45 protein-coding genes and 14 tRNA genes (2 of these 59 running past the window's edge) are annotated in these 57,671 nt (G+C 41.1%); 32 read left to right on the top strand and 27 right to left on the bottom strand.

Features of this window, described 5'->3' with window-relative positions:
- The 5 genes from secD to FH971_RS06335 form a co-directional block, all read right to left on the bottom strand.
- Positions 1-734, bottom strand: the start of a protein-coding gene (gene secD / locus FH971_RS06355; RefSeq protein ID WP_137221792.1) for a protein translocase subunit SecD. 1,117 nt of this gene lie to the left of the window's left edge; 734 of the gene's 1,851 nt are visible here — the first part of the coding sequence; its start codon is at positions 732-734; its stop codon lies off the left edge, out of view.
- 17 nt (positions 735-751) lie between these two features.
- A complete protein-coding gene (gene yajC / locus FH971_RS06350) occupies positions 752-1,084 on the bottom strand; it encodes a preprotein translocase subunit YajC (RefSeq protein WP_137221794.1) in 333 nt (110 codons plus the stop codon).
- 25 nt (positions 1,085-1,109) lie between these two features.
- Positions 1,110-2,234 (bottom strand): tRNA guanosine(34) transglycosylase Tgt, encoded by a 1,125-nt coding sequence (gene tgt / locus FH971_RS06345; protein ID WP_137221796.1) that lies wholly within the window; start codon positions 2,232-2,234, stop codon positions 1,110-1,112.
- Positions 2,235-2,376: 142 nt separating this feature from the next.
- The gene (gene queA / locus FH971_RS06340; RefSeq protein ID WP_140233750.1) at positions 2,377-3,417 is read right to left on the bottom strand and encodes a tRNA preQ1(34) S-adenosylmethionine ribosyltransferase-isomerase QueA; all 1,041 of its coding nucleotides are present in this window, start codon (positions 3,415-3,417) and stop codon (positions 2,377-2,379) included.
- Between the two features lie 68 nt (positions 3,418-3,485).
- Positions 3,486-3,671, bottom strand: coding sequence for a hypothetical protein (locus tag FH971_RS06335; RefSeq protein WP_140233749.1), 186 nt, complete (start codon positions 3,669-3,671; stop codon positions 3,486-3,488).
- Positions 3,672-3,863: 192 nt separating this feature from the next.
- Between FH971_RS06335 and FH971_RS06330 the strand changes: the two genes are divergently transcribed.
- The 3 genes from FH971_RS06330 (at position 3,864) to FH971_RS06320 (ending at position 5,868) form a co-directional block, all read left to right on the top strand.
- Positions 3,864-4,460, top strand: a complete 597-nt coding sequence (locus FH971_RS06330; protein WP_140233748.1) for an acyl carrier protein phosphodiesterase — start codon at positions 3,864-3,866, stop codon at positions 4,458-4,460.
- A gap of 29 nt (positions 4,461-4,489) precedes the next feature.
- Positions 4,490-5,080, top strand: coding sequence for a protein disulfide oxidoreductase (locus FH971_RS06325; RefSeq protein ID WP_140233747.1), 591 nt, complete (start codon positions 4,490-4,492; stop codon positions 5,078-5,080).
- A gap of 134 nt (positions 5,081-5,214) precedes the next feature.
- Entirely contained in the window at positions 5,215-5,868 is a 654-nt protein-coding gene (locus tag FH971_RS06320) for a pseudouridine synthase (RefSeq protein ID WP_140233746.1), read from the top strand.
- A gap of 281 nt (positions 5,869-6,149) precedes the next feature.
- Here FH971_RS06320 and sstT read toward each other — a convergent pair whose 3' ends face one another.
- The 6 genes from sstT to FH971_RS06290 form a co-directional block, all read right to left on the bottom strand.
- Positions 6,150-7,391, bottom strand: coding sequence for a serine/threonine transporter SstT (gene sstT / locus FH971_RS06315; protein WP_140233745.1), 1,242 nt, complete (start codon positions 7,389-7,391; stop codon positions 6,150-6,152).
- Between the two features lie 302 nt (positions 7,392-7,693).
- Positions 7,694-8,584 (bottom strand): chemotaxis protein, encoded by an 891-nt coding sequence (locus tag FH971_RS06310; RefSeq protein ID WP_140233744.1) that lies wholly within the window; start codon positions 8,582-8,584, stop codon positions 7,694-7,696.
- A 513-nt stretch (positions 8,585-9,097) separates the two neighbouring features.
- Positions 9,098-9,577 (bottom strand): protein-tyrosine phosphatase family protein, encoded by a 480-nt coding sequence (locus FH971_RS06305; RefSeq protein WP_140233743.1) that lies wholly within the window; start codon positions 9,575-9,577, stop codon positions 9,098-9,100.
- 11 nt (positions 9,578-9,588) lie between these two features.
- Positions 9,589-10,875, bottom strand: coding sequence for a DEAD/DEAH box helicase (locus FH971_RS06300; protein ID WP_140233742.1), 1,287 nt, complete (start codon positions 10,873-10,875; stop codon positions 9,589-9,591).
- Positions 10,876-10,947: 72 nt separating this feature from the next.
- Positions 10,948-11,499, bottom strand: a complete 552-nt coding sequence (locus FH971_RS06295) for a methylated-DNA--[protein]-cysteine S-methyltransferase (protein ID WP_011638160.1) — start codon at positions 11,497-11,499, stop codon at positions 10,948-10,950.
- 4 nt (positions 11,500-11,503) lie between these two features.
- Positions 11,504-13,039 (bottom strand): AlkA N-terminal domain-containing protein, encoded by a 1,536-nt coding sequence (locus FH971_RS06290; protein WP_140233741.1) that lies wholly within the window; start codon positions 13,037-13,039, stop codon positions 11,504-11,506.
- 212 nt (positions 13,040-13,251) lie between these two features.
- Here FH971_RS06290 and FH971_RS06285 point away from each other — a divergent pair, with 212 nt between their 5' ends.
- Positions 13,252-15,081, top strand: a complete 1,830-nt coding sequence (locus tag FH971_RS06285; protein ID WP_140233740.1) for an ABC transporter ATP-binding protein — start codon at positions 13,252-13,254, stop codon at positions 15,079-15,081.
- A gap of 208 nt (positions 15,082-15,289) precedes the next feature.
- On the opposite strand, the gene FH971_RS06280 is transcribed toward FH971_RS06285, so the two are convergent.
- The 6 genes from FH971_RS06280 to FH971_RS06255 all read right to left on the bottom strand — a co-directional run bounded on the left by FH971_RS06280 (position 15,290) and on the right by FH971_RS06255 (position 15,926).
- Positions 15,290-15,365: transfer RNA gene (locus FH971_RS06280), tRNA-Val, on the bottom strand.
- A gap of 34 nt (positions 15,366-15,399) precedes the next feature.
- Positions 15,400-15,475, bottom strand: a tRNA-Val gene (locus tag FH971_RS06275).
- A gap of 33 nt (positions 15,476-15,508) precedes the next feature.
- Positions 15,509-15,584, bottom strand: a tRNA-Val gene (locus tag FH971_RS06270).
- A 41-nt stretch (positions 15,585-15,625) separates the two neighbouring features.
- Positions 15,626-15,701, bottom strand: a tRNA-Val gene (locus tag FH971_RS06265).
- A 33-nt stretch (positions 15,702-15,734) separates the two neighbouring features.
- A tRNA-Val gene (locus tag FH971_RS06260) sits at positions 15,735-15,810 on the bottom strand.
- Between the two features lie 40 nt (positions 15,811-15,850).
- Positions 15,851-15,926 (bottom strand) — tRNA-Val (locus FH971_RS06255).
- Positions 15,927-16,186: 260 nt separating this feature from the next.
- Here FH971_RS06255 and gltX point away from each other — a divergent pair.
- The 14 genes from gltX to FH971_RS06185 all read left to right on the top strand — a co-directional run bounded on the left by gltX (position 16,187) and on the right by FH971_RS06185 (position 27,180).
- Positions 16,187-17,596 (top strand): glutamate--tRNA ligase, encoded by a 1,410-nt coding sequence (gene gltX, locus FH971_RS06250; RefSeq protein ID WP_140233739.1) that lies wholly within the window; start codon positions 16,187-16,189, stop codon positions 17,594-17,596.
- A gap of 102 nt (positions 17,597-17,698) precedes the next feature.
- Positions 17,699-17,774: transfer RNA gene (locus tag FH971_RS06245), tRNA-Ala, on the top strand.
- A gap of 633 nt (positions 17,775-18,407) precedes the next feature.
- Positions 18,408-18,483: transfer RNA gene (locus FH971_RS06240), tRNA-Glu, on the top strand.
- 311 nt (positions 18,484-18,794) lie between these two features.
- Positions 18,795-18,870 (top strand) — tRNA-Glu (locus FH971_RS06235).
- 311 nt (positions 18,871-19,181) lie between these two features.
- A tRNA-Glu gene (locus FH971_RS06230) sits at positions 19,182-19,257 on the top strand.
- 311 nt (positions 19,258-19,568) lie between these two features.
- A tRNA-Glu gene (locus FH971_RS06225) sits at positions 19,569-19,644 on the top strand.
- 311 nt (positions 19,645-19,955) lie between these two features.
- Positions 19,956-20,031: transfer RNA gene (locus FH971_RS06220), tRNA-Glu, on the top strand.
- 132 nt (positions 20,032-20,163) lie between these two features.
- Positions 20,164-20,239, top strand: a tRNA-Glu gene (locus FH971_RS06215).
- Between the two features lie 35 nt (positions 20,240-20,274).
- Positions 20,275-20,350: transfer RNA gene (locus FH971_RS06210), tRNA-Ala, on the top strand.
- Positions 20,351-20,781: 431 nt separating this feature from the next.
- Positions 20,782-21,801 carry a TRAP transporter substrate-binding protein gene (locus tag FH971_RS06205; RefSeq protein WP_137221826.1) on the top strand — a complete coding sequence of 340 codons (1,020 nt, stop codon included), beginning with the start codon at positions 20,782-20,784 and terminating at the stop codon, positions 21,799-21,801.
- 67 nt (positions 21,802-21,868) lie between these two features.
- Complete coding sequence (locus FH971_RS06200; protein ID WP_140235535.1) at positions 21,869-22,522, top strand: TRAP transporter small permease; 654 nt, start codon at positions 21,869-21,871, stop codon at positions 22,520-22,522.
- Complete coding sequence (locus tag FH971_RS06195; protein WP_137221830.1) at positions 22,522-23,919, top strand: TRAP transporter large permease; 1,398 nt, start codon at positions 22,522-22,524, stop codon at positions 23,917-23,919. Before FH971_RS06200 ends, FH971_RS06195 begins: the two co-directional genes overlap by 1 nt.
- An 88-nt stretch (positions 23,920-24,007) precedes the next feature.
- Positions 24,008-25,804, top strand: a complete 1,797-nt coding sequence (locus tag FH971_RS06190) for a sensor histidine kinase (RefSeq protein WP_140233738.1) — start codon at positions 24,008-24,010, stop codon at positions 25,802-25,804.
- 2 nt (positions 25,805-25,806) lie between these two features.
- A complete protein-coding gene (locus FH971_RS06185) occupies positions 25,807-27,180 on the top strand; it encodes a sigma-54-dependent transcriptional regulator (protein ID WP_140233737.1) in 1,374 nt (457 codons plus the stop codon).
- Here FH971_RS06185 and FH971_RS06180 read toward each other — a convergent pair.
- The 3 genes from FH971_RS06180 to tesB form a co-directional block, all read right to left on the bottom strand.
- Positions 27,177-28,415: an MFS transporter gene (locus FH971_RS06180; protein WP_137221836.1), complete on the bottom strand. Its 1,239-nt coding sequence runs from the start codon at positions 28,413-28,415 to the stop codon at positions 27,177-27,179. The genes FH971_RS06185 and FH971_RS06180 overlap by 4 nt on opposite strands.
- Positions 28,416-28,512: 97 nt before the next feature.
- A complete protein-coding gene (locus tag FH971_RS06175; protein WP_137221838.1) occupies positions 28,513-28,914 on the bottom strand; it encodes a YbaY family lipoprotein in 402 nt (133 codons plus the stop codon).
- A gap of 10 nt (positions 28,915-28,924) precedes the next feature.
- Positions 28,925-29,785, bottom strand: coding sequence for an acyl-CoA thioesterase II (gene tesB, locus FH971_RS06170; RefSeq protein ID WP_137221840.1), 861 nt, complete (start codon positions 29,783-29,785; stop codon positions 28,925-28,927).
- 205 nt (positions 29,786-29,990) lie between these two features.
- Here tesB and FH971_RS06165 point away from each other — a divergent pair, with 205 nt between their 5' ends.
- Positions 29,991-30,884 (top strand): 1,4-dihydroxy-2-naphthoate polyprenyltransferase, encoded by an 894-nt coding sequence (locus tag FH971_RS06165; RefSeq protein ID WP_137221843.1) that lies wholly within the window; start codon positions 29,991-29,993, stop codon positions 30,882-30,884.
- Between the two features lie 81 nt (positions 30,885-30,965).
- Here the strand turns inward: FH971_RS06165 and gndA are convergent, their stop codons facing one another.
- Together gndA and FH971_RS06155 are read right to left on the bottom strand one after the other, a co-directional pair.
- Complete coding sequence (gene gndA, locus FH971_RS06160; protein WP_140233736.1) at positions 30,966-32,495, bottom strand: NADP-dependent phosphogluconate dehydrogenase; 1,530 nt, start codon at positions 32,493-32,495, stop codon at positions 30,966-30,968.
- A 482-nt stretch (positions 32,496-32,977) separates the two neighbouring features.
- The gene (locus FH971_RS06155; RefSeq protein WP_140233735.1) at positions 32,978-35,374 is read right to left on the bottom strand and encodes an OmcA/MtrC family decaheme c-type cytochrome; all 2,397 of its coding nucleotides are present in this window, start codon (positions 35,372-35,374) and stop codon (positions 32,978-32,980) included.
- A 444-nt stretch (positions 35,375-35,818) separates the two neighbouring features.
- On the opposite strand from FH971_RS06155, the gene FH971_RS06150 reads away from it, so the two are divergent.
- From FH971_RS06150 to FH971_RS06140, 3 genes are read left to right on the top strand one after another with little or no spacing between them, the layout of a single operon-like run.
- Positions 35,819-36,472 carry a 4Fe-4S dicluster domain-containing protein gene (locus FH971_RS06150; protein WP_140233734.1) on the top strand — a complete coding sequence of 218 codons (654 nt, stop codon included), beginning with the start codon at positions 35,819-35,821 and terminating at the stop codon, positions 36,470-36,472.
- 37 nt (positions 36,473-36,509) lie between these two features.
- A complete protein-coding gene (locus FH971_RS06145) occupies positions 36,510-38,735 on the top strand; it encodes an aldehyde ferredoxin oxidoreductase (RefSeq protein ID WP_140233733.1) in 2,226 nt (741 codons plus the stop codon).
- A 15-nt stretch (positions 38,736-38,750) separates the two neighbouring features.
- Positions 38,751-39,269, top strand: coding sequence for a hypothetical protein (locus tag FH971_RS06140; RefSeq protein WP_140233732.1), 519 nt, complete (start codon positions 38,751-38,753; stop codon positions 39,267-39,269).
- Positions 39,270-39,431: 162 nt separating this feature from the next.
- Here the strand turns inward: FH971_RS06140 and FH971_RS06135 are convergent, their stop codons facing one another.
- Positions 39,432-41,351 (bottom strand): propionyl-CoA synthetase, encoded by a 1,920-nt coding sequence (locus FH971_RS06135; RefSeq protein ID WP_137221854.1) that lies wholly within the window; start codon positions 41,349-41,351, stop codon positions 39,432-39,434.
- A gap of 319 nt (positions 41,352-41,670) precedes the next feature.
- On the opposite strand from FH971_RS06135, the gene FH971_RS06130 reads away from it, so the two are divergent.
- From FH971_RS06130 to FH971_RS06095, 8 genes are all read left to right on the top strand, one after another.
- Positions 41,671-42,081: a MerR family transcriptional regulator gene (locus FH971_RS06130; protein WP_137227312.1), complete on the top strand. Its 411-nt coding sequence runs from the start codon at positions 41,671-41,673 to the stop codon at positions 42,079-42,081.
- Between the two features lie 127 nt (positions 42,082-42,208).
- A complete protein-coding gene (locus FH971_RS06125; RefSeq protein WP_140235534.1) occupies positions 42,209-43,378 on the top strand; it encodes an isovaleryl-CoA dehydrogenase in 1,170 nt (389 codons plus the stop codon).
- Positions 43,379-43,466: 88 nt separating this feature from the next.
- A complete protein-coding gene (locus FH971_RS06120; RefSeq protein ID WP_140233731.1) occupies positions 43,467-45,074 on the top strand; it encodes a carboxyl transferase domain-containing protein in 1,608 nt (535 codons plus the stop codon).
- A gap of 38 nt (positions 45,075-45,112) precedes the next feature.
- Entirely contained in the window at positions 45,113-45,928 is an 816-nt protein-coding gene (locus tag FH971_RS06115; RefSeq protein WP_140233730.1) for an enoyl-CoA hydratase-related protein, read from the top strand.
- The gene (locus FH971_RS06110) at positions 45,928-47,958 is read left to right on the top strand and encodes an acetyl/propionyl/methylcrotonyl-CoA carboxylase subunit alpha (protein WP_140233729.1); all 2,031 of its coding nucleotides are present in this window, start codon (positions 45,928-45,930) and stop codon (positions 47,956-47,958) included. The genes FH971_RS06115 and FH971_RS06110 overlap by 1 nt, the downstream gene beginning before the upstream one ends.
- Entirely contained in the window at positions 47,959-48,849 is an 891-nt protein-coding gene (locus tag FH971_RS06105; RefSeq protein WP_140233728.1) for a hydroxymethylglutaryl-CoA lyase, read from the top strand. It begins immediately after the preceding gene.
- Positions 48,850-48,915: 66 nt separating this feature from the next.
- A complete protein-coding gene (locus FH971_RS06100; RefSeq protein ID WP_140233727.1) occupies positions 48,916-49,620 on the top strand; it encodes a CoA transferase subunit A in 705 nt (234 codons plus the stop codon).
- 13 nt (positions 49,621-49,633) lie between these two features.
- Positions 49,634-50,290 (top strand): 3-oxoacid CoA-transferase subunit B, encoded by a 657-nt coding sequence (locus tag FH971_RS06095; RefSeq protein WP_137221865.1) that lies wholly within the window; start codon positions 49,634-49,636, stop codon positions 50,288-50,290.
- Between the two features lie 75 nt (positions 50,291-50,365).
- Here the strand turns inward: FH971_RS06095 and FH971_RS06090 are convergent, their stop codons facing one another.
- Positions 50,366-51,223, bottom strand: coding sequence for a universal stress protein (locus FH971_RS06090; RefSeq protein ID WP_137221867.1), 858 nt, complete (start codon positions 51,221-51,223; stop codon positions 50,366-50,368).
- A gap of 307 nt (positions 51,224-51,530) precedes the next feature.
- Between FH971_RS06090 and FH971_RS06085 the strand changes: the two genes are divergently transcribed.
- A complete protein-coding gene (locus FH971_RS06085; RefSeq protein WP_140233726.1) occupies positions 51,531-52,721 on the top strand; it encodes a cation:proton antiporter in 1,191 nt (396 codons plus the stop codon).
- A 77-nt stretch (positions 52,722-52,798) separates the two neighbouring features.
- Here FH971_RS06085 and FH971_RS06080 read toward each other — a convergent pair whose 3' ends face one another.
- On the bottom strand, positions 52,799-53,305 hold the full coding sequence (locus FH971_RS06080) for a peroxiredoxin family protein (protein WP_240778448.1): 507 nt from the start codon (positions 53,303-53,305) through the stop codon (positions 52,799-52,801).
- 329 nt (positions 53,306-53,634) lie between these two features.
- Between FH971_RS06080 and FH971_RS06075 the strand changes: the two genes are divergently transcribed.
- The gene (locus FH971_RS06075; protein ID WP_140233725.1) at positions 53,635-55,425 is read left to right on the top strand and encodes an acyl-CoA dehydrogenase C-terminal domain-containing protein; all 1,791 of its coding nucleotides are present in this window, start codon (positions 53,635-53,637) and stop codon (positions 55,423-55,425) included.
- Positions 55,426-55,499: 74 nt separating this feature from the next.
- Here FH971_RS06075 and FH971_RS06070 read toward each other — a convergent pair whose 3' ends face one another.
- Positions 55,500-56,078 (bottom strand): thymidine kinase, encoded by a 579-nt coding sequence (locus FH971_RS06070; RefSeq protein WP_137221873.1) that lies wholly within the window; start codon positions 56,076-56,078, stop codon positions 55,500-55,502.
- 175 nt (positions 56,079-56,253) lie between these two features.
- On the bottom strand, positions 56,254-57,671 hold the 3' portion of the coding sequence (locus tag FH971_RS06065; protein ID WP_420853470.1) for a Na+/H+ antiporter NhaC family protein. 139 nt of this gene lie beyond the right edge of the window; only the last 1,418 of its 1,557 coding nucleotides appear in the window; the start codon falls outside the window, past its right edge — the gene reads right to left on this strand; its stop codon occupies positions 56,254-56,256.

Raw genomic sequence — 57,671 nt, 5'->3', positions numbered from 1 at the left:
ACACCCAACTCGTTTACACGGTTACGAATGGTGGTAATGTTTTGTTGTAATGCTTCTTCCTTAATTTGCTTAAGATAAGCATCACTCATAGTAGCAAGAAGCATAAACTCATCACCGCTACTTGCATCGGTGTATGTCATGTCATTGCTGCGAGTTTTTAAATAAGTCTCAGCTTGGTCAACCGTTTCAGCATCTCGAAACTTAATCGCAATTCCGTTTGGCGTTTTACGAATACCAGCATAACGAATTTTTTCTTCACGAAGCTGGCTTCTGAAATCAGCTATTTTAGCTTCTTCCATTTTACGGACTGCTTCGCCCATATCCACTTCCATTAAGAAATGAACTCCACCACGTAAATCTAAACCTAATTTCATCGGCGACCCACCAACAGCTTCAAGCCATTCAGGGGTTGCCGGTGCTAAGTTCAATGCCACGGTATATTTTTGACCAAGCAGTTCAGCGATAGCCTCTTTGGCCACCAGCTGCTGCTCTGGGTTTTGCACGCGAACTAATAATTGACCATTTTCAAGCTCTGCACGCTTTACAGCAATACCCTGAGCCTTTAATAAATCAACCACAGACGTCTGAGTCGATGCCGTAACTTCTGCACCACGAGTTGCGACAATTTGCACCGCATGGTCTTCACCAAACAAATTTGGAATTGCATAAAAACTACCAATGGCGATGACAAGCATCACCATGATATTTTTCCACATTGGGTATTTATTTAACACACAATAGCCCTCTTGGCTTATAACGACTGGATAGAACCTTTAGGCAATACCGCTGCGATATAATCCTTTTTAATCGTGATTTGGTTGTTATCATTAATGGCTAATAATACATAATCACTTTCGTCACCAATTTTGGTCACTTTACCAAGAATGCCACCACTAGTTAACACTTCATCACCTTTTGAAATCGATGCCATTAGGTTTTTGTGCTCTTTAACACGCTTTGACTGTGGACGGAAAATCATGAAGTAAAAAATTAATCCAAACATGACGAGCATGAAGACTAACTGCATGGTTTCGCCACCGGCTGCACCACTGATTGGACTTGCATATGCATTTGAAATAAACATAGTTCTCTCTTCTTATTAGCTAAAATTAAACGATTAACTCAGGTACTTCACGACCAAGACTGGTGTAGAACTCCTTAACAAAGGTGTCTAATGTACCTGTCTCAATTGCGCCACGCAAACCTTCCATCAACATTTGGTAATAACGTAAATTATGAATGGTGTTTAAACGTGCACCTAAAATTTCATTGCAACGATCTAAATGGTACAAATAAGCACGTGAATAGTTTTTACAAGTGTAACAATCACACTTAGCATCTAATGTTGCAGTGTCATCACGATGACGTGCATTGCGAATTTTAATCACACCTTCACTGGTAAATAAATGGCCATTACGGGCATTTCGCGTTGGCATCACACAATCAAACATATCGACACCACGGCGCACCCCTTCAACTAAATCTTCAGGTTTACCTACGCCCATTAAATAACGTGGCTTATCCGCAGGAATTTGCGGGCAAACATGCTCTAAAATGCGGTGCATATCTGCTTTAGGCTCACCCACAGCTAAGCCACCTACGGCATAACCATCAAAACCAATATCTACAAGACCCTTTACACTCTCGTCACGTAAATCTTCAAACACGCCACCTTGAATAATACCAAACAAAGAATTTGGATTTTCTAAGCGGTCAAATTCATCACGTGAACGTTTAGCCCAACGCAGTGACATTTGCATCGACTTACGCGCTTCATCATGTGTTGCTGGATACGGAGTACATTCATCAAAAATCATCACTACGTCAGATCCCAAAGAATCCTGAATTTGCATTGATTTTTCTGGATCTAAGAAAATCTTTTCACCATTTATTGGTGAACGGAAATGAACACCTTCTTCAGTGATTTTACGAATATCACCCAAACTGAACACTTGGAATCCACCCGAGTCAGTTAAAATGGGACGCTGCCAGTTCATAAAGTCATGAAGGTCACCATGCTTACGCATGATTTCTTCGCCTGGACGTAACCACAAATGGAAGGTGTTACCCAATAAAATGTCGGCGCCAGTGGCTCGCACTTCTTCAGGTGTCATGCCTTTTACCGTACCGTATGTTCCCACTGGCATAAATGCTGGCGTTTCAACAGTGCCACGATCAAAAATAAGTCGTCCGCGACGTGCACGACCGTCCGTTGTGTCTAATTCAAATTTCATAAATCACCTTGCCAGATAAACAGTCTGACTTGTTTAGTTTCTATAGTTATGAGGGTAAATTTTAATGCTTCAAGGTTACTGACACATTAAATCAAAAAAACACCCACTATTGTGGGCGAGTATATTAAATCAAATTGATTACTTAGGGGGCTTTTTTCGTCACAAACATGGCATCACCATAGCTAAAAAAGCGATATTTTTGTGTTATGGCGTGTTGATAGGCATTCATTACCTCATCAAAACCGGCAAAAGCACTTAATAACATGATTAATGTTGACTCGGGCAAATGAAAATTGGTCACCATCGCATTAACTATTTTAAATTGATAACCTGGGTAAATAAAAATATCGGTATCGCCACTGAACGCTTTTAATGGACCATCTCCACTCGCTCGAGCTGCACTTTCAAGTGAACGAACTGACGTGGTACCAACGGCAACGACACGATGACCATTGGCTTTAGTTTGTGCTATAAGGTCAACGACATCTTGCGGAACGTTAGCCCACTCTGAATGCATCTTGTGCTCAAGAATATTATCGACTCGTACTGGTTGGAACGTACCAGCTCCCACATGCAAGGTCACAAACGCAATATTGACACCCTTGGCTTTTAACTCTGCCAGCATGGCATCATCGAAATGTAAGCCTGCGGTAGGAGCAGCAACGGCCCCTGGTGTTTGGTTATATACCGTTTGATAACGCTCTTTATCAGCATCTTCATCCGGACGGTCAATATAAGGAGGCAGTGGCATATGGCCGACGTCTTCAAGTACTTCTAATATGGTTTTATCAGACAGTAACTCAAGCTCAAATAATGCATCATGACGCGCTAGCATTTTCATTTGATAGCCGCCATCTAAATCAATAAGCGTATCTACTTTAGGGGATTTTGAACTGCGAACATGGGCTAAGATACGCTTATCGTCAAGCATGCGCTCAACGAGAATTTCAAGCTTGCCACCAGTGGACTTTTGGCCGAACAAACGCGCAGGAATAACTCGAGTGTTATTAAACACCATCAAGTCACCAGGATTGATCATATTGAGTAAATCAGTAAAGTGCTTGTCAGCGAGTTCACCGTTTTGACCACTTAATGTGAGTAAACGCGAAGCATTGCGTTGTGCTGTCGGATAGCGAGCAATCAGCTCATCTGGTAGGTCGAATGAAAAATCTGCAACACGCATAGTATAATCTCAACAATAAAAACGGCCGCTAGTCTATGGCGACTGCGGGTTAAGATCAAGTTTGGTGATTACTTTGTCGGCTTTTGTTCTATCGACTCGATGTTGATACCGTCCAATTCAATAGTATTTGGCTTCACTGAATCAAAGCTGTGATGTGATTTATATGAATGCTCTTCATAACGCATGTCGATATGTACTTTATTTCGTTTGGGTGTAGCAGGCCTACCCAATAATTTTTTAATCCACTCTTTCATCTTCCTTGATCCTTAAAATTAATCCTATACCCTTTAACAGTACTTACATCTATCGCAACAATATAATGTTAATACTCAATGACATTCGCACGTAAATCGTTATGATTACGTAAATACGAGTACTTCCCTGTAACGTCTTGTTACAAACGGTTAGTATCATACTGTAAAATAATAAAATTAGAAGTACAATTTATGAACTTTTTAGCTCACTTACATTTAGCCGACATCAGCGATACCCACTTAATAGCTAATTTGTCGGGTGATTTCGCCAAAGGTAACATAGGACAACACCCAAAACATTTACAACAAGGCATATGGCTTCATCGTCAAATAGATCAGGTTACTGACAGCCATGAAATTATTGTCGATCTCCTGAAACTGTTTCCTAAAACATCACGCCGTGTGGCACCGATATTAATTGATTTGGTATTCGATCATTACTTAGCGTTTTATTGGGAAGAGTATCATCACCAACCATTAGATGAGTTTTGCCAAAAAGCGTATCAACAACTGAATGCGACAGCGGAATTGCCTCCAACATTACAAGCCATTGCACCGCAAATTATCCAACAAGATTGGTTAAATAGTTACCAAACAAGACAAGGCTTAAATCAAGCGATTAAAGGTGTGAGCAAGCGTTTATCTAAACCAGAACTGTTTGATCATGCCATTAAGGATATTGATAAGATTTATATTGATATTGAAATTGCATTTAGGACTTTCTATCCGCAATTGATGGCCTATAGCAAAATTTATAGCCGTAAAACTCCAATAGAATATTTACCTTAATTGAAGGCAACAAGAGGAGTGAGATAAGTATGGCGCCATGGTTTATTAACCTACAGTTCAAACTAAAATCCAGACGTTTTTGGTTAACCAGCTTACGCGATATCATACTTATTGGCGTTATATTATTTGCCATTGCGAGTTATTTACAGCGAGATATGAAAACAGGTGTTGCCACTCCAATTAACGCACATTCGATTACTCAGAAGCCAATTTCATTATTTACCTCAACAGCAACTGGCGCTCAACAACATGCAAAATGGCAAACAAATTCTCATAAACCCACCTTAGTTTATTTTTGGGGTACTTGGTGTCCAGTATGCAGCGTCACCTCGCCAATGGTGGACTCGGTTAACCTAAAGCAAGATTATCAAGTAGTTTCCATTGCAGTAGCCTCTGGTACCGATGCAGGCATTAATACTTTTATGCAACAACATCATTATCACTTTGATGTAATCAACCAACAAAATCAGCCTCAAACAATATCATTGAGCCAACAATGGGGCGCAATGGCCTTACCTGCTATTTATATTGTTGATACTGAAAATAATATTCGATTTGTAACCTCTGGGATAACCAGTAGTTGGGGAATGTCACTTCGATTATGGTTAGCAAGGTGGTAAAGCAAATTTCACAAAATACCTTATGCAAATGGGTAATTGTTTTTTCGTTATCTGCAAAATTTTGTTAGTATTCGCAACATTAATTTTTGCATCATGAATAACTGATTCCGTCCTATAAGAGAGAACGCCCTATAATGCACATCTTTACTTATCAGCCGCCGTCCATTCCATGGTTGGACATACGCTATAAAGACCGTGACATTATCGTCATCAATAAACCTTCAGGTTTGTTATCAAATCCTGGGCGATCACCTGATACACACGATACGGCAATAACCCGTTTACAACGATGCTATCCAGAAGCTATTCTCATCCATCGCTTAGATTGTGACACTTCAGGCATCTTAATTTTTGCTCGAACCAAAAAAGCAGAATCGCATTTAAAAATACAATTTCAAAACCGCCAAGCTAAAAAAATATATATTGCTGAAGTCATGGGCCATGTCAGCGAGCAACAAGGCAAAGTAAACTTTGCCATTGGGCCAAATCCTGATTCGCCACCATTCCAAATACTCACAGACTCAGGCAAAGCAGCGCTAACCTACTTTCAAGTGCTTGAGCATAGAGTTCAGTCGACCTTGATGGAACTTAAACCGCACACAGGTCGCACCCATCAACTTAGAGTGCATATGCTTGCGCTGGGACACGCTATTTTAGGTGATGAATTCTATGGCGATACCGAAACAATAAATGCCAGTAAACGCTTAAACCTACATGCGCAATCACTCACAATTACCCACCCTTACAGCCAAGTCGAAATGACCTTTTTTAGTCAGCATCCGTTTTAATACCACGACAATTTATACCCAATTAGACAAAAAAATACCGACACAATTGCGTCGGTATTTTTTAATGAATATACATAACCTCAACTCGGGTTAATACATAGGATAAGTAAGCTAAAATAACAACATTTGGCCTCTTTCATTTCAAACTTGTCATTTGTTTTGTTAATAAGACGTATTGACGCCTCAATAGCTAGCCTATTGCAAGTTGATACAACAAAGGTAGCAAGACAAAGGACTGTTTGATAACTGTTTATTATCCCGAGCTGAGGTCACATACAATATTAACTGACTTGAGCGGCTTGCTTTGCCTCTTTAACTTCAGCCGCTTCACATGCTGCAGCAGTAAAGATCACATCAGTTGAGCTGTTAAGCGCCGTTTCAGCTGAATCTTGAATCACACCAATAATAAAGCCAACAGCGACAACTTGCATGGCAATATCATTAGAAATACCAAACAAACTACATGCTAATGGAATTAATAGTAGCGACCCACCAGCAACACCAGAGGCACCACAAGCAGAAATAGATGCGATGACACTCAATAATAATGCCGTCAAAAAGTCTATTTGAATACCCAAAGTATGGGCTGCGGCTAAGGTCAATACCGTAATGGTAATAGCGGCACCGCCCATATTAATCGTGGCACCTAATGGAATTGAGACAGAATAAGTGTCTTTATGCAGTTTTAGTTCTTCACACAAAGCCATGTTGACCGGAATATTAGCAGCACTTGAACGAGTAAAAAATGCTGTCACTCCACTCTCACGTAGACACTTAAATACTAATGGATAAGGGTTACGTTTAATTTTGACATAAACAATAATAGGGTTAACAACCAACGCAATAAATAGCATGGAGCCAACAAGTACCATTAATAGTTGGCCGTAACCGGCTATTGCTTCAAAACCAGTTTCAGCAAATGTCGCAGCCACTAAACCGAAAATACCAATTGGCGCAAGACGGATGACAAAACGGACAATGTTAGATACCGCATCACTGACATCAGAAAGCATCCGTTTAGTACTGTCACTCGCATGATGCATGGTTATACCTAATCCTGCACCCCAAACTAAAATACCAATATAATTGCCGGTTAATAATGCGTTAACAGGATTATCGACAATTTTAAATAATAAGGTATTAATGACTTCGCTAATCCCTTGAGGAGGATTTGAGCCTTCAATACCAGTGGTTAACAATAAAGTAGTTGGAAATGCAAAACTGAATAATACAGCAGTTAATGCTGCCGCAAAGGTTCCCAATAGATATAGAGCAATAATTGGGCGCATATTGGTTTGACTATTTTTCTTTTGATTGGCAATCGATGATGCTACCAAAACAAAAACCAGGATCGGTGCTATAGCTTTTAGCGCTCCTACAAAAAGAGAGCCTAAAAAGGCCACATTATTAGCCCCAGTTGTGGAAATACTTGCCAGGACCACGCCCAAAATAATTCCGCTGATAATCTGTAGCACAAGGCTACCGCTAGCGATACGAGCTAACAGTGATGTTTTTTGATTCATTGCTTAACCTATGATTATTATATTTATGGCGTTTTGTCTGTTGGTGGACACTTATCGTTAATCAAATTGTTTAACCACATTAGCGGGCTATTGCTTAGCGATGGCTTTGCGAAACGTAAAGCCATCTTTTGTGAACAGCCAAAATACCGAACATGACAAAAGTCTTGTAGCTATATATCAGGATGCCATGTGATAAGTCTAGTGTTAACCCAAAATGAATTAAAAAATCACTTGTCGGTCATTAAGTAAGCATTACCAATAGCGGGACCAACAAATAAAAAAGATTACCTTTCCGCTCCTAATTAAACCGTCTCTATCGCCTCAGCACCTCTTAACATTGCCTCAATTAACTCTTTAGCATCAAATTTGGTGAGCGCTTCATTAGCACCGACTTGTTTCGCTTGGCTAACACTAATTTCACTGGATAACGAAGTATGTAAAATAATATATGCATGCTCAATAGCAGGGTTATTCTTAACTTCAAAAGCCAATTCATATCCATCAAGCCCTGGCATTTCAATATCACTCACCAGTAAGTCAATTGGCATTCGGTCTTCTGCGGCTTGTTGCATAATGGAAAGAGCGTCACGACCATCGGCCGTCACTTGATAGGGGATATTAATTGAGTCTAATGCGTCAGATAATTGCTTACGGGCTACTTTAGAGTCATCAACCAACAAAATATGCAATGGCTTTAATTTTTCACGTTGAACATCTGTCAATATTGCACGATGAGAAATAGGATCGTCAGGAAAGATCTTTGATAATAATAACTCAACATCCAGTAATTGAACTAATTGATCATCAAAACGGGTTACTCCTGTTAAAAAGGCGTTTTGACCTAAGTTACCAGACGGAGCTTCAATGTTTCGCCAGTTACACTCAATGATTTTATCGATGGCTCGAACCAGAAAGCCAATAACCATTCGCTGGCAATCCGTAATAATGATATAGCAATCTTTACGCTCGGAGTCGGTAATAGGTTTATAACCAACCGCTGCAGCCATATCTATCACAGGAAGAGTATGACCCCTCATAGTTGCAGCTCCCAGAATGGCTGGGTGAGAATGTGGAATTTTAGTTAGAGGTGTATAAGGCACGAGTTCACGAATTTTCAAAGTACCTAAAGCAAACAGTTGTGTTTGGTTCAACTTAAAAAGCAATAAACCCTGTGATTGATTCGCTTTGCTCATTTTCGGACTCATCATTACCCCTTTAATGGAAGACTAAAATCGATTTAACTATAGCATTTATCGTCAATTTTTAGATTAACTTTAATCATCAATTTTATCTAAAAACGTCATTACAAATCACAAAATTAGCAATTCATCCGATAATAGTTAACTTTTATATCGTTTCTATTACGATTTTAATTAACTAGATAATACTTGAGTAATAATAGATGCTTGAATAACAAGTATTGGTGATAACAATAATGAGCAAATAATATTAATAAATTTTTTATTAGGATCTTCGACACAATTAACAGTGAAAATTATAAATCGCCTCCCTCCTCTTACTGCAATACAAATATATCAGCCGTGACTGACTAAGCTGTCAATTAGGTAATTGCATCACACTTGGGGTTTGGAGGATTTAATTAATCGATACGTTATTAAAATAACAAAGGGAAACAATAATGATTAAATCAGTTGCTGATCTAATCGATTGTTTCCCTATAATACGTTGATTAATATTTACTTAAATCAATTCGAACTTGATTGTAGCTCGTAAAGTACGTCATAAACAAACTGATCCCAACCTTCAGCCTCAAAGGCTAAACCACTGGCATTACGAACTTGGCTAACGGCATGCAAAGGTGCTGCACCGTTTTCCATCATATAATAAGCCATTACCATTTCGGTGCGATTAACACCTGAACGACAATGTAATAATACCGGTTTTTGCTCACGTTCGCATTCACGAATAAATGCTAACACCTGAGGTAATATTTCAGCACAGATAGCTAAATCTTGTGGTTTAGGCGGAATATTATCAGGCAAATTAAACACTTTATGTCGAAGACCTAATGCTACCATATCTTCAGTATCACAGCCTTCAGCATTATTTAATGATGCAATCGCTCCAAATCCGGCCTGTTTGAACTCTGCTAAGTTCCATGCATCTTTGTTCGGACCACTTCGCCCTGCGACTTGTCCATCAACTAACCAAAAAATATGTTTCATATTACCTACTACTAATCTGGTTTTTTAGCCCAAATATCAACATTAACTGAGGACAACTTTTTACGTTTTTTCTTACCGCTACCTTCTGGCTTCGCCATTGGCTTAGGTTGTTCCAGTACACTTTCAGGCACTACATCATCAGCCTCAAACCCGTTAACTTGTTCACGAACAAGTCGAATTTGATTCTTTTTCTCAATAACAGAGAAGTGATGATACTCATCATGCGACAACAAGGTCAACGCTAAACCGACCTCTCCCGCACGTCCGCTGCGACCAATTCGATGCATATAATCTGCTGGACTGCGCGGTAAGTCAAAATTTATTACTACAGGTAATTTTTCAATATCAAGGCCACGAGCAGCAATGTCTGTTGCAATAAGCACTTGAATATCACCAGCCTTAAAACCTTCCAATACACGACTTCTCGCGCCTTGGGCTTTATCACCGTGAAACACCTCTGCAGTGATACCACGTTTAGCCAGTTTTTGAGCTAAATGATTGCAACTATTTTTAGCGCCAACAAAAATCAACACTTGGCGCCATTGATGCTGTTGTAGTAAATGTGCAAGTAAAGCGGTCTTTTTTTCACGATTAACCGTCATTACCCGTTGTACTAACGTACTCGCCTCAGCGCTTTGTAATTGTATCTCAAGCGGGTTAACGAGCAGCGCTTGCGTTAGTTGGCGAACTTCATCTGGGAAAGTCGCTGAAAACAATAACGTTTGTTTTTGCTTAGGAAGTAAATTGAGTACTTGAGTCAGCTCTTCAGTAAAACCAAGGCTTAACATTCTGTCTGCTTCATCAAGTACTAGCGTTGTCACTTGGGACAGCTTTAATGCATTTGACGATACTAAATCGAGTAAACGACCTGGTGTCGCAACCACTACATCCGCACCGCCACGCAATGCTAGCATCTGAGTATTAACAGATACACCGCCAAATGCAGCAACCACTTTAATGTCGCCATTTAAATGAACCGCATAGGATTTAAAGCTGTCGGCAACTTGCTTAGCAAGTTCTCGCGTTGGTACCAAGACTAACGCACTAACAAAATTACCTTTGGCGGATGTTGTTGCCCGACGACTCACCAATTGATGTAATATCGGCAATGCAAAAGCCGCTGTTTTACCTGAGCCAGTATTGGCACCCGCCAGTAAATCTTTACCAGTTAGTGTGCTAGGAATGGTTTCAGCTTGGATTGGTGTAGGCTGAAGGTATTTAAGCTCGGTTAATCTGGCCAACAATGGAGTATGCAGGCCAAATTCAGCGAAAGTCGTAGCTAAAGAAGCTTGGGTCATGTATCAAATGCGCTCAAAAAAATGGATATCAATCGCACATTTTAACGTACTTTGGCACGGCAGTCAGATAAATTAGTTAATTTCTTCAATCCCTTCTAAGTCCAGTAGCCACTGCTTCATATCGAGCCCATAAGCATAACCAGTTAACTTACCGCCTTTGCCTATCACCCGATGACAAGGAACGATAATAGCAATTGGGTTTGCACCATTTGCAGCCCCAACAGCTCTGACAGCTTTAGGTCGCCCAATAGTATTAGCGATATCACTGTAACTGCAGCGCTGGCCGAATGTTAATTGACTCAGAGCATGCCAAACCTCATGTTGAAAAACAGTCCCCTTAGGCGCTAGAGGAACACTAAAATGTTGCCTTTGATTAGCGAAGTACTCTGTTAATTGAATGACTGTTGTATCAATATGCTGTTGGGCTTGTACCACTAAATCTTGAGTTGTCTCAGTCGTGCCTTGTTGGAATCTAAACTGAGTTTGAATCTCTACAAGCGAGCTCGTTTGGGCAAGGTCTTCAACCTGCAGATGGGTTAATCCATGCTCAGATGCTTTAAGCGAGAGTAAACCAACAGGACTTGTGACTAAAGCATGGCACTTCGGCGAAGTAAAATGGGTCATAATATTATCCGTTTTTTGCAGCGACAGGATCGTTATCCCAAAGCTGGAAGGTTAAGTAACTGCCCCAAGGTGATGCTTGTTTTGCAATGTCGGCAGCAATGCTTAAGTACGATTTAGAGGATTCAATGGGTTTACCCGATTGCTCATATAACGCATGAAGACGATTTTTGATGACTAAATCAGAACTCAAAAACACATCAGGATCACTCAAACCTCGCATATTTGCATAAGCAACAGTCCATGGACCAATACCTTTTACAGACAACCAATCGTCAGGTGTTGAGTCAGCATGCTGATGCACAAATTGCCCCAAGGCATTTAATGCTAATTTTCGAGCGCCTGGCATGTTAAGTTCATCTAATGAAGCGTTAGCAATAGCTTGTGCCGTAGGAAATAGTTGCCAAACCTTACCATCGATGAACAGCGTTTCACCATAAGATTCAACCAATAAATTTAATAACTTAGTGGCTTGCACGACACTGACTTGTTGCCCTAATACGGCACGGCAAGCGGCCTCAAATACGCTGCCAGCGGCAGGAATACGTAAACCATTATCAATTTGGGCACCTAATTTAATGATGGGAGATAATGCCTGCTGGATTATCTCCATGTCAGCATCTAAATCAAACATACGGCGCAATTGCATAGTAATATAATGTAAGGATTTAATATCATTGGCATCAGCTAAGTAAATACTCACATCAAGTTGGGGTTTATCGGCATTTGGTGAAATGTAAAAAACGCCTTCTACGCCATTAAACGAAAAGGTTCGGCCATAACGTCCCGAAATATCATCAATGACCTCCATATCATCAACTTGACGAAAGGCATAAAAAGCCAACATCTTCGCCCAATTAAAAGGGGGACGGTAAGATAATGCTAATGTTATTGGTTTAATGTTAGTGCTCACTTGATTATCTTTATAAGGATGAGTTACATCAGTTGAATGTCGGCTCTTTTGGCGTAATTCGCTAGGTGTTAACAATAGTTCTTGCTTAAAAATTTCATTAAACCGCCTGATACTATTAAAGCCAGCAGCCATGGCGACCTCTGTCATTGATAATTGTGTTTGGTGTAATAACTGCTTAGCAAACATCAACTGCTGATATAACGCAAAACGTTTAGGTGAAGCCCCCAAACCTTGGTTGAAGAGTTTATTTAAATACCGACTGCTAATACCTAATTTATCAGCCAACTTGACGACCGTTCCTGAATTCTCACCATTTAAAAAGCCTTGATCAATTAACGCGATGGCTCGCATTAATGTTGTTTGAGTGCCTAACCACGCAAATGAACTTGGTGCACTATCGGGCCGGCATCGCAGACAAGGCCTAAGTCCAGCATTAGCCGCTTTTATCGCAGAATCAAAGTAACGGACATTTTTTTCATAGGGTGCAGGGGCGGGACAAATCGATCGGCAATAAATACCAGTAGTGATAACTCCGGTAAAAAATTGACCATCAAAGCGAGCGTCACGACTAAGCCTTGCTTGCTGGCAGACCTGTGCTGCAATATTACAATCACTGTTAATCTGGACCATTCGTCTATTTAGCCTTATATCACTCAATGGAAAACTGAACTATTTTCTGCTTATAGCGTATTTAAGAGATTACTTTACCGAAATACAACAACCACGACTAGCGGAAAACGGAACTCAATCGTTTCGTATATGGTAACAATTTAACCCATTACATTTGGCCTTTTTGCGTTATCCTAGTCAGCAGAATTTTCACCATTAAGTTAGAGCATTAGATGTTTAAATTTTTTGAATCATTGACCCAAGCTTTACCGCAAGAAGAACCGACTCAGCCACCCAATACTTTGTACGCATTTTGTCGTCATTATACCCGCGGGTTTGGTTTGCCTTTAATTATCATGTCAGTACTAACAGCCATAATGGCAATGTTGGAAGTGTCACTGTTTGGCTTTATGGGCCAACTGGTAGATTGGTTAGTCACTAAAAATCCGCAAACATTATGGCAAGATGAAAGCACTACCTTGATTACCATGTCAGTGATTGTCTTAGTCGTCATACCGCTTGTTGTCTGGTTACATGCTTCTATCGTGCACCAAACGCTTTTGGGTAACTACCCCATGGCCATTCGTTGGCAAGCACATCGCTATTTACTCAAACAAAGTATTTCATTTTATCAAGATGACTTTGCAGGACGGATCGCCACAAAGGTAATGCAAACTTCGCTTGCTGTACGTGAAACGGTCATGAAATTACTGGATGTACTGATGTACATTTTAGTGTATTTCACCTCTATGTTGGTCATGATTGCCACTGCAGACGTACGTTTAATGCTACCCATGCTCGTTTGGTTAGCGGCTTATGTGTTGATCCAATGGAAACTCGTTCCAAAGCTGAAAGCAATATCGACAGAACAAGCTGATGCTCGCTCGACAATGACGGGCCGTATTGTCGACAGTTACACCAACATATCAACCGTAAAGCTGTTCTCGCATACGACACAAGAAGCTGACTACGCCCAAGATAGTATGACGCGTTTCTTAAAAACCGTTTATGGCCAAATGCGTCTGGTAACGATCATTAATGTATTAGTGCAAATCATTAATTACTTATTAGCGTTCACCATTGCGGCTGTGTCTATTTGGTTATGGGCAGACAATGCGATTACTGTTGGCGCCATTGCGATTGCGGTGAGTTTAGCGTTGCGTTTAAATGGTATGTCACAATGGATTATGTGGGAAATCAGTTCACTATTTGAAAATATTGGTACCGTTACCGATGGTATGAATACGTTATCAAAACCCATTGCTATCCAAGATAAAATCGATGCAAAAGACATTGTTGTTGACCATGGAAAAATCGATTTCAATCAGGTTTGCTTTCATTATGGTGAAAAAACTGGCGTCATTGAGCAACTAAACTTGAATATTAAAGCAGGTGAAAAAGTCGGCTTAGTGGGACGGTCTGGTGCAGGGAAATCGACCTTAGTAAACTTATTAATGCGTTTTCATGATGTTGAAAAAGGCCAAATACTGATTGATGATCAACCTATAACGGATATAACCCAAGACTCATTACGGGCAAATATTGGTATGGTGACTCAGGATACGTCGTTATTACACCGTTCGATCCGTGAAAACATTCTGTATGGTGATCCACATGCCAGTGATGAAAAATTAATGGCGGCGATAACTCAAGCACAAGCTGCAGAGTTTATTGACAATTTAACTGATCCCTTTGGCAACAAGGGACTCGATGCTCAAGTGGGTGAACGCGGCGTTAAGCTGTCTGGTGGCCAACGCCAACGGATTGCCATTGCAAGAGTATTACTTAAGAATGCGCCAATTCTATTGCTTGATGAAGCCACTTCAGCATTAGACTCTGAAGTCGAAGCCGCGATTCAAGAGTCTCTTTATGAATTGATGGAAGGTAAAACAGTAATAGCGATAGCGCATCGGCTCTCAACGATTGCAGCTATGGATAGACTCATTGTATTAGATAAAGGCTGTGTTGTTGAACAAGGTACTCATCAAGAGCTGATTAATGCCAAAGGGATATACGCACAACTGTGGGCCCATCAAACTGGCGGTTTTTTAGGATTAGATTAATCAAAACTTGAACCATTAACATTAGTTAGCCACTCAAATATGAGTGGCTTTTTTATGCACAGGAATAAAAAATAGGCACAAAAAGTGTAAGTAGAATATTAATTGCTTGGATTGCTTGGATTGCTTGGATTGCTTGGATTGCTTGGATTGCTTGGATTGCTTGGTAAAACTTTGAAGGATGTAAGAGGAATAATACAGAAATAAAATATGGTGGTCGCTACTGGGCTCGAACCAGTGACCCCCTCCTTGTAAGGGAGGTGCTCTCCCAGCTGAGCTAAGCGACCTGGGATAAAACGATAAATAAAGTACAAATTGATATGGTGGTCGCTACTGGGCTCGAACCAGTGACCCCCTCCTTGTAAGGGAGGTGCTCTCCCAGCTGAGCTAAGCGACCTGGGAATATCAATTCTTTTAACATGGTAAAATATGGTGGTCGCTACTGGGCTCGAACCAGTGACCCCCTCCTTGTAAGGGAGGTGCTCTCCCAGCTGAGCTAAGCGACCTGGGATATTTTACTTTCGAGTCTACCACTCTATTTGAGAAATGGTGGTCGCTACTGGGCTCGAACCAGTGACCCCCTCCTTGTAAGGGAGGTGCTCTCCCAGCTGAGCTAAGCGACCTGGGACTCTACACAACAGTTTACATAAATTATATGGTGGTCGCTACTGGGCTCGAACCAGTGACCCCCTCCTTGTAAGGGAGGTGCTCTCCCAGCTGAGCTAAGCGACCTGGGATATAATTAACAGTAATAACTTCATAAATGAAATTATGGTGGTCGATACTGGGCTCGAACCAGTGACCCCCTCCTTGTAAGGGAGGTGCTCTCCCAGCTGAGCTAATCGACCTCGCTGTGTGGGGCCGTATTATAGGGGGCAAGCAAAACCTGTCAACGCTTTTTATTTAAAAAAACGTCAGTCGGACTAAATTTGTTCGCTTTGATGCATTGTTAAACAAAGATTTGACTCGATAAAAAAAGGAATATTCAAAAACTATCACAGGTTTAACGGTCCGCCATTTCCACTAACGAGTTTGGCTGTTAGAATGGCAACCACATTTTTGCTTGTCTTCTTTTTATAGACGTATTTATATAGGTTAGTGTCCGATTATGACAACTAAGACGCGTTTTGCCCCAAGTCCAACTGGCTTTTTACATGTAGGCGGTGCTCGTACTGCTTTATATTCATGGTTACATGCAAAAGCAAATAACGGTGAATTTGTACTTCGTATTGAAGACACCGATATTGAACGTTCAACTCAAGAAGCTTGTGATGCGATTCTTGATGGTATGAACTGGTTAGGTTTAACGTGGGATGAAGGTCCTTATTATCAGACTAAACGTTTTGATCGTTACAACGAAATTATTGAGCAGATGCTAGATAACGGCACGGCTTATAAATGTTATTGCTCACGTGAGCGTGTTGAAAAAATGCGTGAAGATCAGGCTGCACAAGGATTACAACAAAAATACGACGGTTGCTGTCGTGACCTTGCGCCTCGTGATACTGACGAGCCGTTTGTTGTGCGCTTTAAAAACCCAATCGAAGGCAGTGTGATCTTTGATGATCACGTTCGTGGTCGCATTGAAATTTCAAACGATATGCTTGATGATCTTATTATTAAGCGTACTGATGGCGTACCAACTTACAACTTCTGTGTTGTCGTTGATGACTGGGATATGGGCATTACGTGCGTTGTTCGTGGTGAAGACCATATCAACAATACCCCTCGCCAAATTAATATCCTTAAAGCATTAGGAGCTCCTATTCCTGAATATGCTCATGTTTCGATGATTTTGGGTGATGATGGTGCCAAATTATCTAAGCGTCATGGCGCTGTCGGTGTAATGCAGTATCGTGATGATGGTTATTTACCTGAAGCACTATTAAATTATCTTGTTCGTTTAGGCTGGTCTCATGGTGATCAAGAAGTATTTTCAATGGAAGAATTGAAAACACTATTTAAATTAGATGACATCAATAAAGCCGCTTCAGCCTTTAATACCGATAAACTTATTTGGTTAAATCAACATTATATCAAATCACTTGATCCTGTTTATGTTGCATCGCATTTACAGTGGCATATGGATGACCAAAAGATTGATACCAGTAATGGCCCTGCATTACCTGAAATTGTGACTGCATTATCTGAACGCGCTAAAACATTAAAAGAGTTAGCAGCTTCTAGTCGTTATTTCTATGAAGACTTTGATAACTTCGATGAAGCCCAGGCTAAAAAGCACCTACGTGGTGTGGCAATGGAGCCTTTAACCTTGTTCAATCAAAAGTTAGCAGCAATAACAGACTGGACAGTTGAAAATATTCATCAAGCAATTGAAGCTACAGCAGCAGATCTTGAGGTGGGTATGGGTAAAGTCGGAATGCCACTACGTGTTGCGGTAACGGGCGCTGGGCAGTCTCCTGCGTTAGACTTAACCTTATATTTAATTGGAAAAGATCGATCTGCACAAAGAATATCCAAAGCGATTGAATTTGTAGCAAATAGAATAAATTCCTAAAAAACGAGTTGACACTTTTGGGTATGCTGCATAGAATGCGCCTCGCAGTTGAGACATGACTTCAGATTTTTTTTGTAGCATATCCAAAAGCAATTTGTAAGAGGGGCTATAGCTCAGCTGGGAGAGCGCTTCGCTGGCAGTGAAGAGGTCCACGGTTCGATCCCGTGTAGCTCCACCACTTACGAATATATCTTTAACTAGATAATAGCATTGATGTTTAGCCTACAGACATTGATGAGTATTCACTCGATACAGAGTATAACGTATCAACTGTGTCCCATTCGTCTAGAAATAGAGCTTAGGACATCGCCCACTTTGGTTTATAAAGAGTCGGCGGTAACATGGGTTCGAATCCTTAGGGTTTTGATCTTTATTATAGGTAACTAGCACTGGTGTTTAGCCTACAGACACCAATGAGTATTCACTCGATGCAGAGTATAACGTATCAACTGTGTCCCATTCGTCTAGAAATAGAGCTTAGGACATCGCCCACTTTGGTTTATAAAGAGTCGGCGTTAACAGGGGTTCGAATCCTTAGGGTTTTGATCTTTATTATAGGTAACTAGCACTGGTGTTTAGCCTACAGACACCAATGAGTATTCACTCGATGCAGAGTATAACGTATCAACTGTGTCCCATTCGTCTAGAAATAGAGCTTAGGACATCGCCCACTTTGGTTTATAAAGAGTCGGCGTTAACAGGGGTTCGAATCCTTAGGGTTTTGATCTTTATTATAGGTAACTAGCACTGGTGTTTAGCCTACAGACACCAATGAGTATTCACTCGATGCAGAGTATAACGTATCAACTGTGTCCCATTCGTCTAGAGGCCTAGGACACCGCCCTTTCACGGCGGTAACAGGGGTTCGAATCCCCTATGGGATACCATATTTAAGATGGTTGAACATGATTCGAAACTATTGTTTTAGAAAAAGTGTTTGATGATCTATATAGCACTGGTGTTTAGCCTACAGACACCAATGAGTATTCACTCGATACAGAGTATAACGTATCAAATGTGTCCCATTCGTCTAGAAATAGAGCTTAGGACATCGCCCACTTTGGTTTATAAAGAGTCGGCGGTAACAGGGGTTCGAATTCTTAGGGTTTTGATCTTCATTATAGGTAACTAGCACTGGTGTTTAGCCTACAGACACTAATGAGTATTCACTCGATGCAGAGTATAACGTATCAACTGTGTCCCATTCGTCTAGAGGCCTAGGACACCGCCCTTTCACGGCGGTAACAGGGGTTCGAATCCCCTATGGGATACCATATTTAAGATGGTTGAACATGATTCGAAACTATTGTTTTAGAAAATGTGTTTGATGATCTATATAGCACTGGTGTTTAGCCTACAGACACCAATGAGTATTCACTCGATGCAGAGTATAACGTATCAACTGTGTCCCATTCGTCTAGAAATAGAGCTTAGGACATCGCCCACTTTGGTTTATAAAGAGTCGGCGTTAACAGGGGTTCGAATCCTTAGGGTTTTGATCTTTATTATAGGTAACTAGCACTGGTGTTTAGCCTACAGACACCAATGAGTATTCACTCGATGCAGAGTATAACGTATCAAATGTGTCCCATTCGTCTAGAGGCCTAGGACACCGCCCTTTCACGGCGGTAACAGGGGTTCGAATCCCCTATGGGATACCATATTTAAGATGGTTGAACATGATTCGAAACTATTGTTTTAGAAAAAGTGTTTGATGATCTATATAGCACTGGTGTTTAGCCTACAGACACCAATGAGTATTCACTCGATACAGAGTATAACGTATCAAATGTGTCCCATTCGTCTAGAAATAGAGCTTAGGACATCGCCCACTTTGGTTTATAAAGAGTCGGCGGTAACAGGGGTTCGAATTCTTAGGGTTTTGATCTTCATTATAGGTAACTAGCACTGGTGTTTAGCCTACAGACACTAATGAGTATTCACTCGATGCAGAGTATAACGTATCAACTGTGTCCCATTCGTCTAGAGGCCTAGGACACCGCCCTTTCACGGCGGTAACAGGGGTTCGAATCCCCTATGGGATACCATATTTAAGATGGTTGAACATGATTCGAAACTATTGTTTTAGAAAAAGTGTTTGATGATCTATATAGCACTGGTGTTTAGCCTACAGACACCAATGAGTATTCACTCGATGCAGAGTATAAAGTATCAACTGTGTCCCATTCGTCTAGAAATAGAGCTTAGGACATCGCCCACTTTGGTTTATAAAGAGTCGGCGGTAACAGGGGGTCGAATTCTTAGGGTTTTGATCTTCATTATAGGTAACTAGCACTGATGTTTAGCCTACAGACACCAATGAGTATTCACTCGATGCAGAGTATAACGTATCAAATGTGTCCCATTCGTCTAGAGGCCTAGGACACCGCCCTTTCACGGCGGTAACAGGGGTTCGAATCCCCTATGGGATACCATATTTAAGATGGTTGAACATGATTCGAAACTATTGTTTTAGAAAAAGTGTTTGATGATCTATATAGCACTGGTGTTTAGCCTACAGACACCAATGAGTATTCACTCGATACAGAGTATAACGTATCAAATGTGTCCCATTCGTCTAGAGGCCTAGGACACCGCCCTTTCACGGCGGTAACAGGGGTTCGAATCCCCTATGGGATACCATATTTCAAATGTTAGTTATTATTTAACTAACATTTGGGGCTATAGCTCAGCTGGGAGAGCGCTTCGCTGGCAGTGAAGAGGTCCACGGTTCGATCCCGTGTAGCTCCACCAACTATTTAGTTTTCGAATATAATTCTATATATTTGAATCAAAAAACCACCTAGCGGTGGTTTTTTTGTTTGTATCCTTTTTACGCTGTTATCCAATGTATCCGCATCAACAGATAATCAAATTTATTTTCACTAAATCAATACACATATAAGCCATTATCTCTAATGGGATCTATATAGCATCACAACAAAATGTGTGACATTCCACCCAACTATATTCCCACTGTGTGTGACTATCCACACACTAAATCAGTATAACTATACACACATAAATTAAAGTTAATAAATATCATATGGTTACAAATAGTTAACATTCTGGCCTGATGCTTGCTATGTTTGATCTATCCTCATAAAGCGTTTATGGCGTACTTGTTCTGGAGCAAGACACCACCTTGAGGAAAATATAACACTAAAAAAAGGAAGTTAACTACCATGAAAAAATCGATAAATACTTTTATACGTCCACTAAAGTCAATGGCTAAACTAGCCGCTGTAGCTTCAATTCTGGCAGCGAGTTTTAATGTTTTTGCTGAACCTGTAGAAATTAAGTTTTCTCATGTTGTTGCAGAGAACACACCAAAAGGACAAATGGCACTTAAGTTTAAAGAATTAATAGAACAACGTTTACCTGGTGAATATGTTGTGAACGTATTTCCTAACTCACAGTTATTTGGGGATAACAACGAGCTAGCAGCATTACTGTTAAACGATGTGCAGTTTGTAGCACCATCACTATCTAAGTTTGAGCGTTATACCAAAAAACTACAAATCTTTGATTTACCATTCTTATTTGAAGATATGGCGGCTGTTGATCGCTTCCAACAATCTGATGCGGGCCAAAAACTATTGAACTCAATGAATCGAAAAGGTGTTGTCGGCCTAGGTTACCTTCACAATGGTATGAAGCAATTTTCTGCCAATGACCCGCTAGAATTACCTAAAGATGCTAACGGTAAAAAGTTCCGTATTATGGCGTCTGACGTTATTGCCGCCCAGTTTGACGCTGTTGGTGCTATTCCGGTTAAAAAGCCTTTCTCTGAAGTGTTCACCCTGTTACAAACACGCGCTATTGATGGTCAAGAAAATACTTGGTCAAATATCTATTCAAAGAAATTTTATGAGGTGCAAAGCTACATAACAGAAAGTAATCATGGTGTTTTAGATTACATGGTCGTGACCTCAAATACTTTCTGGAAAAGTCTACCCGCTGACAAACGCGCAATCTTTAAATCTTCACTTGAAGAAGCTATTACACTTGGCAACAGCATTGCTGCAGAAAAAGGCAATAAAGATAAGCAAACTATTTTAGATTCTGGACGTTCTGAATTAGTGACGTTAACGCCAGCGGATCGTCAGCAATGGGTTAATGCAATGAAACCAGTTTGGGCTAAATTTGAAGATCAAATTGGTAAAGACATGATTAATGCAGCACAAGCTGCAAATACCAAATAGTCTCAATACTAAATGTGGCACTGAATTGCTTGCTGGATCAGTGCCACCCTTTTTTTATTCAAGGAGTATGACCGTGATTTCAAAACTATTTGGTTATTTTGAAGAAGGGTTCCTTAATCTTTTGATTACACTCATGACATTGCTTGTTTTTGGCGAAGTCATTGCACGATTCTTTTTTAATACTGGTTTTTTATGGATCCAAGAACTTACCCTCACTCTATGTGGTTGGTTCGTACTTTTTGGTATGTCTTATGGTGTAAAAGTAGGGGCTCATATCGGTGTTGATGCCTTTGTTTCTAAATTGTCAGGTAAGCCTCAAAAAGCTGTCGCTATCTTTGCATGCTTGTGCTGCTTGGTTTACTGCGGAATATTTTTAAAAGGTTCGTGGGACTACCTCAGCCAAATGTATCAAATTGGCATCCCTATGGAAGATATCGATTTTCCGGCTTGGTTTATTCATCAACTTGATCCTGATTTTGCTTGGGAGACTTTACGTATTGATGTAGAAGACGGGGCAATACCTATCTGGTTATCTCAAAGTATTATAATAATCGGTTTCACTATGCTCACTTGGCGTTTTATTGAATTATTTATCGCTATCTTAAAGAACCAGGCTGTTGGCTTCCAATTGGCTGACGAAGCTAAAGACAGTATGCATTTAATCGATGAAGCTGCACTATCCGCATCACCTGAACAACAAAATGATAAGGATGCGAAATAATGACTATAGCCACACTATTTCTCGCTTTATTTATTTGCATGATGATTGGGATGCCTATTGCTATAGCCTTAGGTTTTTCAAGCATACTCACTATTTTGTTATTTTCAAATGATTCGCTCGCCTCAATTGTACTAAAACTGTATGGGTCAACCTCAGAACATTACACCTTATTAGCCATCCCGTTCTTTATTTTATCATCAGCATTTTTGTCTACTGGTGGTGTAGCAAGGCGTATTATCGACTTTGCTATGGACAGTGTCGGTCATATACGTGGCGGTCTTGCCATGGCATCCGTTATGGCTTGTATGTTATTTGCAGCCGTATCGGGCTCATCTCCAGCCACTGTTGCTGCAATTGGTTCTATTGTCATTGTCGGCATGGTGCGCGCAGGTTATCCAGAAAAATTTGCCGCGGGTGTAATTACCACATCAGGAACATTAGGAATTTTAATCCCACCTTCTATTGTTATGCTGGTTTATGCCGCAGCAACTGAAGTGTCAGCAGCAAGAATGTTTATGGCTGGCTTGATCCCAGGGTTAATGATGGGCTTTATTTTAATGTTGGCTATCTACATAGTTGCCCGCATTAAAAAGCTCCCTTCACGTCCTTTCCCTGGAATAAAAGCCCTTGGTTTATCAAGTGCGAAGGCTTTTGGCGGTTTAGCATTAATCTTTATTGTATTAGGTGCCATTTATGGCGGTGTCGCGAGTCCGACTGAAGCCGCTGCTGTAGCTTGTGTATATGCTTACTTTATTGCTGTATTTGGATATCGTGATATTGGGCCACTCAAAAATGTTGCTTGGCGTAATAAACAAGAATCTATAGTGGTCGCTTCATTACGAAACATTGCCTACATGCTACTTGCTGTTATCAAAACACCTATTGATAAAGAAATTCGTCATGTTGTACGAGATGGCGCTAAAGTCAGTATTATGTTGTTGTTCATTATTGCCAATGCAATGCTATTTGCGCACGTTTTAACAACTGAACGTATCCCGCACATTATTGCAGAAGCAATTGTGAGTTTAGGCCTACCAGCATGGGGCTTTTTAATCATAGTTAACTTATTATTATTAGCCGCCGGTAACTTTATGGAACCTTCAGCCATTTTGTTAATTATGGCCCCCATTCTGTTTCCTATAGCAACCCAACTTGGTATTGACCCTATCCACCTCGGGATCATTATGGTAGTAAACATGGAGATAGGCATGCTCACACCGCCCGTAGGACTCAATCTCTTTGTTACGGCTGGGATTACCGGTAAAAGTATGGGATGGGTCATTCAGTCCTGCCTACCTTGGCTAGTACTGTTACTCGGTTTCTTAATGTTAATTACTTATATTCCACAGATTTCACTATTTCTACCGGAATACATCGACAAATTAAACGGTTACTAGTTTAATAATTAGCGTATTATAAACGAGCCTTAATTAAGGCTCGTTTTTTTATCTCATCACTAAGTCATAATAGCCACAGGGAATATGAATGCTTTCATTCTCTAGTATCAAAAAACGGAATTTCTTTATAGGCATGTTGCTTATTATAGGCCTGTTATTCACTCTAAAAATTACATATTGGTATTTACTGGAACAAGGCACAGAGACAATTGCCGAACAGTCTGATAAACAAATCAATGAATTGGTGATTTTTATTGATAATGCACTTTCACATTACGAAAATATCCCAGCGGTACTAGCACAGAACCCCATTTTAGAACAGGGCTTACTCGATCAGCAAAACCCTCAAACGATTGAAAAACTCAACGCTTATCTATCTGAGTTGCAACAAGTTACCGAATCATCAGACATTTACCTTACAGATGCACTCGGTGTCGCTATTGCAGCCAGTAATTGGAATATACCAAACTCTTTTATCAATAATGACTATTCATTTAGGCCCTACTTTATTGATGCTATCTCGGGCAAGTCAGGGCAATATTACGCGGTTGGAACGTCATCAAATAAACGTGGCTTTTATTTTGCGAATCCGGTTTATCATAAGGGTGTGGTATTAGGAGTTATAGTAGTAAAAGTCGATATTAGTTTGATTGAGCAACAAAGTAGTGGAATTGCAATTGCCAGTCAATATGAATTTATGATCAGTGACCCTGATAATATCGTATTTCTTTCGAGTATAAATAGTTGGCGATTTAATTCATTAACACCGCTAACACAAGCCAAACGTTTTTCGCTAAATGCTTCCAAACGGTATGCAAACAGGCCTATTGGAGAACTCCGTTTGAGCCCTGGTTTTATCGTCAGTGATGCCGATACATCTCAGGTATATAAAATATCATCATTAGACGGGAACGCTAAATACCTCGAACGGCATCAATTAATGCCAAATGCTAATTGGAACGTTCATATTCTCGCGCCAATGAAGCCTTTATATGAATCGTTACCACCGGTCATGTTATTGGCCGCTACCCTGTATTTATTATTGGCATTATTTATACTGTACAGTATAGAGCGTCGTAAAAATTTGCGCAGAATGCGTCAAGAACAAAATCAACTAGAACAACGCGTAAAAGACCGTACCTTAGCATTAGAACAAGCCAACACGCAGCTTAAAGATACCCAAGATGAACTAATCCAAGCAGCAAAGCTTACTGTGATTGGCGGTCTTTCTGCCAGCATTAACCATGAACTTAATCAACCTTTGGCTGCATTAAGAAGTTACGCCCAAAATACTCAAACGTTTATAGATCGTAATATGATTGATGATGCGGGAAGTAATATCAAAATAATGATAGAACTAACTGACAGACTTGCTGATATTATTGGTCAATTTAAGAGTTTTACTCGCAAATCCCAAGGTAAAGATAGTGCCATTGAAGTTAACCAATCCATTGAGCAAGCACTCACTATCGTTCAGCCCGAAATGGACAAACAGAGTGTTAGGTTGTCATTAACGTTATTAGATGGAAAATGCCAAATATGGGGCGACAGTGTCAGACTACAACAAGTATTAGTTAACTTAATAAGTAATGCCATTGTTGCAATGCAGCAATCCACTGAACGACAGTTGCGAATTGAAGTCTATTGCGACAGTAAAGTGAATATTAATATTCAAGACAATGGTCCAGGCGTAAGAGAAAGCCAAATGAGTAAAATATTTGAGCCCTACTACACCACCAGTGAACGCCAAGGATTAGGGCTAGGATTATCTATATCGCAGCGAATAATCGAATCAATGCAAGGCTCTATCACTGTCGAGAATGCACAACAAGGTGGCGCCATTTTTCATATTATTTTGCCGCTTTATTTACGTGAGGAAGTGTAAACGTGACCCAAATACAAGACATCAACAACTACCAAGTCATTATTGTTGACGATGAGCCGTATATCGGCACAGTATTACAGCAATTATTTAAGCTCGAAAACATCAAAGCTTTGGCCATTACCGACCCACAGATCATTGCTCACCACATCAGTCCAAATTGGCCAGGGATAATAATCTCCGATGTGAATATGCCACAATTAGATGGCTTAAGCTTATTACAACAACTAAAGAAGCAAGATAATGACTTGCCCGTTGTATTGCTGACCGGATTTGGTGATATTGCCATGGCAGTCGATGCATTAAAAAAAGGTGCTTACGACTTTATCGAAAAACCGTTTAACAACGAACATATATTAGATGTGACCAAACGCGCATTGGATAAACGATCTTTAACCCTAGAAAACCGAAAATTAAAGCGCGAACTAGAATCTCACATCGCACCTGGCCCACGAATTCTAGGCAACAGCCCAGGCATAATGAAGATGCGTAACTTAATCGACCAAGTACTCGACACACCGGCAGATATTATGATTGAAGGTGAAACTGGTGCTGGTAAAGAATTAGTCGCACGCTATTTACATGATCATTGCTATCGAAACAAAGCCAACTTTGTTGCTATTAACTGCGGGGCAATCCCTGAAAACTTAATCGAAAGCGAACTCTTTGGTGCAGAATCAGGAGCTTTTACCGGTATAGATAAACGTCGTATTGGTAAATTCGAATACGCCAACGGTGGCACGCTATTTTTAGATGAAATCGAAAGTACCCCAATGGCTTTGCAAGTTAAATTACTTCGAGTGTTAGAAGACCGAAAAGTAGAACGTTTAGGATCTAATACCCTTATCGATCTAGATATTCGGGTGATTGCCGCCACAAAACTCAACCTACAAAAATTATGCGAGCAAGGTCTATTCAGACAAGATTTACTTTATCGTCTAAACTTAGTCACCATCGTCATCCCACCACTTCGAGAACGTCTCGAAGACATACCGTTATTATTTTTGCACTTCGCTCGCATTGCATCTGCACGTTACCATAAAGCGTTAATCGCATTAACTCCTCAACAAACCATAGTGCTTAGCTCTCATGATTGGCCAGGCAATGTGCGTGAATTACGCAATTTAGCCGAGCGTTACGTATTACTTGGCGCTGAAGCCGCTTTTGCAGGTAACTTAGACAATCACACCACCATGCACACGAGTATGTCACTGCAACAACGAGTTGAGTTTTTTGAACGAATGCAGATTGAAGAAGCATTAAGTCACAATAAAGGCAGCATCAAATTAACCATGGAACAACTCGAGCTACCACGTAAAACCTTGTACGATAAAATGCGCAAGTTCGACCTTGATAGAAAGCAATTTATCGAGAGCTAATTAGACGCGGATACATCAACGAGCTGCTGCTTTTGATGTATCCCTAAACGCCAAATAGCCACCAGCAACAATGCTAAAAGGCTCATAGACCCCACCACAACCCCATTCCATTCAGCTTCATGCCAAAACAACATTAGGTATGGCCCACCTAAAGAGGCACCAAGATAATAACAACATAAATACAGCGATGTAGCCTTAGCACGATGAGTGGTAGCTCGAATGGCCACAAATGAATTGCAACAGCTATGGGTTAAGAAAAAACCACAAGCGTTAATCAAAAAACCGATAACAATCGCTGTTAGTGTATCCACCAAGGTCAACAAGGTACCAACTAGCATTAAGCATAGTGCTACCCTAAATAATGGCATTGAACCATAACGTACAATCCATTTTGCCGACAGGTAAGACGCAAAGGTGCCACTTAAATAACATAAAAAAATCAATGTTGCGTGAAAGCGACTCAAACCATAGGGTTCAGCCATAATATGCAACTGAATAAAGCTAAACTGATTAACCATCATCATAAATGCTAAGCCACCAATAATATAAGCCAAGCGCATTTGAGAGTCAGACAAATGAAACACAAAACCGTCAATATCTTGTTTAACCTTACGTAGCAACGACACTCTTTGTTTAATTATTTGGGGTTTAATTTCTTTTCGTGGTAATAAATATGTTACCAATGCCACACCCATTAATGTCACCACAAACACCAAACCCATAGACGACTGCCATGACAAGTTTTGTGCCATCAATCCACCAAAGATTCGCCCCGCGATTCCGCCAATACTGTTGGACATTATGTATACAGCAGCAGCTTTCAGCATAAATGAAGGTGCCAATTGATCTTTAAAATACGCCATTGCAATTGCAGGTACTGCCGCTAACAAAATTCCCTGCAGTAAACGCACCCACAATAAATCATCAAATGTTTGAGCAAATATTAATAAGATATTTGATGCAGCTAACAGCCACAAACTCACGACGATAGGAGCTAGCCGCCCAATTCTGTCAGATAATATCGCATAAAAAAGCAATGAAAATGCCAACGTAAAACTGGTAACAGACAACACTAAAGTGGCTTGTGCGCCCGACACATCAAAATGCTCAGCAATAGAAGGCAACATGCCTTGTACCGTGTACAAATTAATATAAATCACCATAGAAGCGATACACAAAGCCCAAATCAAACGAGTTTGCGCATGAGAACGATAAATAGGGGTTAACTCTGTCATAAACAACCTAAACAACACTATTAGGGTAGAAAAAGATTATTACCCGTCACATGAATAAATCAATGACGGGGCTAAGAGTTTGTGAGCTACGTTGTTGTTACCTTTGCTTAACCCGCTTCATTAAGACTTGAGTGGTAAATTGACCGTTATTGATCACATGATACTTATTATAAGTCTGAAAAATTGCCTTGCCTTGGTAAGTAATCATCGCAACCACACCATAATCAATACTATTATTAATTAACTCCGCCGGTAAGGTAAATTTAAACGGTACAGGTGCTGTGGCAATATCAAAATTTTTCTGTGAAATAATCGCACCAGGGGTATTAAAATCAATCAAGGCAATGTTAATTTTACAACCTTGAGGCAAGGCAACTTTTTCAGCATAACCGGCATAGCCATAAACAATCACAGGTTTTTCTGGTTCTACGGTTACACAACCATTTAGCATCAAAGTCATGAAAGCGACAAACACTAATATTATTCTTTTCTTAATCATTATTTTCACCCTACTTGGTCATTCTGATTAAACCTTCCTGTGTGGCCGAAGCCACAAGGCGTCCTTGTTGATCAAAAAACTGTCCTTTAACAAAACCACGCCCACCGCCAGCATTTGGGCTATCAATACAATACAAAAGCCACTCCTCCATATTAAATGGCCTATGAAACCACATCGCATGATCAATAGTCGCCATTCGCATGCCCGACGTTAAATAAGACACCCCATGGGGTTGAGTCGCGGTGGCTAAAAAATTAAAGTCTGATGCATAAGCGAGTAAATATTCTTGAATACTGTGATCTGAAGGGACTTGGCCATTAGCGCGTATCCAAACATAACGTTTAGGTTCACATGGACTAGGAGCTATCGGATCAATAGGATTAACTGAGCGCATTTCTATTGGAGAATCTGCCATAAACTTTTCAAGCATTGCCGCAGGTACTTTATCACGCATGGTCATCGCGAGTTCTTGTTGATTCAGCAACCCCTCAGGCCCAGGCACATTTGGCATTTTGTCTTGATGACTAAAACCTTCTTCAACAGTCTGGAATGAACAGGCCATATAAAAAATTGGTCGACCTTTTTGAATAGCCTTCACTCTACGCGCACTAAAATTGCCACCATCACGCATATTTTCAACATCATAAATTATCGGTAATTTTTCATCACCAGCACGTAAAAAATATGAATGTAAAGAATGTACATGGCGATCTTCACTAACGGTTTGTTTTGCCGCGCTTAATGCTTGCCCCATTACCTGACCACCAAACACATGTCCAAAACCTAAATCTTGGCTTTGGCCACGAAACAGGCCATCCTCAAGTTTTTCAAGTGATAATAATGACAATAAATCGTTTAATACCTGACTCATAACACCTTCTCTACAACATCAATTAACCTTAGATTACCTTAGTTAAGCTGATTTTTTCTAGCTTAATCTATCCTAATGACTGAATTTAGTTTTCAAATGACAATTTCTAAAATAGTGATGCAACGCAAATATTCATATCTGCAGTTTAATTGAATATTTGATATGCTATTAGACATGACTAATCAATGCTGCGTCTCACAATATTATGCAATCTAGCTCAATTCAATCATGGTTTATGGCGATTCGTCCTCGAACGTTACCTGCTGCAATTGGTCCATTATTAATTGGCAATATGCTCGCCATCGGGCTAGAACAATTTAGCTTACTCATCGCCTTTACTTCAATGCTATGTGCCATATTGTTACAAATATCTGTTAACCTCGCTAATGACTATTTTGACTTTAAAAATGGCATCGATACCGAAGAACGAATTGGCCCAGTTAGAGTAACCCAAAGCGGTATCCTTGCTCCCTCAGCGGTGCGTAATGCTATGATCGGATGCCTAATCACAGCGTTATTAGTCGGTTCATTGCTGATTTTTCATGGTGGATGGCCCATTGCTATTCTTGCTGCGGCCTCTATTTTAGGTGCGTTATGTTATAGCGGAGGCCCTTATCCGCTTGCCTCACATGGATTAGGCGAAATAGCTGCATTCGTGTTTTTTGGTCTAGTGGCCGTTGTCGGCAGTTATTACCTACAAGCAGGAGCAACCACGTTAACAGCATGGTTACTTGGTTGTGCCATTGGCTTTTTTAATGCCGCTATCATGCTAGTTAATAATACTCGCGATATTTCTACCGACACCAAAGCAGGTAAAAATACTTTGGCCGTTCGTATTGGTGAGGCGCAAGCAAAAATTCTGTATCAAAGCTTTGTCTATTTACCTTTTGGGATCATCATAGGGGGCTTTTTGTTAGGTTCACTCGATGGATTGCCGGTATTGTTATCAGGCGTATCATTAGTCATTGCACGAAATCTCAGCCACGAATTTCATAATAATTCTGGTGAGGCATTAAATCCGATACTTGGCCAAACAGCAAAATTAACTATGATTTTCAGTCTACTATTTAGCACTGGATTGTATTTCTCTTTGGCTTAAAAACCTTATAACGTCAACGCAAAAACCATTAAAAAGGCGCCTAATTTTACAATTAGGCGCCTTTTTTAGCGATGTTACCGACTACATTTTAGATAACGTACGTTGCTTCGCACTCCAATCTAAATGGTATTTATCGCCCGCAGGTTTGTCTACACGCTCAAAGGTGTGCGAACCAAAAAAGTCACGCTGACCTTGTAACAAGTTAGCGGGTAATGTTTCGCAGCGGTAACTGTCATAATATGCAATAGCAGAACTAATACATGGTGCAGGAATACCTTGCATAACAGAGGCCGCAACCGTTTTACGCCAATTAAGATGTTTCTGTGACAATGTTTGACTAAAACTGTCAGCCATCAACAAGTTTTCAAGGTTTGCATCATCTTGATAAGCCTGAGTAATTGATTGCAGGAACCTAGCACGAATAATACAACCAGCTCGCCAAATTTTAGCTATTTCAGCAAAATCTAAAGACCATTTTTGCTCTTTAGCATTCATCGCCATCAGCTGGAATCCTTGCGCATAGCAACAAACTTTGGCGCAATATAATGCATCTTCAAGATTAGCAATAAACTCCACTTTTTCTGCATCACTAAAACTAACAGGTGCAGGGCCTGCAAGCTTTGCGTTTAACTGCATACGTAAGTTTTTCTGGGTACTCACTGCACGTGCGTAAACGGCTTCTGCAATGGTTGGTGCTGGACAACCAATTTGTAAACTACTCACCGCAGTCCATAGACCAGTGCCTTTTTGACCCGCTTTATCCAAAATCATTTCGACTAGCGGTTTACTTGTTAATGGATCGGCTTGCTGCAAGACTTCTGCACTGATTTCCATAAGATAACTGTTAAGAATACCTTTATTCCAACCATTGAACACATCACCGATGTCATGGGCAGACATGCCTAAACCATCACTGAGTAATTGATAGGCTTCGCAAATAAGCTGCATATCCGCATATTCAATACCGTTGTGAACCATTTTAACATAATGACCAGAGCCAGCAGGACCAATATAAGTCGTACACGGCTCACCTTCGGTTACTGGATTACCCGGTTCAAAACGCTCAATAGGTAAACCGGTTGTCGAATCCACTTTAGCGGCAATGGCTTTCCAAATCGGTTCAACATAACGCCATGCGCTTTCATGACCACTTGGCATTAATGACGGGCCAAAACGTGCGCCGACTTCACCACCAGATACCGCTGAACTAAAGAAAACAAACTGATCTTTATAAAGCGCTTCGCGTTCTATTGTGTCAGTCCATAAACTGTTGCCAGTATCGATAACAATATCGTTTACTTCAATACCTGCCTCTATCAGAGATTTACACACACCGTCTACTGGTGCGCCGGCAGGCACTGATAAGACAATAACTCGAGGGGTAGTCAAATTGGCAAGCATTTCTGAAAGATTATGACAAGCTTGCATGCGTACTGCTATACCCGTTTTTCGCTCGTTTTGCTCTTGAGTAATCGCGGCATTAACTTTCTGAGTATCTAAATCGAAAACAGCAACATGATAGCCGTTATCTGCTATGTTTAATGCAAGGTTTTTGCCCATCACACCGAGGCCAATAACGCCGACGTGAGATTGTTTGAAGTGGTTAGTCATTAGCATATTTCCACTGGTCACAGAGATTAATCGCGTAGTGCGAATCCATTTGGAAGATGATTATACTGATTTATGTAACTAAATTACAGTCACAAAATGTGCATACACTATTACATAAAATGCAATATAGGTGATAAATAAAACACTATCCAAAATACATCATTAAAGACAATAGCTTAATAAATAATATCAACACAGGTTAAGAGATGGGGTAAGTCCGCCAATATCAGAGTTTTTTGCCTATTTCATATCAAACTTGTCTTTTTTTTACTCACTATGGATATTGACACACCTATAGCGCATCTATATAAGTCAATAAGCACCATTAGTTAGTAAGACAAGATGATTTAATCACCGTTTATTATCTTGAGCGTAGTTAAATAAAATCAATGATAAAATAAAGGTTGATACTTTTCAGTATCAACCTTTATCACTCTATTTTACATTATTTAATGAACGATATTTTAGCAATAAGCTATCGCTTATTTAACGCCATGCATAACATCGACACCTTCACTTTTCCCCTCAGCATGACAAAGAATACAGCTTTCATTACCGGGTTGATAAATAGCACCTGAACTCGCGTCGGCTTGATAAACACCGCCAAATGCTCTCGCATGTCCGGCCCATTGATCAATATTGCTGTGGCAAGTCGCACAAACTGACACAGTAGGTGAATACTCTGCTGTTTCACCAGCTAACGTTGCACCTTTTCGTGCCACAATAACTGAAGATTCATATGCTAAGTTTTCTAATGTTAACTGACCCTCATCATGGCAAGCACGACAATTACTTGCATCACCAGGATATGTCATCATTTCACGATCACCGTCAATCGTATCTTGAGTTGTACGCGTATTGGCATGCAACGAATGCACTAACTCACGATAACTCAAACTATTTTCAAGTGTTCTAGATGCTTTGATACTTGCTTCACCAGGAGTATGCATAACAGTCGCATTCATGAATTTAACCATGTTATTACTATGACAACTTTTACAACTACCATCAGCCAAACCTGTGGCTATTTGTGGTGCGTGACATGATCCACAATCAGCGCCGTTAGCAGGAGCGACTAACATAGAGTGAGCGGTATTGATGCGGTCTTGGAACTGATTATCATGACAGGCAACACACTTTTGCTCACTAACAAGTTCAGTGTATTTTGTAACGTTTGCTGTTAACGCAATAGCAGAATCAGCTGAAACTTCTACCGATGTTGCGGTGTCTGATTCACATGAAGTCACAATTCCAGTCTCTTTATCGCCACAAACAAAAGCTTTAGCGTATAACGAACCCGTAGTCGTAAGTCCAAAATCTGCCGTATTAATATTGCTAATTACAGCGGTAATTTTGTTGTCAGCTCTCACTAGGCTAACATTATCGTCACCATCAATAAGGTTCCATACTAAACGTTGGCCATTATTGGCTGGCATATTAACTTGGTTTTCATTACCAACCGCAACTAACCATAAACTTTCAAATGAAGGATCGGAGTCAGGGCTTAAACTGAGGCTATCGAACGTTAATTCGGCGGTTAATGTGCCAGCATCGCTATCTAATACACTACTTGTCAGTGCAAATTGATATTTCGCTGCTACGGTTTCATTAATTTTTGCCATCGCATTATGGAATAAAGCAGAACCTAGCGGATTATTAGCATCTGGATGGCAGCCACTACAGCTCATGTCCCATGCTTGTGGAAAAGCATCTCGATCATGAAATAACCCAACAGCAGTTCCATCCCAGTTTTCTGGCGCATATTCTTCATGACAACTTAAACAGGTTTCTTGGCCAGGATATTGATAAAAATCGGCTTGTGGCACCACGTCTTCAATATGACATTGCTGACATTGATGCATATCACCAGGATAAGTTACACCACTATAATCATGCACTGCACCATGATAACCAACAATTACATAATCACTCTTATGAATTTTATGTACTAATGTTGCCATACCAATACTGGCACCCGTTTCAGGATCACCAGAATAACTGGTGTGACACATCACACAACCTTCATAATCAAAGCGCTTACCACCATGCATTAATATACTGTTGTCAGATGTTAAATCAGTAGTGTGACAACGATTACAACTTTGTTCTTGAGATACCAACACACGACTGTCGGCAGGATCAGCTTCGACACCCGTGAGAGGATCAAAATCAAATGTAGTATTAACCAACATGGTAGAAGCAGATGCTTCAGCGTATGGCAATAACTCTAGATAGATACGGTGAACTAACTCTGGGGCATAATGAGTATCAATAGCATCAATTGCAGAATAGCTTTCTAATGTTTGTTTAAAAGTATAACGATATACTCCATTACCTATAGATGTTATGCACTCCACTCCGCAATCGGTTTCAATACCAGCTTGCCATTGACTCCCTTTATTCTCATCCCAACCTGTTTTTAAATCGTTATCAGCCACATCTCCAGGTTCAACGAGATTATTAATGTAACTAGTCCACTGAGGTTGTGGGGATAAATCAGAATTTTCTTCTGCAGTAACAATCTCTTGATCACTATTTAATGGTCTAATTCGTTTTTGTTCGTCACCTAATTTGGCTATACCGGCGCCAAGTGTCGGAATAGACTCTAATGTATCGAGACCGACAACAGCAACACCGTTGGCATTACTCAAGTAAAAATCAAATGAAACAGCAAGATTATCATCAATTGAGACCGTTTCTATTGATGCTTTTAAAGATTTAGCCGACAAAATAGAAACATTTACATTCCCATCGCCAACATCTTCTCCCACTGGATCATCTGAACTATCCGAACAAGCCGTAAGCGTAAATATGGGAACCAATATAAATGGCAGCATCAACCATGGCTTATATTTCCCCGCTAATTTTACATTCATCATAGGTATTCCTTTTTTATTTTTGTCACGGACAACTCTATTTATAATGATTTCTCATCTGAAAGAATATTATCGTGATTAAGATCATGTAAATAATTATATTGGTACAATTTGACTAAGTATTAATTAAATATACAACAAGCATTTGTATTACAGAAAACGACATATGAAATCGGCAATTATAAAATGTAGAATTAAACTAACCTATAATCCAAAACAGAAAATACCAAAGTTAAAATATAATAAATTAATATCTAAAACTCAATCCAATATAATATATTCGCTTAAATAGTGACTCATTTTATACATTCATAAAATTGTGGACAATTGCGGATTCAAACGTGATCAATATCAACTTATTTCAATTATTATTAGCCAATACTTACACTAGATTAATTAAAAGAATAATTATATTTTCAGTTAATAACTAATATAAGGAAAACGAAAATGATTACAAGGAGAACGTTACTTGCCAATGGAGCAAAAGTTGCTGTTGGTACAGTTTACTACGGAACCTTGGCTAGTTTTCTAACTGGTTGTGGAAGTAGTGATGATGATACAAGTGAAACCCCTGTAGTAAAAGTTCTTGCTGGTGGGTTAATGGTCGTAAATCCTGTTTATTGTGTTGGTTGTCGTCGTTGTGAAATTGCTTGTAGTTGGAGTCATGGAACCTCTGCCGTAAGTCCAAGCACAGCAAGAATCAAAGTTGATAGAAATCTTAATTTTGGTCCTTTAGGTGTTCAAGCCAACTATGAAGACCAGCGTGGCGAACAAGGAGATGGCACTATTGTTCCGTCTACATGTCGCCAATGTGATGTCTGTATGACAGTGTGCCCTCAAGGCGCTATTTATATCAATGAGGCCATAGGAGCAAGAGTTGTAGATGACTCTCTTTGTGTTGGTTGTGGCTATTGTGCAGACAAGTGCCCACAACAAGTTATCACAATTGATAGCCTAACAAGAAAGTCACTTAAGTGTGATCTTTGTGAAGGAGCTCCTAACTGCGCCCAAGTTTGTCCGACTGGTGCTATCAAATTTTATACGTGGGAAGACGCCGTTGCTGCAGTGGAACAGCATGAGAAATATTTAACTCTCATTTAACTCTCATTTAAATATTAATAAATTTTAAGGAATCATTATGAGTAGTACATATGGCGGATGGGCTGGTTATATTCTACGAGTGAATTTAACGACAAGTACAATTACTAAAGAAACAACAGAAAAATACCACGATTATATTGGCGGCATGGGTATTGGTTATAAAGTATTATGGGATAACCACGTCGATGGAATTAAAGCAACCGATGAAGAAAATAGATTAGTTATTTCAGCCGGCCCACTAAGTGGTTCTGGCGCAATATGTTCTGCACGAACAACTATTACCTCTCGAAACCCTGTAATCAGGGGGCATTTAATTACCGACGGACATTTTGGTGGCCATTTTTCACCTGAATTAAAATATGCTGGATATGATGCAATCATTATTGAAGGTAAATCGCCTTCGCCAGTGTGGTTAAAGATTCTTGATGACAAAGTTACAATTGAGCCTGCTGATTCATTATGGGGCCTCGGTATATTTGATACATTTGCCGCCATTAGTAAAATGATGGGACAACAAGCCCAAGTGGCAGCGATTGGTCCTGCTGGGGAAAACTTAGTTGCACAATCGACTTTTCAAACCCAAGGTGGTCACTCTGCCGGTGGACATGGCTCGGTATTAGGTTCTAAAAAGTTAAAAGGCATTGGTATTATCGGTACGGGTCGTGTTGAAATTGCTGAAAGTACAACTAATGAGCAACTACGGGCACTGGATGATCACATTCTAGGTATTATCGGTGCAAACAATAATGGGGTAGTCCCTCATGACCCTCAGTCTTGGGCAGAATTTAACGCTAGTATTAGTCGTTGGCGTGGCGGTCCAGGGGTGACTTGGGGTGCAGCAGATGACCCAGTTATTCTGGAAGAAACACCTTGGGATGACCGTCAAAAAGTCGGTATGCGCACATCAATGGCCGAAATGTATTTTGGCCGTGAAGAAGCCAATAAAATCTTTAAACGCCCTGGTGGTTGTCACTCTTGCCCAATCCGGTGTTTTTGTGAACTCAAAAACCCTAAAATGAAAACTGAGTATAACTTACCAACAGAATACCTCACCAACACGTGTATGGGATTTCTAGATCCTTGGTATTCAATGGGTCAACCTGGTAACGGTGAAAAAAAGACTGATATCATGACTATTGGTGGTTATTACATGGATAACTTAGCGATTTGGAGTGCCTATGGTCAATTGTCACACCTAATGCGCGAATTCACTAAACGTTCATTTTGGGAAATTTTATTACCTGCTGAAGAGTTTGCAGCCATAAATTGGGAACAGTATGCAAATCTAGATGCCCACTTTATGCAAGATTATTATACTCGTATTGGTTTAGCCAAATCTTATAATGGCTCGAATTATTTTGGACGTTTTCTCGGTACCGGATTACACAATTTTATTAATGATGAAGGTGAATTGTATAACATTCAAGATGTTCTCGATGATGTTGAATCACCAAGAATGGCAGGATTAACATTTGCCCTTGAATCTGATGCTGAAGAGAATTTATTAGGTCAAACCTATAGTGTATTCCTTGATGAAGGCGTACATGTCTTTAACCGTTCAATGGTGGGTGGTCTACACCATGCGAGTGAAGCCGCTGGTCAAGTCGGTGCATTATTGGCAACGGTATTTAACCGCGACCCACAATGTCACTCACATATTAATTTAATTAATTGTGGCCTACCTTATGCAAAAATTGCCGAAGTAGCGGAATCAATGTGGGGCGAAAATGCTTTTGACCCTGTTAAACACTATACAGCGATGAATGTTTCTAAAGCCAAGTTTGCCAAATGGTGTTTAGTGAAAAACGTTCTACATGATTCTCTTACTGTGTGTAACTGGATGTTCCCACTGCTTGTCTCTCCAGATGTTAACAAAGACTATCTTGGTGATAGCTCAATTGAATCACAAATGTTCTCTCTGGTTACAGGGATTGAAACCTCCGAGCAAGAGCTTGATGATAAAGCAGAGAGAGTCTTACAACTTCACCGTGCATTATCAGTACTACAAATGAAAGAACCGGATCAACGTAACAAACATGATGCATTATGTGAGTGGGTTTATGACATGGATCCAGAAGCTGCATTTGGCGATGAAGGTACTATAAAAATGGATCGTGACGACATTCAACTTGGATTAGACTTGTTCTATGAAGAAATGGGCTGGGATCAAGCAACCGGTGTTCCTACACGTGCCACCCTTGAGAAATTTAATCTTGGCTACGCAGCAGATAGACTTGAAGGCTTAGGTTTATTACCTGCTTAATTCGATGGTGAAATTATGATTGAATTAGTTGATTACATCCGTTTATTAAGTCGAGATGGTCGCCTTGTTACTGCAGATCAAATTATTGCAGTAGCAGGTCTAGAGTTAGAAATAGAGGATATCAATGCCGCATATCAAACATTAATTGAAGATGAACAATATGCAGATATTGTTATTATCGAAGCAAAAGATGATTTTTACTTTTACTCTAAAAAGTACATAGTAAAAAGTTACGCGGTGCAATGGATTGGTGTTCACAATGGTGACTTACTTGACACAATAGCTAACGAAGTTAGACGCTATTCAGAACTAGGTGAAGTTATTCCTGCAAGTAACTTCACTCATCCTCCCTATAATTTGAAGAAGGCAGAGTTAGGTGAATTATTAGGTAAATTCCAAGCTGCAGAAGGCTTTGATGATATCGGTATGCAAACATCTAACGACGGAGTTGAGCAATTTTTTTCAACTAAATTTATAACAATCAAGTACGCATCGGTTTTGGGTAATGTAGATCCTTTTGAATATTCTGCATAACCCAATAATATAAACGATATTAAAAAGTGCCAAGTTAATACTTGGCACTTTTTTAATTGTTCGAATCCTAATCTTCACGTCAATTGACCTATTTCAATTAACCTATTTTCAGCTCATAACAACATACACGCCTCAATATATTTAATTCAGCCAATCACACCATTAAACGGTTAACTCTTTAGCCAATGCATCGGCATAACCCATCTTAGTCAATGCACTACGAATGATGTCCAAGGTCATCGGGTCTTCAATCGTTGCCGGAACCGTATATTCATTATTATCGGCAATTTTGCGCATTGTAGCGCGCAATATTTTACCCGAACGGGTTTTGGGTAATTTTTGTACCGCACTCACTAATCTAAATGCTGCAACGGGGCCGATTTCATGGCGCACTAATGCAAGTAGCTCTTTGTATAAAACCTCATCTGACAAAGTGACGCCATTTTTAAGCACCACTAACCCAAGTGGCACCTGGCCTTTAAGTTTATCTTGCACACCAATTACCGCAGCCTCTGCGACAGCCTCGTGTTGGCATAACACCTCTTCAAATCGACCTGTGGACAAACGGTGTCCAGCAACATTTATGATGTCGTCAATACGGCTCATAATGTATAAATAACCATCCTCATCAATATAACCCGCATCTCCGGTTAAGTAATAACCTGGATACATAGACAAGTAACTGTCGATATAGCGTTTATCGTTTTGCCATAAAGTCGTCAACGTACCCGGTGGTAAGGGCTGTTTAATGACTACATTTCCACTTTCATTCGTGGCCACTTGTTCGCCCATGGCATCTAAAATTTCAACTTGATAACCAGGCACAGCTCTTGCTGGCGAACCCGCTTTAATTTCAATAGGGTCAGTTCCCATTAAATTTGCCGCCACAGGCCAACCAGTTTCAGTTTGCCACCAGTGATCAACCACAGGTTTACCTAAGTGTCGCTGACTCCAGTTTAGGGTTTCAGGATCGCAACGCTCACCCGCTAAATACATTTGCTTCAGACAGGATAAATCAAATTGTTTGATAAAGTCGCCTTCTGGATCTTCCCGCTTAATGGCACGAATGGCCGTTGGTGCAGTAAAAAAGCTCCGCACTTGTTTTTGTTCGATAATACGCCAAAATGCGCCAGCATCAGGAGTACCAATAGGCTTACCTTCATACATTATGGTTGTTGCGCCAACCAGTAATGGCCCATATACAATGTACGAGTGCCCCACCACCCAACCCACATCGGATGCAGCCCAAAAAACATCGCCTACACCAATGTCATAAATGTGTTTCATCGACCACGCTAATGCAACAGCATGGCCGCCATTATCACGCACAACACCTTTAGGTTGCCCTGTTGTGCCTGAGGTATATAACACATACAAAGGATCGGTTGCATCGAGCGATACACACTCAGCGTCTGGCGCATCTACTAGCGCTTCGTACCAATTAACATCTCGGGGCGAGATAAGCTCAGCTTGGAATTCAGTACGATTTAAAATAATACAATGGTCAACTTTATGACTTGCTTGAGATAATGCGTCATCAAGTAGAGGCTTATACGGTACAACACCAGAAGGCTCAATACCGCAAGAAGCTGATAAGATTAGTTTAGGTTTGGCATCATTAATGCGGGTCGACAACTCATTCGCTGCAAAACCACCAAATACCACTGAGTGGATAGCGCCAATTCGAGCACATGCCAGCATGGCATAGGCAGTTTCTGGCACCATTGGCATGTAAATAACCACTCGGTCACCTTTTTCAACACCTAGAGACACCATCAATCCAGCCAATCGTTTTACCTGCGCCAATACAGATTGATAACTGATTGAGTATTCATTTTGAGTGACAGGGCTAATATAATGAATCGCAGTTTGCTCTCCTCTTCCTGCCAATACATGGCGATCTAAAGCATTAAAACAAGTATTCATTTTTCCATCAGCAAACCAACGATAAAAAGGTTTGTTGCTATCATCTAAGACCATTTTTGGCGCAAGGTCCCAACTAATGGCCTTTGCTGCTTGTTGCCAAAAGACTTCGGGCTCGGCTATCGATTGTGCGTGCATTGATAGTCCCAAATCAGCCATGTTGCTCTCCATTCATCAACTTATATTGTAATGATTATGAGCAGAATTCATCGAATAGCCCAATTAGACAAAGGGATAACATCCATCAACATTGACAAAAAAGCCTATAGTTTCAATCGAGTGTTTAATTGCAAGCAACCCAATAACCACTAATAAAATATCCACAAAATAACAATAGGTTAAGGTATAATACCCCCATAAGTGGCAAGCAAAATTAACACACACTTAGCCAAATATAATTTGAAACCCACCCTTGCAAACTTTACCTTTACGTAAACTTCATATATCTTGCATCAAAAGGAACACTTTTGGTGACATGATGAGCACAATCCATAACCCACAATCGACATATTCTATCAGTGACTTATCAAAAGAATTTGATATCACCACCCGCAGTATTCGCTTTTACGAAGATCAAGGTTTGATTAAACCTAAGCGTCGTGGACAAACACGCATATACAGCCTGAAAGACCGAGTCCGTTTAAAACTCATATTACGCGGTAAACGCCTTGGCTTTTCGTTAGCTGAAACCCGCCGTCTATTTGAGCTTTACGATGCAGATAAAAGTAGCTCTACTCAGCTCAACACCATGCTTGACTTGGTTAACGACAAAAAATCAGCATTACAACAACAAATGGACGACATTAAAGTTGTGCTCATGGAACTCAACTCCGCCGAGCAGCAATGTAAAGCGGCATTAGTGGATAACTCAGTTAACAAAACCAAATAACAACAAAATATAAATGGCTGACTCAATTCAGCCAATAGCTTTGCCCCACTGCCAAAAACGCAACCATAAAGCGTTGGCAGCACATTTATTGCCAGACGATAATAAAAATTCAACAGGACACAAGCAAATGAGCAACTTATATACCAGCCTAAACTTCGGTTTAGGTGAAGATGTAGATATGTTACGTGACGCCGTTCGTGGTTTTGCCGCCAACGAAATTGCCCCCATGGCCGCCCAAGTCGATATCGACAATGCGTTTCCAAATCAATTATGGTCAGTACTTGGCGATATGGGTTTATTAGGTGTCACTGTTGATGAGCAATATGGCGGCGCTAACATGGGCTATCTGGCTCACGTGGTGGCAATGGAAGAAATCTCCCGCGCATCAGCATCTATTGGATTAAGTTATGGCGCTCATTCAAACTTATGTGTGAACCAAATTAACCGTAATGGTAATGACGCTCAAAAAGCCAAATACTTACCTAAGCTCGTCAGCGGCGAGCACATTGGTGCACTTGCCATGAGCGAACCCAATGCGGGTTCTGATGTGGTTTCAATGAAACTGCATGCTCGCAAAGAAGGCGATCGCTACATCTTAAATGGCAATAAAATGTGGATCACTAACGGTCCTGATGCCCATACCTATGTGATTTACGCAAAAACCGACTTAGAAAAAGGCGCACATGGCATTAGCGCTTTTATCGTCGAGCGTGAATCGAAAGGTTTTAGCCAAGCTCAGAAACTCGACAAGCTCGGTATGCGCGGTTCGAACACTTGTGAATTGGTATTTGAAGATTGCGAAGTGCCAGAAGAAAACATCTTAGGCGGCCTCAACAATGGCGTAAAAGTGCTAATGAGCGGCCTTGATTACGAACGAGTGGTGTTGTCTGGTGGGCCATTGGGCATTATGTCTGCTTGTATGGACATCGTAATCCCGTACATTCATGAACGCGAACAGTTTGGACAATCCATTGGCCAATTCCAATTAGTACAAGGCAAACTGGCTGATATGTACACAGGTATGAACGCTGCTCGATCATATGTTTACAGCGTAGCTAAATCTTGTGACCGCGGTGAAACTACTCGTAAAGACGCCGCTGGTGCGATTTTATACAGTGCAGAACTTGCCACTAAAATGGCCTTAGATGCGATTCAATTACTCGGCGGCAATGGCTATGTCAACGAATACGCCACCGGCCGTTTATTGCGTGATGCTAAGCTTTACGAAATTGGTGCAGGCACCTCTGAAATTCGCCGCATGTTAATTGGTCGCGAATTGTTTAACGAGTCAAAGTAACTAGCATTCCAGTACGAAGACGGCATATCAAGCGTGTCATGTCGTCTTAATCAAGCCCCCTATTTTTTGCTTCATTAAGGATATAGAAATGACGCAACTTAGCAGCCGTATCAATCCTCGCAGTGACGAATTTAAAGCCAAGTCAGACAGCATGGCGTTATTGGTCGATGATCTTCAACAAAAACTAAATAAAATCGAACAAGGTGGCGGCCCTGTCGCATTAGAACGCCATTTATCTCGTGGTAAATTATTGCCACGCCAGCGCGTTGAAAAGCTGCTCGACCCAGGTTCACCCTTTTTAGAAATATCGCAATTTGCCGCTTACGAAGTTTATGACGAAGAAGTCCCTGCTGCTGGCGTCATTGCTGGTATTGGTAGAGTCAGTGGTGTTGAGTGCATGATTATTGCCAACGACGCCACAGTAAAAGGTGGCACCTACTACCCTATTACTGTTAAAAAGCATTTACGTGCGCAAGACATTGCCAGCCGTTGCCACTTACCGTGTATCTACTTAGTCGATTCTGGTGGCGCGAATTTACCTCGCCAAGATGAAGTATTTCCAGATCGCGATCATTTCGGCCGAATTTTCTATAACCAAGCACAGATGTCAGCTAAAGGTATTCCACAAATTGCCGTCGTCATGGGTTTGTGTACCGCAGGCGGTGCTTATGTACCTGCCATGGCCGATGAGTCAATTATTGTCAAAGAACAAGGCACCATCTTTTTAGCCGGACCTCCATTAGTGAAAGCAGCGACGGGCGAAGAAGTCAGTGCAGAAGAGCTTGGCGGTGCAGAAGTTCACACTAAAATATCCGGTGTTGCCGATCATTTAGCGCAAAATGACGACCACGCCCTTGAGCTTGCTCGCCGTGCAATACTGCGTCTTAATCATCAAAAAGAAATCAAAAGCCTATTAAGCCCAGTCAAACCACCTAAGTTCGATATCCATGAATTGTACGGCATTGTCGGTACCGATCTTAAAAAGCCGTTTGATGTAAAAGAAGTCATTGCCCGTGTGGTTGATGACTCAGACTTTGACGAATTTAAAGCCAACTACGGTGCAACCTTAGTGTGTGGTTTTGCGAGTATACATGGTTACCCTGTCGGTATTGTGGCTAATAACGGCATTTTGTTTTCGGAGTCGGCGCAAAAAGGCGCTCACTTCATTGAACTGTGTTGCCAACGTAAAATTCCGCTGTTATTCCTGCAAAATATTACCGGCTTTATGGTGGGTAAAAAATATGAACATGAAGGCATTGCTAAACATGGCGCCAAAATGGTGACCGCGGTGTCTTGTGCCAATGTGCCTAAATTTACCGTGATTATCGGTGGCAGTTACGGTGCGGGTAACTACGGCATGTGTGGGCGCGCATTCGAACCTACCATGATGTGGATGTGGCCTAACGCCCGTATTTCGGTAATGGGCGGAGAACAAGCTGCTGGCGTATTAGCCACAGTGCGCCGCGATGGTTTAGCCCGTAAAGGCGTTGAATGGTCTGTAGAAGATGAACAAGCTTTCCGTAAGCCGATTGTTGAGCAATACGAAAAAGAGGGACATCCGTATCATGCCAGTGCCCGTCTTTGGGATGATGGCATTATTGATCCGGCACAAACACGCGACGTGGTCGGTTTAGCCTTATCGGCAGCATTAAATGCTCCCATTGAAGACACCCGCTTTGGGGTGTTCCGCATGTAATTCATGTGGTTAATTCAGCGAATAAGGAGTAAAAAATAATGTTATCAAACCAATATAAGTTCATTGAATGCCGCCTAGAACAAGGAGTAGCAGAGCTCATTTTAAACCGAGTTGAAGTGCATAATGCCTTTGATGAAGTGATGATTAGCGAGATGATCCAGGCTATCGAAAGCTTTGCCAGTAACAATCAATGTAATATGTTGATTTTACGTGCTAATGGTAAAAACTTCAGTGCTGGCGCCGACCTCAATTGGATGCGCAAACAAGCAAAAATGGACTTTGAACAAAATCTGACTGATGCCCATGAGCTTGCCAAGCTGATGCACGTGTTAGACAAGTTCCCAAAACCCACTATTGCCTTAGTACAAGGCGCAGCCTTTGGTGGTGCATTAGGGTTGATTTGCTGCTGCGATATTGCCATTGCCAACACTCGCGCCAGTTTTTGTTTAAGCGAAGTGAAGCTAGGTCTTATCCCTGCTGTGATAAGTCCGTATGTGATTCGTGCCATGGGTAATCGCCAATCACGCCGCTTTATGCTGACCGCTGAACGCTTTAGTGCTGATGTTGCCTTAACCCATCAAGTCATTCACGAAGTTAACGACGACTTAGATGCTGCTGCGGCCCCTTTTATCGCAGCATTTAATGCCAACAGTCCTCAGGGCATGGCATGGGCAAAAAATCTTGTATCACATTTAGAAAACGGCGTGATAGACGACGCTACGCTCGATTTTACTAGCGAGCAAATTGCTCGTATTCGTGTATCAGAAGAAGGTCAAGAAGGCCTTAATGCTTTCTTTGAAAAACGTACGCCTACATGGAAAACCGCTAAATCTGATCCACAAGGAGCCCAATAATGTTTACCAAATTACTGATTGCTAACCGTGGTGAAATTGCCTGCCGCATTATCAAAACAGCGCAAACCATGGGTGTTCGCACCATCGCTCTTTATTCCGATGCCGACAAAGATGCCCGCCATGTGGCCATGGCAGATGAATCGTTTTACCTAGGTGGCAGCGCCCCAGCGGACTCATATCTAAAAGCCGATTTAATTATCGATATTGCCAAAAGATCGGGTGCGAAAGCCATTCACCCAGGTTACGGTTTTTTATCTGAAAATGCCGAGTTTGCCCGTAAATGTGAGCAAAATGGTATCGCCTTTGTCGGCCCTGGTAGCGATGCGATTGATGCCATGGGCAGCAAAAGTGCCGCCAAAGACATTATGTCAAAAGCCAATGTCCCCCTAGTGCCGGGTTATCATGGCGACGATCAAACGGATGCCACGTTAATAGCAGAAGCCAATGCTGTTGGTTTCCCGTTATTAATTAAAGCAGCCTACGGTGGTGGTGGTAAAGGAATGCGCATCGTTGAAAACGACGGTGAAATTCTTGAAGCTATTAAATCTGCACGCCGTGAAGCCAGCTCGTCATTTGGCAATGACAAATTGTTAATGGAACGCTACCTACGTCAACCACGTCATGTTGAAGTGCAAGTGTTTGCCGACACTCAAGGCAACGCTATTTACTTATCTGATCGTGACTGCTCTATTCAACGTCGCCATCAAAAAGTAGTTGAAGAAGCGCCAGCCCCCGGTTTGTCTGACGAACTACGAGCACAAATGGGTAACGCCGCCGTTGCAGCTGCTAAAGCCATTGATTATGTCGGTGCGGGAACGGTTGAGTTTCTGCTCGACACAGATAACAGCTTCTACTTCATGGAAATGAACACCCGCTTGCAAGTAGAGCATCCAGTAACCGAAATGGTGACAGGTCAAGACTTAGTAAAATGGCAATTAATTGTCGCCAGTGGGGGGGAGTTACCGCTGCGCCAGGATGAGGTGCGTATTCATGGCCACTCATTTGAAGTGCGAATTTACGCTGAAGATCCGCAAAACGAATTTTTACCTGCCAGCGGTAAGCTCAATTTTTTACGTGAACCAGAACAAAATCGTCACGTGCGCATAGATTCAGGCATTCGTGAAAACGATGTCATCAGTAACTTTTATGACCCAATGATCGCCAAGCTGATTGTATGGGATGAGTCGCGCCCTCGCGCACTACAACGTTTAGTACACGCACTTGAGTCATACCAAATCAGTGGCCTTAAACATAACATCGAGTTTTTAGCCAACATTGCTGAACACCCAGCCTTTGCTGCGGCAGACTTCTGTACCGACTTTATTGAACGCTATGGCGATACCTTAATTGGTGACGCAGCTATTGAAGCAGATACTGCGTTAGCATTAGCAGGACTTTTTCAAGTGCTGTCACGTAAACAAGCGGCAAAAGCACTGGCCATAAACAGCGCCGACCCATATTCACCTTGGGGCCTCGTGAGCGGCTTTAGACTCAATAGTTCAAGCGTGCATCGTGTGTCGTTATTAACTGACGCATCCGCCGAAGTGCAACAACATGACTTGCTACTGACAGCCGTTGGCGAACAATATCAATTGTGTTTACATGACCAAATGTTGACGTTAGCGGGTGAATTGAAAGCCGATTTACTTTTAGCTGAGATTAATGGTCATAAGAGCAAAATTCCTGTTAGCCATCAAGGCGACGACTTTACGCTATTTTTACCTTCTGGCAGTTATCACTTTAAAGCCATATTGGCTCAAGTGATTGAAGAAGTGATTAACCATGCAGATAAGCTTAAAGCACCAATGAATGGCACTGTTGTGACTCATTTAGTGGAAGTAGGCGAACAAGTTAAGGCGGGCCAAGGTTTATTAGTGATGGAAGCCATGAAAATGGAATACACCATCGAAGCGCCGTTTGATGGCGTGGTGAGCGAGTTTTACTTCCAAAGCGGTGAGCTTGTCAGTGACGGTGCACAACTATTAAACGTTGAACCATTAGCCATTGAAGCTAACGTCGAGGAAGCGTAAATGTTACCGACTAAAGTGAGCATTTTTGAAGTCGGTGCGCGTGACGGTTTACAAAACGAAGTGCCGGTGACCACTGCAGACAAACTCACGCTAATCACACAACTTGGTGATGCAGGTGTTAAGCGTATTGAAGCAGGCAGCTTTGTGTCACCCAAGTGGGTGCCACAAATGGCCGATTCCGATGCCGTATTGCAGCAACTCAAACGACAAGCTGGTGTGGTTTACAGTGCATTAACCCCTAACCTAAAAGGGTTTGAACTAGCCCTTGCTGCACGTGCTGATGAAGTGGCTATTTTTGGCGCAGCATCAGAAAGTTTTAGTCAAAAAAACATTAATTGCTCTATTGATGAGTCAATCGAGCGCTTTATTCCGTTGATGGAAGCCGCCAAAAAACACAATATCCCAGTGCGAGGCTACGTGTCTTGTGTGCTGGGTTGTCCATACGAAGGCGACATTGCAGTGAGTGAAGTCGCGAGAGTATCTGAGATCCTTTATAAAATGGGTTGTTACGAAATCTCATTAGGCGACACCATCGGTGTTGGCACTCTCAATAAAGCGCGGCAGATGGTTGAGGCTGTCGCTAAAGTGGTTCCTGTTGATAAGTTAGCTTTGCATTTTCACGACACATACGGCCAAGCGTTAGCCAACATACTTGCCTGCCTTGAAACCGGTGTCAGCGTGTTTGATGTTTCAGTTGCTGGTCTTGGTGGTTGTCCGTATGCAAAAGGTGCGTCGGGCAATCTCGCCACAGAAGATTTGGTGTATATGCTTCATGGCATGGGGATTGATACCGGTATTGACCTCGCTAAGCTTGCACTCGCGGGTGATACCATTAGCCGCGTGTTGGGGCGCGCTAATGGGTCTAAAGTGGCAAATGCAATCAGAACATAATCACATATACTCACTGGGGTGAGGCAAAACACTCACCGTTGTGAACATAACAATAAGGACAACAAGATGGCAGGATTCAATAAAGTCGTCCACAGCTATGACGAAGCACTAGCAGGACTGAGTGACGACATGACCATTATGGTCGGCGGATTTGGTTTATGTGGTATTCCTGAAGGTTTAATTAACCACATGGTTAAATTGGGTGTAAAAGGCTTAACCGCTATTTCAAACAACGCTGGTGTTGATGATTTTGGTTTAGGTTTGTTACTTAAACAACATCAAATTTCGACCATGATAGCCTCTTATGTTGGCGAAAATGCCACCTTTGAACAACAAATGTTGTCTGGTGAGCTTAATGTCATTCTCACGCCACAAGGCACATTGGCTGAAAAAATTCGTGCTGGCGGCGCTGGCATTCCGGCATTTTTCACCGCGACAGGTTACGGAACGCCGATTGCTGACGGAAAAGAAACACGCGAAATTAAAGGTCGTCACTACGTATTAGAAGAATCATTAACGGCAGATTTTGCCTTAATTCGAGCCTGGAAAGCCGACACTATGGGCAATTTGGTGTTTCGAAAAACCGCCGCTAACTTCAATCCAATGATGGCCACCGCAGGTAAAATCACCGTGGTTGAGGCTGAAGAAATTGTTGAACCAGGCGAGCTCGACCCAGACCACATTCATACACCAGGTATCTATGTTGATCGCGTTATCAAAGCCAGCTTTGAAAAGCGTATAGAACAACGTACCGTCAAAGCTGCGAAATAAGGGAGACAACACCATGGCACTGACCAGAGAACAACTCGCCCAGCGCGTAGCAAAAGAATTACAAGACGGTTTTTACGTTAATTTAGGTATTGGTATTCCAACACTTGTGGCTAACTATATTCCACAAGGTATGCAAGTGATGCTGCAATCTGAAAATGGTTTACTCGGCATGGGCGAGTTTCCAACCGAAGAAACCATAGACGCCGATCTCATCAACGCTGGCAAACAAACAGTCACCGCAGTTGCTGGATCGTCATTCTTTTCATCAGCAGAAAGCTTTGCGATGATCCGTGGCGGCCACGTAGACTTAACCGTATTAGGCGCATTTGAAGTCGATGTTAACGGCTCTATCGCCTCATGGATGATCCCAGGAAAACTGATTAAGGGCATGGGCGGCGCAATGGATTTAGTCGCAGGTGCTGACAATATCATTGTCACCATGATGCATGCAGACAAACACGGTAATTCAAAATTATTATCAAAATGTGAACTGCCATTAACCGGTTATGGTTGCATTAAACGTGTAATGACAGATTTGGCCTTTATGGAAATTAAAGATGGCGCATTCCATCTGTTAGAACGCGCACCAGGTGTATCTGTTGAAGAGATTGTCACAAAAACCGCTGGTAAGTTAGTGGTGCCAGAGCATGTGCCTGAAATGACCTTTTAATGTAAAATACACCATCATCAATAAAGCCCAGTTTCCCCGCTGGGCTTTATATTATCTGCTTATTAATGAACATGGTTATTCCTCTGCGGGAATAACCAATACATTACTGCGCATACGGCCTAAAATGGCTTCCGCAGTATTACCAATAATGCGACCTAACAATCCTTGTCGTTGCCTTGCACCAATCACAAAATATTCACTATTTAATCGACATGCCAGCTCAAACAAACACAAATCTGGTTCCCCAGATATAATGTGCATACAATCGGAATCTATACCGATATCTGCAATTTGCTGTTTATGATCTGCATAGGCTTTTTTAACTAAAGCGTTAATGTCGAGCAAATCCATATCGCGAATAATTTGAGGGATTCTTAGCACATAAGCAGCATGCAACTGAGTTCCGGTAGCCTCTGCTAGTTGCTTCCCATGCACAATAACAGCGTCATTGAGGCGTTGTTTGGTTGAATTTTTAGTGTCTAAATCAATAGAAATAAGCGTGGTTCCACCTTTATTGAGTGGATTGTTTGTAAGTAATAATAATGGGATTTTAGTATGACGAATTAACTGCCAATCTGTGGGTAGATAATGATCAGCATGATGAACGGCCTTAATCATAAGATCGAAACTATGTCGTGCAGAATGATGGCAAGCATGTTCAAAAAGATACTTACTCCATATTAGATGTAACGGAACATCTTTAGCGTCAAGGGAGTCTAATTGAGCTAACAGTTGATATTCTCGTTGCTCCATTAACGTCTTCTGCACCAGCCCAGCAAGTCGTGGTTGATCAGTGTCTTCGGCACCTAAATATGCATAAATGTAAGCAAAGACCTCTGCTCGCTTATTCATCTGTTTTGTTAATGTTAATCCAATAGCAACGGCATCAGTATGCGCTTGTTCCATTTGAGCAATAATAAACACTTTGTTCATTTAAATCTCCTTATATCAGCTGACTTTTCACTGCGACAAGCGCCTAGGAACAGCACCATTGAGGTCAATAAGTAAACATTTATAGATAAGCTTAATAAAGCCGACAGGCTGGTCCCACCTAATTATCACTCTTAAATTCCAATGGCGAAAATGAGGTTATATAACTGAGCAAAACGTGAGCAAGTAACTATCTTTAGATTAGCCAATAGCGTAAGTTTGTGCTTAATAATCAGTTAAAAAGTTGATCAAAATCAATTTTTTTAAGCAATATAGATCAATTGCATATTGCTCAACTTAAGGGGGAACCATGGCAATAGACAATTTTGTTATGTCACTATTTCTCATTCTGGTTGCTGGTAGAATATTAGGTGAACTAATTGACAGGATAGGGTTTCCAATTGTCGTGGGCGAAGTCATTGCTGGCATTCTAATTGGTCCCTCATTACTAAATTGGGTCACACCTAATAGCACTTTAGCTGTCATCGCGGAGCTTGGTGTCATTTTGTTGTTATTTGATATTGGCTGTGAAACCTCCATCAAAAAACTGGCTTATTCAGGCAGCAAAGCTGTCAAAGTCGCGGCGTTAGGTATTTTAACGCCATTCATCGTTATTGGGTTGGCTAGCTTTTATTGGCTTTCTATACCGCCCTTTACTGCATTATTTTTTGGTTGTGCTCTATCGGCCACCAGCATTAGCATTTCAATGTGTGTATTAGCACTAAACAATCAAACCCAAACTACGGCTGGACAAATTATTCTGGGTGCTGCAGTCATTGATGATATCGTTGGTGTAATATTACTGAGTGTGTTGTTTAATTTTGCCTCATCTGGTGAGTTAGATATAAGCTCAACATTAATATTATTTATCATGATAGCTTGCTTCATTATTCTCAGTCCGCCACTGGTCAGGGTTATTATCTATTTAACTCGCGGGCTACACATTAAAGCGCACGTACCCGGTTATGACATTTTTGTGGTGATGTCGATTATTTGTTTATTTGCTTGGTTAGCACACTGGTTTGGTACCCCAGCAATTTTAGGTGGATTTGCTGTCGGTATGGGCTTGTCACGGCAATTCACTTCGCCTTTTAATAAATACCTTAAAAACCCCTTTGCTTATACCTTGAAACTAGAAAAAGCAGCAAAGCCGTTAGTTCAACTACTCAGTCCAGTCTTTTTCGTTTATGTCGGTATTAGCATAGACTTAAGTCAGCTTGATATGAGCTATACAGGCTTATTAATACTCGCTTGGCTGACCGTAATCGCTGTTGCGAGTAAATTTATCGTAGGGCTATTGGCCAGCTCAAACTGGCAAGAAAGGTTCATTGTCGGTTCGGCAATGGTGCCAAGGGGCGAGGTAGGATTAGTGTTTGCTGAAATGGGCCGCCAGCTTGGCGTCATTGAAGCTAAAGAGTTTGCCATATTAGTCATGATTATTGCTTTAACCACCCTAATTGGACCGCTGATATTAAAATATGCACTGAGGAACAAAATCTAATGGCTATCTATGTCCACGATACTGTTCTCGCTAGCAAATGAGAACAATGAACAAAAATAGCCCGATTGTTGCTTTAGCTATTTTATCAAAAACTGCACCGCTTTATCTAAGTTAGGATCATCAGGATTAGCAGTATTGGTTACCCACGCAATATGACCGCTACGGTCAATGAATACTGTTGTTGGCGTTCCCCTAACGCCATACAAGTTAGCAACCTCATCCCCCAATACCAGCGTCTTCATCTCTACGCCGCGTTCACGTAAACTTTGTCCGGGTTTGGCATCAGCGTCCTCATTAAAACTAATACCAATCATCTTCAAATCAGTATCTTGATAGTTAAGTCGAAGTTTCTCTAAACCGGGTTGAAGCTTTTTACAATAAGGGCACCATGTGGCCCAAAAATGCAAAATCACCGGTTTGCCAGCATAATCATGTAAATTGAATGCCTTACCGTCAGCCGTGAATAATTCGAAATTAGGTGCCACGGAGTCATCCACTTTCGCGGCGGCATCAGCTATACCTAATGGTACAAAAGACAACAATAATAAGCCAAATGCACTCAAGCTTGAATAAATCGATTTCATAACCAACCCCTTTAATGAGTATTTTTTGATAGACAACAGATATAGACCGGACAAAGACCTTTATGTATTCGTTAATCAGTTAACATCAACATTATTGCCCAATAATAAAGATAATATTAAGCAATCGCTAACCAACTCATGGATAAAATGACAAGTGGATCGGGTTTTATATACCAACAAAATAAGGTCCGCCTGTCAGTAAAATTTTGCTGAGTTTTTAATCAAATTGGCGTAGATTAAATAGACAGACTTAATCAGATTGGACCTGTAGCCAGTTTCAGCTTTGCTACCCACGCCAAGCTGAAACACAGTAACTAAGGAAAGATCTTATGCCTATTTATCAAGCTCCACTTCGAGATTATCAATTTATTCTGTCTGAACTGCTCAATGTCTATCAACAAACTGATTTACGCGGTTTTGATGAATTAGATGAAGATCTCACCGATGCGATTCTACAGGGCGTTGCCGACTTCGCCACCAAGGTCATGCTACCACTCAATGCTAGTGGTGACATAGAAGGCTGTAAACTGGTAGGCGGTAAGGTCATTACTCCAAAAGGCTTTAAGCAAGCTTATAAACAATATGTAGAAGACGGCTGGGCAACATTAACCTGTGATCCTGAGTTTGGCGGCCAAGGCCTGCCTGAAGTCATTGGCACCTTTGCCACTGAAATGAAATCGGCTACCAACATGGCATTTGCTATGTATCCAGGATTAACCCATGGTGCGTATTCAGCTATTCATGTTCATGGTAGCGATGCATTAAAACAAAAGTATTTAGCCAAATTGGTCAGTGGCGAGTGGACCGGGACCATGAACTTAACAGAGTCGCATGCTGGTACAGATTTAGCCTTACTGCGCACTAAAGCCATTCCTGCAGCTGATGGTTTATTTGCTATTAGTGGCGAGAAAATATTTATCTCATCTGGCGATCACGACCTAGCCGAAAATATCGTTCATTTAGTATTAGCTCGCTTACCAGATGCGCCAGCAGGCGTTAAAGGGATTTCGTTATTTGCCGTACCTAAATTTTTAGTTAATGATGACGGTAGCTTAGGCAAAGCTAACACCCTAAGTGCGACAAGTTTAGAGCATAAAATGGGCATCCACGGAAACTCGACTTGTGTGATGCATTTTGACAGCGCGATAGGTGAATTAGTAGGTGCAGCGCATCAAGGCTTAAAAGCCATGTTCACCATGATGAACCAAGCACGTTTAGGGGTCGGTCTTCAAGGTTTAGGCGTATCAGATATTGCTTATCAAAATGCCCTCGTCTATGCCAAAGAACGTATTCAAGGCCGTGCATTAAGTGGTATTAAACAACCTGAACAAGCCGCAGACTCATTATTGGTCCATGGTGATATTCGTCGTATGCTGTTATCGCAAAAGTCATTTAACGAAGGTACACGTGCATTAATGGGCCAGCAAGCGTTATGGCTTGACCAAGCAGAACGTCACACCGCCCCTGCTCAAGCAAAACAAGCCTCTGCACTAGCAGCGCTATTTACGCCTATCGTTAAAGGCTTTGTCACCGACCAGGGGTTTAAAGCCTGTGTGGATGCACAGCAAGTATATGGTGGTCATGGCTATATTACCGAATGGGGTATGGAACAGTTTGTGAGAGATAGCCGGATTGCAATGATTTACGAAGGTACAAACGGAGTACAAGCTCTTGATTTAGTCGGCCGTAAATTACTTTCCGATAAAGGCGCTGCATTAAAGATATGGTCAGGTATGGTTAGAGAGTTGATTGAGCAACACTCAACTAATGAAGATATGAAGCCTTATCTTGCAGGATTAATCGATGCGGCTGGCGATCTCGAAAAAGCCACCGGATTTATTGTGCAATCAGCCAGTAAAAATCCAGACATCATTGGCGCTGCATCCATGGCCTATATGCAATTATTTGGTATTACAGCATTAGCTTGGATGTGGACTCGAATTGCAGCAACATCAATAGCGGCATTAGAAATGGGCACTGAAGAAAGTCAATTTTACCAAGCAAAACTTAATACTGCTAAGTTCTTTATGACTTATTGGGGTAGCCAAACCCGTAGTTTACGCAAACAAATTGAAGCCAGTAGCGCTAACATTGTTGAATTTACCGACTCTGACTTTTAATCGCTAATATGATAATTTAAAGCCGCCCCAATTGACTTGAAGCGGCTTTTTTATTCAGTCATGTTGGAGTTAACTTAATCCCACAAAAACTCACGAAAATGCTTTCGACAAACCGACTCATAACTTTCATTACCACCAATGGCAACTTGCTCACCTTCACTCATAGGCTTACCGTCATGATCAAGACGGACAACCATGTTAGCTTTGCGGCCACAATGACAAATAGTTTTCAATTCGACTAACTTATCAGCCCACGCTAATAAATAATGGCTGCCAGTAAACAACTCACCTTGAAAGTCATTACGTAAACCATAACATAACACTGGAATATCCATGTTATCGACTACATGTGTTATCTGCCTGACTTGCTCTTTACTTAAAAACTGACTTTCATCAATCAATACGCAATGAATTTTTTGCTCATTATTGGCCGTCGAAATTAGCTCAATTAAATTATCAGTGCTACCGAATACCTGCGCATCGGTTTCAATGCCAATACGTGATGACACTTTGCCGACACCATAACGATTGTCTATCGATGCCGTCATCACTAAGGTGTGCATACCACGTTCGCGATAATTATAAGAAGACTGCAGTAATGATGTTGATTTACCGGCGTTCATTGCCGAATAATAAAAATACAGTTGCGCCAAAATGAAGCGTCCCAATAGTTAGTCAGATAATGTCGCTCATTTTACCTTTATTAACATCGCAACAACAAACAAAAATGCCATATTCGTTATGAATACGGCATTTTTATGCGGTAGTAATCTGTTTATTAATTTACATTAGCAGATTAATTTGCGTGCACGAAATAATGATCAAGCATTACTTTTTAGCAACAAAGTGCAGTACAACAATACTAATAGCAAACATTACCGAACAGCAAAGCAATCCGGCGATTAAGGAACCCGTAAAACCAAGTACGATATATCCCACGAAACTTATCAATGCTGCAATCAGTGCATAAGGTAACTGCGTTACTACATGGTCAATATGGTGACAACTCGCCCCTGTTGACGACAAAATAGTGGTATCAGAGATAGGCGAGCAATGATCGCCAAATACCGCACCAGATAACACAGCAGCTAACATAGGCAACATCATAGTACTGTCACTGCCCATGGCCATATCTGCGGCAATAGGTAACATAATCCCAAAGGTACCCCAACTAGTTCCGGTTGAAAATGCCGTAATACCCGCTAATAAAAACAACACGGCAGGCAGCATGGCAAACGGAATATTATCGGTGGCTAAACTGGCCATGTACTTGCCTGTTTCTAACTCACCTATTACGCTAGCAATAGTCCAAGCAAACAGTAAAATATATATTGCTGGCAACATAGAACGCGCACCAACCAGCATCCCAGATAGCAACATAGGCAACTCAACTTTTTGTTGAATGCCTAAAATCACCGTGGCAATGAGACCAATAATCGATCCAAAAAATAAAGATGAACTTACATCAGTATTTTCAAATGCACCCAACACATTAAAGGGTAAATCTTTAGCTGCTAATGCATCAGCACCGCTTGAAACCATAAAATATATTGTGGCAAACACTAATATGGCGATAGGCAAAAATAAGCCCATCACCTTACCAGTATCCGCTTCGGGTAAATCGGATACCGCGCCTGGTGGTTGCCCTTTAGATTCATCGAACAAATTACCGCGTAATGCATTTAATTCATGTTGACGCATAGGGCCAACATCTAAGCCAAATGCCGCGACAAATAGCAGTAACAACAACGAAAACACCGCATAAAAGTTCATTGGGATCATTTGCATAAAAACACTTAAATAACCAGAGTCAGTAAATCCATGCGCCGTTAAAATACCGCCAATTAACGCGATGATATATGCCCCCCAGCTAGACACTGGTGAAATAACACATATAGGTGCAGCAGTAGAATCGAGAATATAAGCTAATTTGGCCCGCGAGATATGATAACGATCAGTAATAGGCCGAGAAATAGAACCTACCACTAAACTATTAAAATAATCATCAATAAATACCACACAACCCAAAAACATGGTCATCAGCTTGGCATCACGTTTACTGCGTATATGTTGTTTAGCCCAATCAGCGAATGCCCGAGCAGAACCACTCACGGTAATTAACGCGGTTATCATGCCTAGTACAACCAAAAAACCTAAAATATACACATTCCAATTGTTCAATCCACCGTCTTTCCAAACGAGTTGACCTACTGTGTGTAATATATATTCACTGGTAGCAATAACTG

Origin of the sequence: Shewanella polaris, from assembly GCF_006385555.1 — a bacterium.
GTDB classification, from domain to species: Bacteria; Pseudomonadota; Gammaproteobacteria; order Enterobacterales; family Shewanellaceae; genus Shewanella; species Shewanella polaris.
The sequence above is the reverse complement of the archived record's forward strand: the minus strand, read 5'-3'. Positions and strand labels throughout refer to the sequence as shown.

Coding starts and splice junctions, on each gene's coding strand:
- yajC (WP_137221794.1), bottom strand. CDS start 1,084: ATGTTTATTTCAAATGCATATGCAAGTCCAATCAGTGGTGCAGCCGGT.
- tgt (WP_137221796.1), bottom strand. CDS start 2,234: ATGAAATTTGAATTAGACACAACGGACGGTCGTGCACGTCGCGGACGA.
- queA (WP_140233750.1), bottom strand. CDS start 3,417: ATGCGTGTTGCAGATTTTTCATTCGACCTACCAGATGAGCTGATTGCT.
- FH971_RS06335 (WP_140233749.1), bottom strand. CDS start 3,671: ATGAAAGAGTGGATTAAAAAATTATTGGGTAGGCCTGCTACACCCAAA.
- FH971_RS06330 (WP_140233748.1), top strand. CDS start 3,864: ATGAACTTTTTAGCTCACTTACATTTAGCCGACATCAGCGATACCCAC.
- FH971_RS06325 (WP_140233747.1), top strand. CDS start 4,490: ATGGCGCCATGGTTTATTAACCTACAGTTCAAACTAAAATCCAGACGT.
- FH971_RS06320 (WP_140233746.1), top strand. CDS start 5,215: ATGCACATCTTTACTTATCAGCCGCCGTCCATTCCATGGTTGGACATA.
- sstT (WP_140233745.1), bottom strand. CDS start 7,391: ATGAATCAAAAAACATCACTGTTAGCTCGTATCGCTAGCGGTAGCCTT.
- FH971_RS06310 (WP_140233744.1), bottom strand. CDS start 8,584: ATGAGCAAAGCGAATCAATCACAGGGTTTATTGCTTTTTAAGTTGAAC.
- FH971_RS06305 (WP_140233743.1), bottom strand. CDS start 9,577: ATGAAACATATTTTTTGGTTAGTTGATGGACAAGTCGCAGGGCGAAGT.
- FH971_RS06300 (WP_140233742.1), bottom strand. CDS start 10,875: ATGACCCAAGCTTCTTTAGCTACGACTTTCGCTGAATTTGGCCTGCAT.
- FH971_RS06295 (WP_011638160.1), bottom strand. CDS start 11,499: ATGACCCATTTTACTTCGCCGAAGTGCCATGCTTTAGTCACAAGTCCT.
- FH971_RS06290 (WP_140233741.1), bottom strand. CDS start 13,039: ATGGTCCAGATTAACAGTGATTGTAATATTGCAGCACAGGTCTGCCAG.
- FH971_RS06285 (WP_140233740.1), top strand. CDS start 13,252: ATGTTTAAATTTTTTGAATCATTGACCCAAGCTTTACCGCAAGAAGAA.
- gltX (WP_140233739.1), top strand. CDS start 16,187: ATGACAACTAAGACGCGTTTTGCCCCAAGTCCAACTGGCTTTTTACAT.
- FH971_RS06205 (WP_137221826.1), top strand. CDS start 20,782: ATGAAAAAATCGATAAATACTTTTATACGTCCACTAAAGTCAATGGCT.
- FH971_RS06200 (WP_140235535.1), top strand. CDS start 21,869: ATGACCGTGATTTCAAAACTATTTGGTTATTTTGAAGAAGGGTTCCTT.
- FH971_RS06195 (WP_137221830.1), top strand. CDS start 22,522: ATGACTATAGCCACACTATTTCTCGCTTTATTTATTTGCATGATGATT.
- FH971_RS06190 (WP_140233738.1), top strand. CDS start 24,008: ATGCTTTCATTCTCTAGTATCAAAAAACGGAATTTCTTTATAGGCATG.
- FH971_RS06180 (WP_137221836.1), bottom strand. CDS start 28,415: ATGACAGAGTTAACCCCTATTTATCGTTCTCATGCGCAAACTCGTTTG.
- FH971_RS06175 (WP_137221838.1), bottom strand. CDS start 28,914: ATGATTAAGAAAAGAATAATATTAGTGTTTGTCGCTTTCATGACTTTG.
- tesB (WP_137221840.1), bottom strand. CDS start 29,785: ATGAGTCAGGTATTAAACGATTTATTGTCATTATTATCACTTGAAAAA.
- FH971_RS06165 (WP_137221843.1), top strand. CDS start 29,991: ATGCAATCTAGCTCAATTCAATCATGGTTTATGGCGATTCGTCCTCGA.
- gndA (WP_140233736.1), bottom strand. CDS start 32,495: ATGACTAACCACTTCAAACAATCTCACGTCGGCGTTATTGGCCTCGGT.
- FH971_RS06155 (WP_140233735.1), bottom strand. CDS start 35,374: ATGATGAATGTAAAATTAGCGGGGAAATATAAGCCATGGTTGATGCTG.
- FH971_RS06150 (WP_140233734.1), top strand. CDS start 35,819: ATGATTACAAGGAGAACGTTACTTGCCAATGGAGCAAAAGTTGCTGTT.
- FH971_RS06145 (WP_140233733.1), top strand. CDS start 36,510: ATGAGTAGTACATATGGCGGATGGGCTGGTTATATTCTACGAGTGAAT.
- FH971_RS06140 (WP_140233732.1), top strand. CDS start 38,751: ATGATTGAATTAGTTGATTACATCCGTTTATTAAGTCGAGATGGTCGC.
- FH971_RS06135 (WP_137221854.1), bottom strand. CDS start 41,351: ATGGCTGATTTGGGACTATCAATGCACGCACAATCGATAGCCGAGCCC.
- FH971_RS06130 (WP_137227312.1), top strand. CDS start 41,671: ATGAGCACAATCCATAACCCACAATCGACATATTCTATCAGTGACTTA.
- FH971_RS06125 (WP_140235534.1), top strand. CDS start 42,209: ATGAGCAACTTATATACCAGCCTAAACTTCGGTTTAGGTGAAGATGTA.
- FH971_RS06120 (WP_140233731.1), top strand. CDS start 43,467: ATGACGCAACTTAGCAGCCGTATCAATCCTCGCAGTGACGAATTTAAA.
- FH971_RS06115 (WP_140233730.1), top strand. CDS start 45,113: ATGTTATCAAACCAATATAAGTTCATTGAATGCCGCCTAGAACAAGGA.
- FH971_RS06110 (WP_140233729.1), top strand. CDS start 45,928: ATGTTTACCAAATTACTGATTGCTAACCGTGGTGAAATTGCCTGCCGC.
- FH971_RS06105 (WP_140233728.1), top strand. CDS start 47,959: ATGTTACCGACTAAAGTGAGCATTTTTGAAGTCGGTGCGCGTGACGGT.
- FH971_RS06100 (WP_140233727.1), top strand. CDS start 48,916: ATGGCAGGATTCAATAAAGTCGTCCACAGCTATGACGAAGCACTAGCA.
- FH971_RS06095 (WP_137221865.1), top strand. CDS start 49,634: ATGGCACTGACCAGAGAACAACTCGCCCAGCGCGTAGCAAAAGAATTA.
- FH971_RS06090 (WP_137221867.1), bottom strand. CDS start 51,223: ATGAACAAAGTGTTTATTATTGCTCAAATGGAACAAGCGCATACTGAT.
- FH971_RS06085 (WP_140233726.1), top strand. CDS start 51,531: ATGGCAATAGACAATTTTGTTATGTCACTATTTCTCATTCTGGTTGCT.
- FH971_RS06080 (WP_240778448.1), bottom strand. CDS start 53,305: ATGAAATCGATTTATTCAAGCTTGAGTGCATTTGGCTTATTATTGTTG.
- FH971_RS06075 (WP_140233725.1), top strand. CDS start 53,635: ATGCCTATTTATCAAGCTCCACTTCGAGATTATCAATTTATTCTGTCT.